The organism is Citrobacter sp. SX206, assembly GCF_024181025.1.
GTDB classification, from domain to species: domain Bacteria; phylum Pseudomonadota; class Gammaproteobacteria; order Enterobacterales; family Enterobacteriaceae; genus Citrobacter; species Citrobacter youngae.
In genome coordinates, this window is sequence record NZ_CP049738.1 from 3,164,090 (window position 1) to 3,221,760 (window position 57,671).

At 52.3% G+C, this 57,671-nt stretch carries 54 protein-coding genes, 5 tRNA genes and 1 pseudogene (2 of these 60 running past the window's edge); 19 read left to right on the top strand and 41 right to left on the bottom strand.

What is annotated here, in order from left to right; translation table 11 throughout:
• Positions 1–352, bottom strand: partial view of a 3-deoxy-7-phosphoheptulonate synthase AroG gene (aroG, locus tag G8S19_RS15440; protein WP_003831449.1) — the 5' portion only. 701 nt of this gene lie to the left of the window's left edge; only the first 352 of its 1,053 coding nucleotides appear in the window; the start codon lies at positions 350–352; the stop codon falls past the left edge of the window.
• A 375-nt stretch (positions 353–727) separates the two neighbouring features.
• Here aroG and zitB point away from each other — a divergent pair, with 375 nt between their 5' ends.
• Positions 728–1,669, top strand: coding sequence for a CDF family zinc transporter ZitB (gene zitB / locus G8S19_RS15445; RefSeq protein ID WP_086523626.1), 942 nt, complete (start codon positions 728–730; stop codon positions 1,667–1,669).
• On the opposite strand, the gene pnuC is transcribed toward zitB, so the two are convergent.
• The 18 genes from pnuC to cydA all read right to left on the bottom strand — a co-directional run bounded on the left by pnuC (position 1,666) and on the right by cydA (position 13,550).
• Positions 1,666–2,385, bottom strand: a complete 720-nt coding sequence (pnuC, locus tag G8S19_RS15450) for a nicotinamide riboside transporter PnuC (protein WP_101741888.1) — start codon at positions 2,383–2,385, stop codon at positions 1,666–1,668. The genes zitB and pnuC overlap by 4 nt on opposite strands.
• 26 nt (positions 2,386–2,411) lie before the next feature.
• Positions 2,412–3,455 carry a quinolinate synthase NadA gene (gene nadA, locus G8S19_RS15455; RefSeq protein WP_124021284.1) on the bottom strand — a complete coding sequence of 348 codons (1,044 nt, stop codon included), beginning with the start codon at positions 3,453–3,455 and terminating at the stop codon, positions 2,412–2,414.
• Positions 3,456–3,736: 281 nt separating this feature from the next.
• Positions 3,737–3,812 (bottom strand) — tRNA-Lys (locus G8S19_RS15460).
• Positions 3,813–3,859: 47 nt separating this feature from the next.
• Positions 3,860–3,935 (bottom strand) — tRNA-Lys (locus tag G8S19_RS15465).
• 46 nt (positions 3,936–3,981) lie between these two features.
• Positions 3,982–4,057, bottom strand: a tRNA-Lys gene (locus tag G8S19_RS15470).
• Between the two features lie 3 nt (positions 4,058–4,060).
• A tRNA-Val gene (locus G8S19_RS15475) sits at positions 4,061–4,136 on the bottom strand.
• 137 nt (positions 4,137–4,273) lie between these two features.
• A tRNA-Lys gene (locus tag G8S19_RS15480) sits at positions 4,274–4,349 on the bottom strand.
• 164 nt (positions 4,350–4,513) lie between these two features.
• Positions 4,514–5,302, bottom strand: a complete 789-nt coding sequence (gene cpoB / locus G8S19_RS15485) for a cell division protein CpoB (RefSeq protein WP_048212240.1) — start codon at positions 5,300–5,302, stop codon at positions 4,514–4,516.
• Positions 5,303–5,311: 9 nt separating this feature from the next.
• Positions 5,312–5,830, bottom strand: a complete 519-nt coding sequence (gene pal, locus G8S19_RS15490) for a peptidoglycan-associated lipoprotein Pal (protein ID WP_003022983.1) — start codon at positions 5,828–5,830, stop codon at positions 5,312–5,314.
• Positions 5,831–5,864: 34 nt separating this feature from the next.
• Positions 5,865–7,157: a Tol-Pal system beta propeller repeat protein TolB gene (tolB, locus tag G8S19_RS15495; protein ID WP_038638949.1), complete on the bottom strand. Its 1,293-nt coding sequence runs from the start codon at positions 7,155–7,157 to the stop codon at positions 5,865–5,867.
• Positions 7,158–7,285: 128 nt separating this feature from the next.
• Positions 7,286–8,542 carry a cell envelope integrity protein TolA gene (gene tolA / locus G8S19_RS15500; protein ID WP_003022980.1) on the bottom strand — a complete coding sequence of 419 codons (1,257 nt, stop codon included), beginning with the start codon at positions 8,540–8,542 and terminating at the stop codon, positions 7,286–7,288.
• 64 nt (positions 8,543–8,606) lie between these two features.
• Positions 8,607–9,035 (bottom strand): colicin uptake protein TolR, encoded by a 429-nt coding sequence (gene tolR / locus G8S19_RS15505; protein WP_005125437.1) that lies wholly within the window; start codon positions 9,033–9,035, stop codon positions 8,607–8,609.
• Between the two features lie 3 nt (positions 9,036–9,038).
• Positions 9,039–9,731 carry a Tol-Pal system protein TolQ gene (gene tolQ / locus G8S19_RS15510; protein WP_003022976.1) on the bottom strand — a complete coding sequence of 231 codons (693 nt, stop codon included), beginning with the start codon at positions 9,729–9,731 and terminating at the stop codon, positions 9,039–9,041.
• Positions 9,728–10,132 carry a tol-pal system-associated acyl-CoA thioesterase gene (gene ybgC, locus G8S19_RS15515; protein WP_005125439.1) on the bottom strand — a complete coding sequence of 135 codons (405 nt, stop codon included), beginning with the start codon at positions 10,130–10,132 and terminating at the stop codon, positions 9,728–9,730. The genes tolQ and ybgC overlap by 4 nt, the downstream gene beginning before the upstream one ends.
• Before the next feature lie 273 nt (positions 10,133–10,405).
• The gene (gene ybgE, locus G8S19_RS15520; RefSeq protein ID WP_167469990.1) at positions 10,406–10,699 is read right to left on the bottom strand and encodes a cyd operon protein YbgE; all 294 of its coding nucleotides are present in this window, start codon (positions 10,697–10,699) and stop codon (positions 10,406–10,408) included.
• Complete coding sequence (cydX, locus tag G8S19_RS15525; RefSeq protein ID WP_003022970.1) at positions 10,699–10,812, bottom strand: cytochrome bd-I oxidase subunit CydX; 114 nt, start codon at positions 10,810–10,812, stop codon at positions 10,699–10,701. The genes ybgE and cydX overlap by 1 nt, the downstream gene beginning before the upstream one ends.
• A 14-nt stretch (positions 10,813–10,826) precedes the next feature.
• Positions 10,827–11,966 carry a cytochrome d ubiquinol oxidase subunit II gene (gene cydB, locus G8S19_RS15530; RefSeq protein WP_005125441.1) on the bottom strand — a complete coding sequence of 380 codons (1,140 nt, stop codon included), beginning with the start codon at positions 11,964–11,966 and terminating at the stop codon, positions 10,827–10,829.
• Between the two features lie 15 nt (positions 11,967–11,981).
• The gene (cydA, locus tag G8S19_RS15535) at positions 11,982–13,550 is read right to left on the bottom strand and encodes a cytochrome ubiquinol oxidase subunit I (protein WP_005125442.1); all 1,569 of its coding nucleotides are present in this window, start codon (positions 13,548–13,550) and stop codon (positions 11,982–11,984) included.
• Positions 13,551–14,768: 1,218 nt separating this feature from the next.
• Between cydA and glmS the strand changes: the two genes are divergently transcribed.
• From glmS to cobO, 10 genes are all read left to right on the top strand, one after another.
• Positions 14,769–15,218: a methylaspartate mutase subunit S gene (gene glmS / locus G8S19_RS15540; RefSeq protein WP_003022963.1), complete on the top strand. Its 450-nt coding sequence runs from the start codon at positions 14,769–14,771 to the stop codon at positions 15,216–15,218.
• Positions 15,218–16,612: a methylaspartate mutase accessory protein GlmL gene (glmL, locus tag G8S19_RS15545; RefSeq protein WP_061067545.1), complete on the top strand. Its 1,395-nt coding sequence runs from the start codon at positions 15,218–15,220 to the stop codon at positions 16,610–16,612. Before glmS ends, glmL begins: the two co-directional genes overlap by 1 nt.
• 12 nt (positions 16,613–16,624) lie before the next feature.
• Positions 16,625–18,070 carry a methylaspartate mutase subunit E gene (locus tag G8S19_RS15550; RefSeq protein ID WP_048212243.1) on the top strand — a complete coding sequence of 482 codons (1,446 nt, stop codon included), beginning with the start codon at positions 16,625–16,627 and terminating at the stop codon, positions 18,068–18,070.
• Positions 18,070–19,311, top strand: coding sequence for a methylaspartate ammonia-lyase (locus tag G8S19_RS15555; protein ID WP_005122534.1), 1,242 nt, complete (start codon positions 18,070–18,072; stop codon positions 19,309–19,311). Before G8S19_RS15550 ends, G8S19_RS15555 begins: the two co-directional genes overlap by 1 nt.
• Positions 19,312–19,314: 3 nt before the next feature.
• A complete protein-coding gene (locus tag G8S19_RS15560; RefSeq protein WP_003022951.1) occupies positions 19,315–20,685 on the top strand; it encodes an acyclic terpene utilization AtuA family protein in 1,371 nt (456 codons plus the stop codon).
• The gene (locus G8S19_RS15565) at positions 20,682–20,999 is read left to right on the top strand and encodes a DUF4387 domain-containing protein (RefSeq protein ID WP_005122536.1); all 318 of its coding nucleotides are present in this window, start codon (positions 20,682–20,684) and stop codon (positions 20,997–20,999) included. Before G8S19_RS15560 ends, G8S19_RS15565 begins: the two co-directional genes overlap by 4 nt.
• Before the next feature lie 168 nt (positions 21,000–21,167).
• Entirely contained in the window at positions 21,168–22,472 is a 1,305-nt protein-coding gene (locus G8S19_RS15570) for a dicarboxylate/amino acid:cation symporter (RefSeq protein WP_048212246.1), read from the top strand.
• Positions 22,473–22,596: 124 nt separating this feature from the next.
• Positions 22,597–23,598, top strand: a complete 1,002-nt coding sequence (gene glsA / locus G8S19_RS15575; RefSeq protein ID WP_061067544.1) for a glutaminase A — start codon at positions 22,597–22,599, stop codon at positions 23,596–23,598.
• Positions 23,599–23,691: 93 nt separating this feature from the next.
• Positions 23,692–25,344, top strand: coding sequence for a class I fumarate hydratase (locus tag G8S19_RS15580; RefSeq protein ID WP_048212248.1), 1,653 nt, complete (start codon positions 23,692–23,694; stop codon positions 25,342–25,344).
• Between the two features lie 9 nt (positions 25,345–25,353).
• The gene (cobO, locus tag G8S19_RS15585) at positions 25,354–25,956 is read left to right on the top strand and encodes a cob(I)yrinic acid a,c-diamide adenosyltransferase (RefSeq protein ID WP_101742400.1); all 603 of its coding nucleotides are present in this window, start codon (positions 25,354–25,356) and stop codon (positions 25,954–25,956) included.
• 119 nt (positions 25,957–26,075) lie between these two features.
• On the opposite strand, the gene G8S19_RS15590 is transcribed toward cobO, so the two are convergent.
• Positions 26,076–26,978, bottom strand: coding sequence for a LysR family transcriptional regulator (locus G8S19_RS15590; RefSeq protein WP_048212250.1), 903 nt, complete (start codon positions 26,976–26,978; stop codon positions 26,076–26,078).
• 404 nt (positions 26,979–27,382) lie between these two features.
• Between G8S19_RS15590 and cobA the strand changes: the two genes are divergently transcribed.
• The gene (gene cobA, locus G8S19_RS15595; protein ID WP_253685516.1) at positions 27,383–28,171 is read left to right on the top strand and encodes a uroporphyrinogen-III C-methyltransferase; all 789 of its coding nucleotides are present in this window, start codon (positions 27,383–27,385) and stop codon (positions 28,169–28,171) included.
• Here the strand turns inward: cobA and G8S19_RS15600 are convergent.
• From G8S19_RS15600 to sdhC, 9 genes are all read right to left on the bottom strand, one after another.
• Positions 28,150–29,043: a PocR ligand-binding domain-containing protein gene (locus G8S19_RS15600; protein ID WP_219352376.1), complete on the bottom strand. Its 894-nt coding sequence runs from the start codon at positions 29,041–29,043 to the stop codon at positions 28,150–28,152. The genes cobA and G8S19_RS15600 overlap by 22 nt on opposite strands.
• A gap of 226 nt (positions 29,044–29,269) precedes the next feature.
• Complete coding sequence (gene sucD, locus G8S19_RS15605; protein WP_101742402.1) at positions 29,270–30,139, bottom strand: succinate--CoA ligase subunit alpha; 870 nt, start codon at positions 30,137–30,139, stop codon at positions 29,270–29,272.
• A complete protein-coding gene (sucC, locus tag G8S19_RS15610) occupies positions 30,139–31,305 on the bottom strand; it encodes an ADP-forming succinate--CoA ligase subunit beta (protein ID WP_003022927.1) in 1,167 nt (388 codons plus the stop codon). Before sucC ends, sucD begins: the two co-directional genes overlap by 1 nt.
• 90 nt (positions 31,306–31,395) lie before the next feature.
• Entirely contained in the window at positions 31,396–32,619 is a 1,224-nt protein-coding gene (odhB, locus tag G8S19_RS15615; protein WP_003022925.1) for a 2-oxoglutarate dehydrogenase complex dihydrolipoyllysine-residue succinyltransferase, read from the bottom strand.
• A gap of 14 nt (positions 32,620–32,633) precedes the next feature.
• Entirely contained in the window at positions 32,634–35,435 is a 2,802-nt protein-coding gene (sucA, locus tag G8S19_RS15620) for a 2-oxoglutarate dehydrogenase E1 component (protein ID WP_048212254.1), read from the bottom strand.
• Positions 35,436–35,799: 364 nt separating this feature from the next.
• A complete protein-coding gene (gene sdhB / locus G8S19_RS15625) occupies positions 35,800–36,516 on the bottom strand; it encodes a succinate dehydrogenase iron-sulfur subunit SdhB (RefSeq protein ID WP_032948848.1) in 717 nt (238 codons plus the stop codon).
• A gap of 15 nt (positions 36,517–36,531) precedes the next feature.
• The gene (sdhA, locus tag G8S19_RS15630; protein ID WP_101742403.1) at positions 36,532–38,298 is read right to left on the bottom strand and encodes a succinate dehydrogenase flavoprotein subunit; all 1,767 of its coding nucleotides are present in this window, start codon (positions 38,296–38,298) and stop codon (positions 36,532–36,534) included.
• On the bottom strand, positions 38,298–38,645 hold the full coding sequence (gene sdhD / locus G8S19_RS15635) for a succinate dehydrogenase membrane anchor subunit (protein ID WP_061067540.1): 348 nt from the start codon (positions 38,643–38,645) through the stop codon (positions 38,298–38,300). Before sdhD ends, sdhA begins: the two co-directional genes overlap by 1 nt.
• On the bottom strand, positions 38,639–39,043 hold the full coding sequence (gene sdhC / locus G8S19_RS15640) for a succinate dehydrogenase cytochrome b556 subunit (RefSeq protein ID WP_003831406.1): 405 nt from the start codon (positions 39,041–39,043) through the stop codon (positions 38,639–38,641). Before sdhC ends, sdhD begins: the two co-directional genes overlap by 7 nt.
• Before the next feature lie 383 nt (positions 39,044–39,426).
• Here sdhC and G8S19_RS15645 point away from each other — a divergent pair.
• From G8S19_RS15645 to G8S19_RS15655, 3 genes and pseudogenes are all read left to right on the top strand, one after another.
• Positions 39,427–39,537 (top strand): annotated as a pseudogene (locus tag G8S19_RS15645) (hypothetical protein).
• A 203-nt stretch (positions 39,538–39,740) separates the two neighbouring features.
• Complete coding sequence (locus G8S19_RS15650; RefSeq protein WP_003022909.1) at positions 39,741–41,024, top strand: citrate synthase; 1,284 nt, start codon at positions 39,741–39,743, stop codon at positions 41,022–41,024.
• Positions 41,025–41,198: 174 nt separating this feature from the next.
• Positions 41,199–42,245, top strand: coding sequence for an AbrB family transcriptional regulator (locus tag G8S19_RS15655; protein ID WP_048212257.1), 1,047 nt, complete (start codon positions 41,199–41,201; stop codon positions 42,243–42,245).
• On the opposite strand, the gene nei is transcribed toward G8S19_RS15655, so the two are convergent.
• Genes nei through ybgI form a run of 8 tightly spaced genes read right to left on the bottom strand, consistent with a single transcriptional unit; the run spans position 42,242 to position 48,535 of the window.
• Positions 42,242–43,033 carry an endonuclease VIII gene (nei, locus tag G8S19_RS15660; RefSeq protein WP_124021291.1) on the bottom strand — a complete coding sequence of 264 codons (792 nt, stop codon included), beginning with the start codon at positions 43,031–43,033 and terminating at the stop codon, positions 42,242–42,244. The two genes, G8S19_RS15655 and nei, sit on opposite strands and share 4 nt — an antisense overlap.
• A 14-nt stretch (positions 43,034–43,047) precedes the next feature.
• Complete coding sequence (pcp, locus tag G8S19_RS15665) at positions 43,048–43,692, bottom strand: pyroglutamyl-peptidase I (protein WP_101742404.1); 645 nt, start codon at positions 43,690–43,692, stop codon at positions 43,048–43,050.
• Between the two features lie 9 nt (positions 43,693–43,701).
• Positions 43,702–44,697: a DUF979 domain-containing protein gene (locus G8S19_RS15670; protein WP_124021292.1), complete on the bottom strand. Its 996-nt coding sequence runs from the start codon at positions 44,695–44,697 to the stop codon at positions 43,702–43,704.
• A complete protein-coding gene (locus tag G8S19_RS15675) occupies positions 44,694–45,416 on the bottom strand; it encodes a DUF969 domain-containing protein (protein WP_005122560.1) in 723 nt (240 codons plus the stop codon). The genes G8S19_RS15670 and G8S19_RS15675 overlap by 4 nt, the downstream gene beginning before the upstream one ends.
• 53 nt (positions 45,417–45,469) lie before the next feature.
• Positions 45,470–46,204, bottom strand: coding sequence for a 5-oxoprolinase subunit PxpA (gene pxpA, locus G8S19_RS15680; RefSeq protein WP_124021293.1), 735 nt, complete (start codon positions 46,202–46,204; stop codon positions 45,470–45,472).
• Entirely contained in the window at positions 46,194–47,126 is a 933-nt protein-coding gene (pxpC, locus tag G8S19_RS15685) for a 5-oxoprolinase subunit PxpC (protein ID WP_061067535.1), read from the bottom strand. Before pxpC ends, pxpA begins: the two co-directional genes overlap by 11 nt.
• On the bottom strand, positions 47,120–47,776 hold the full coding sequence (gene pxpB / locus G8S19_RS15690) for a 5-oxoprolinase subunit PxpB (protein WP_061067534.1): 657 nt from the start codon (positions 47,774–47,776) through the stop codon (positions 47,120–47,122). Before pxpB ends, pxpC begins: the two co-directional genes overlap by 7 nt.
• Positions 47,777–47,791: 15 nt before the next feature.
• Positions 47,792–48,535: a radiation resistance protein YbgI gene (ybgI, locus tag G8S19_RS15695; protein WP_105242157.1), complete on the bottom strand. Its 744-nt coding sequence runs from the start codon at positions 48,533–48,535 to the stop codon at positions 47,792–47,794.
• A gap of 289 nt (positions 48,536–48,824) precedes the next feature.
• Here ybgI and dtpD point away from each other — a divergent pair, with 289 nt between their 5' ends.
• Entirely contained in the window at positions 48,825–50,306 is a 1,482-nt protein-coding gene (dtpD, locus tag G8S19_RS15700) for a dipeptide permease DtpD (protein WP_124021295.1), read from the top strand.
• Positions 50,307–50,356: 50 nt separating this feature from the next.
• On the opposite strand, the gene G8S19_RS15705 is transcribed toward dtpD, so the two are convergent.
• From G8S19_RS15705 to G8S19_RS15720, 4 genes are all read right to left on the bottom strand, one after another.
• Positions 50,357–51,283, bottom strand: coding sequence for an Rpn family recombination-promoting nuclease/putative transposase (locus tag G8S19_RS15705; RefSeq protein WP_101742405.1), 927 nt, complete (start codon positions 51,281–51,283; stop codon positions 50,357–50,359).
• A 160-nt stretch (positions 51,284–51,443) separates the two neighbouring features.
• Entirely contained in the window at positions 51,444–52,862 is a 1,419-nt protein-coding gene (gene phrB, locus G8S19_RS15710) for a deoxyribodipyrimidine photo-lyase (protein WP_124021296.1), read from the bottom strand.
• A gap of 18 nt (positions 52,863–52,880) precedes the next feature.
• Positions 52,881–53,435, bottom strand: a complete 555-nt coding sequence (locus G8S19_RS15715; RefSeq protein WP_048212269.1) for a DUF1722 domain-containing protein — start codon at positions 53,433–53,435, stop codon at positions 52,881–52,883.
• 97 nt (positions 53,436–53,532) lie between these two features.
• On the bottom strand, positions 53,533–53,739 hold the full coding sequence (locus tag G8S19_RS15720; RefSeq protein WP_005122569.1) for a YbfA family protein: 207 nt from the start codon (positions 53,737–53,739) through the stop codon (positions 53,533–53,535).
• Positions 53,740–54,046: 307 nt separating this feature from the next.
• On the opposite strand from G8S19_RS15720, the gene kdpF reads away from it, so the two are divergent.
• The 3 genes in view from kdpF to kdpB are tightly spaced (at most 20 nt apart) and all read left to right on the top strand, a layout consistent with a single transcriptional unit that may run on beyond the window.
• Positions 54,047–54,136, top strand: a complete 90-nt coding sequence (gene kdpF, locus G8S19_RS15725) for a K(+)-transporting ATPase subunit F (RefSeq protein WP_001670793.1) — start codon at positions 54,047–54,049, stop codon at positions 54,134–54,136.
• A complete protein-coding gene (kdpA, locus tag G8S19_RS15730; RefSeq protein WP_253685518.1) occupies positions 54,136–55,815 on the top strand; it encodes a potassium-transporting ATPase subunit KdpA in 1,680 nt (559 codons plus the stop codon). Before kdpF ends, kdpA begins: the two co-directional genes overlap by 1 nt.
• Positions 55,816–55,835: 20 nt before the next feature.
• Positions 55,836–57,671 carry the 5' portion of a potassium-transporting ATPase subunit KdpB gene (gene kdpB / locus G8S19_RS15735; protein ID WP_253685521.1) on the top strand. The gene runs 213 nt beyond the window's last position, so only the first 1,836 of its 2,049 coding nucleotides appear in the window; it begins with the start codon at positions 55,836–55,838; its stop codon lies off the right edge, out of view.

Genomic DNA, 57,671 nt, shown 5'->3' on the forward strand with positions numbered 1-57,671 from the left:
GGAAGCTGTTGTCCATGTGCGGATCGTTGATCAGCCCCTTCCAGCCGACGGTGGTACGCGGCTTTTCAAAATAGACGCGCATGACGATTTCAAGCTCGCCTTTTAACTCTTCGCGCAGCGCCAGCAGGCGAGCGGCGTACTCTTTGGCGGCTGCCGGATCATGAATAGAGCACGGCCCAATCACCACTAACAGGCGATCGTCGCTCCCTTTCAGAATTTTATGAATCGCCTTACGGGCATGAGCCACCGTGTTTGCGGCATTTTCAGTAGCGGGGAATTTTTCCAGCAGTGCGACTGGCGGTAATAACTCGTTGATCTCTTTGATGCGTAAATCGTCGTTCTGATAATTCATGATTATTCCAGCGTTGCCATACTTATATAAATGAATGCAATCCCTCCAATCTATATCTTCAGTCATAAAGTGTAAACGGGGTTTTACAGTACGAACCGTGTTATCCCGGGATTACGCAAAAAAACGCAAGAATGTAGCGAATAATGAGATCCAAACCGCAAATTCCAACTGTAATTGCGGATTTTATTATTATTTTCAAAATTCTGTGCTGGCTATCGATGCACATTGTGGGTTTTTACCCACTGTACTGTAAGGCAATGCCCAATATTTACGTGGCTGATAACGGGAGAATAGAAGCTCTCCTTTTTAATTTTATCCCCCCAAAAACGGTATGATGTCATACAGTAAAGGTGAGAATAACAAAGGGATGGCACAATGGCGCACTCACATACTCATACTTCCCCTGACCAGCCAAAGGATAATAACGCCCGTCGACTGCTGTTCGCCTTCTGCATTACAGCGGGGTTCATGCTGGTTGAAGTGGTGGGAGGGATACTCTCCGGCTCGCTGGCCTTGCTGGCTGATGCCGGGCATATGCTTACGGATGCAGCAGCACTGCTTTTCGCGCTGCTGGCCGTCCAGTTTTCCCGTCGCCCGCCTACAATACGCCACACTTTCGGCTGGCTGAGGCTCACGACGCTGGCTGCATTCGTTAATGCCATCGCATTGGTCGTTATCACCATTTTAATCGTCTGGGAGGCGATTGAGCGCTTCCAGACACCTCGTCCCGTGGCGGGCGGCATGATGATGGTTATTGCTGTCGCGGGTTTACTGGCCAATGTGCTTGCTTTTTGGGTTTTACATCGCGGCAGTGAAGAGAAAAACCTCAACGTCCGCGCCGCGGCACTGCATGTAATGGGGGATTTACTCGGCTCGGTCGGGGCGATCATCGCTGCGCTGATTATTATCTGGACGGGCTGGACCCCTGCGGACCCTATTCTCTCTATTCTGGTTTCCGTACTGGTGCTGCGCAGTGCCTGGCGATTGTTAAAAGATAGCGTCAATGAATTGCTGGAGGGCGCACCTCATGCGCTGGATATCGCCGCCCTACAGCGACATCTCAGCCGGGATATTCCCGAAGTTCGCAATGTGCACCATGTTCACGTCTGGATGGTGGGTGAAAAGCCGGTCATGACGCTGCATGTGCAGGTGATCCCGCCGCACGATCATGATGCCCTGCTGGAACGTATTCAGCATTTCCTTATCCATCACTACCAGATTGAACACGCGACGATCCAGATGGAGTATCAGCCATGCAATGGGCCGGACTGCCACCTGTATCAGGGCGTGTCCGGCCATTCACATCATCACCATTAATGAGACAGCGCGTGGGAACCTCGTTCACGCGCGCTGTTAATCCACATCCTGCTCCCGTTGAGGGCGATAACCGTCAGGATCATGTATTCCAGCGACATGGCATACACCCCTTGCAGGGCAAAGATCACCACACTGATTACGTTGATGATTACCCACAGCAGCCAGTTTTCAACGTATTTGCGCGTCATCAGGATCATCGCCACAATCGATAGCACCATCATGCAGGAATCCCAGAACGGGAACGCATCGGGTTGCAGTTCAGGCACAGCAACCTGTAACCCCAATGTCTGCATTATGTTGACCGCAATGCGAGTCAGGAACGCAAATACCGGATCGATATAGACCGACATCAGGCCGATCGCTACCACGCAGGCCGCCAGCCAGCCCAGCGCTTTTGGTAACGGTAGCCAGCGAATTTTAAGTTCCGCTTCATGCTGGCTGGTTTGCCGGGACCAGGCGTACCAGCCGTAGATGTTGGCGGCAAAGAAAAAGACTTGCAGCAACAGGCTGGCATAAAGCTGGATCTGAAAGAAGATAATCGCGAACAGCGTGACGTTTATCAGGCCGAAGAAGTAATTGCTGATTTTTTCAAGGCTCGCCAGGCCAATACACAGCAACCCGGCAATCGTCCCCACGGCTTCGATCCACGACAGATCGTAACCGCCCGCGCCAATCGGAATATGTACCAGAATGTTCTGCGTGCTAAAAAAGTCCATCTTTTCCCCCAGAGCAAAAAAATTAATTAAGCTCGAAGTGTAGCCGCAAATTCCAACATGCGGTTTAACGGCAACAACGCCCCTTCTCGCAGCGCAGCATCAACATGTATCTCATGAGCCGCTCCGCCTTGTTCCAGGCCCTCAGCAATCGCCTTGAGGCCGTTCATCGCCATCCACGGACAATGCGCACAGCTGCGACAGGTTGCCCCCTCACCGGCCGTCGGCGCTTCAAGCAATTCTTTATCCGGAACGGCCTGCTGCATTTTGTAAAAAATGCCCCGGTCAGTCGCCACAATCAGCTGCTTATGCGGTAACGATTTAGCTGCGGTGATGAGCTGGCTGGTTGAGCCAACCGCATCGGCCATATCAACGATAGACTGAGGGGACTCTGGGTGCACCAATATTGCGGCATCAGGGTAAAGCGCTTTCATACGCGATAAAGCCTGGGTTTTAAATTCGTCGTGAACAATACAGGCTCCCTGCCAACAGAGCACATCTGCGCCGGTCTGTTTTTGCACGTAGTTGCCCAGATGTCTGTCCGGGGCCCAGATGATTTTTTCACCTAAACTATCAAGGTGCTCAATAAGTTCTACCGCGATACTGGACGTGACAACCCAGTCCGCTCGCGCTTTAACGGCTGCGGAGGTATTGGCGTAAACCACCACGGTACGATCAGGATGCGCATCGCAAAACGCGCTGAAAGCATCAATCGGACAACCCAGATCTAATGAACATTCCGCCTGTAAGGTCGGCATCAGGATAGTCTTTTCCGGGCTGAGGATTTTGGCGGTTTCCCCCATAAACCTCACTCCTGCAACCAACAGCGTAGAGGCAGAATGTTTTGAGCCGAACCGCGCCATCTCCAGAGAATCAGAAATACAGCCACCGGTCTCTTCGGCCAATTGCTGAATTTCAGGATCGGTGTAATAGTGCGCGACCATAACGGCATCACGTTCTTTCAACAGTCGCTTGATTTTTTCACGATAAAATTGCTTTTCATCCGCACTCAGCAGCGCTGGCTTCGGCGGAAACGGATAAATTGCTGCTTCTGGATCAAACATCACGCTCATCTTGCTTTCTCGTTTTACTGGCTTAACGAAATAACCGATTAAAAGCGTGACGCACGCCATATTCGGTTAGAATTGTTTTGTATGCTAAACAAGATAGCGGATTGGTGTAAGAAAGTCACAAGAATTGCGTGTGATGCATGCCGAATGGCGACTGACGTCTTATCCGGCCTACATGAGTCGTGTCGTCTGTAGGGCTGATAAGCGAAACACATCAGGCAAGCAGGTTCGAATCAAAAATCCTGCGCATAGCAAAAAGGCGCCTTTAGGGCGCCTTTTTACACTGGTGGGGCGTGCAGGATTCGAACCTGCGACCAATTGATTAAAAGTCAACTGCTCTACCAACTGAGCTAACGCCCCCTTATGGGGTTTACTGCTTTACTCTTTTCAGGAACCCACCACAATATTGGTGGGGCGTGCAGGATTCGAACCTGCGACCAATTGATTAAAAGTCAACTGCTCTACCAACTGAGCTAACGCCCCATTTGGGTGTTGCCTGAAAATTTTTTACTCGGAACCACCAAAATAGTGGTGGGGCGTGCAGGATTCGAACCTGCGACCAATTGATTAAAAGTCAACTGCTCTACCAACTGAGCTAACGCCCCGAGTGGTGGGTGATGACGGGATCGAACCGCCGACCCCCTCCTTGTAAGGGAGGTGCTCTCCCAGCTGAGCTAATCACCCGATACTACGCTGGATACTACTTACTAACTGAGTTAGTGGTGGGTCGTGCAGGATGACTCGACTTCGTCTCGCCCTACGGGCCGTTGCTTACGCAACGTTATCCTTCACGTTTTACAATCGCGTTCCACCTTAGCGATTGGTGGGTCGTGCAGGATTCGAACCTGCGACCAATTGATTAAAAGTCAACTGCTCTACCAACTGAGCTAACGACCCACTTTTGCGCTGCTTTTGGTTTGTTTGATATCCCTTGGCAACGGCGGCATATATTACTGATTTCAGATTTTAGCGCAACAAAAATTTCGATGTAAATTACTCAACTGCTTAGGAATCACACGACGCGACCAGAAATAACACGATTTCTGGTCGCATGGTGTGCATTACATCGCGCCAAGGCGTTTTTGCGCTTGTTTCGCGCCATCAGTACCAGGGTATTTAGTGATAACCTGCTGATAAACCGCTTTCGCTTTTGCTGTGTCACCCTTGTCCTGCATGATGACGCCGACTTTGTACATCGCGTCTGCAGCCTTCGGTGATTTCGGGAAGTTTTTAACTACGGATGCAAAATAGAACGCTGCATCATCTTTTTTACCCTTGTTGTAATTCAACTGACCGAGCCAGTAATTCGCATTGGGCAGGTAAGTAGAATCCGGGTACTTTTTGATGAAGTTCTGAAATGCAACGATCGCATCATCCTGACGGGATTTATCCTGCACCAGGGCGATTGCCGCATTGTAATCAGTATTCGCATCGCCAGTTTGCGCCGGTGCGCCTGACGAAGCTGCAGCACCCGCATCGGGTGCCGGGGTTGCCGCCCCACTCTGATCGCCAGCCGCAGATTGCGCCGCAGGCGCGCTACCGCTGCCAAGATTATTCATCTGCAGCAATATCTGTTTTTGGCGTTCAACAACCTGATTCAGCTGATACTGACTTTCCTGAATTTGACCACGCAGGGCATCAATATCGGACTGATTATCGGAGAGTTGTTGCTGGAGTTGGGTTAAAAGCTGACTGTGAGCGTTAGAAATACGCTCGAGTTGAGTGACGCGGTCTTCGACCGAGCCAGAGCCGACACTACTGATTGGCGCCTGAGCAAAAGCGGCCCAGGGGGCCGCTATGCCAACCAGTAACGACAGACTCAACAGGTGATGTCTGAAGTTACTGCTCATGCAATTCTCTTAGTAAACCAGTACGGCGCGACGGTTTTTGGCGTAAGCCGCTTCGTCATGACCCAGTACTGCAGGTTTTTCTTTACCGTAAGAAACGATGGAGATCTGGTCAGCAGAAACGCCTTTACCCTGCAGGTACATCTTAACGGCGTTAGCACGACGTTCACCCAGGGAGATGTTGTACTCAGGCGTACCACGTTCGTCCGCATGACCTTCTACGGTGACTTTGTAAGACGGGTTGCTACGCAGGAAGTTAGCGTGCGCATCCAGCATTGCAGCGAAGTCAGAACGGATATCGTACTTATCCAGATCGAAATAAACGATGTTGTTCTGCTGCAGCTGTTGCATCTGCAGACGCGCTTGCTCTTCGGAGGACATGTTGCCGCTACCGTTTGCATCCATACCAGTGCCGGCACCCAGCATGCCTTCGCTGCCGTCATTGCTGGCGTTCTTGTTAGAAGAACATGCCGCAATAGCCATAACAGGCAGAGCAATCATCAGCCCTTTCAGCACTTTGTTCAGTTGCATTTCAATGATTCCTTTATTAATCAATTATTTATTATCACAGATACGGCGACCAGGCAGGGAATTTAACCTGACCATCAGTTGCCGGAAGACGCGCTTTGAAACGCCCATCTGTAGAAACCAAATTCAGCACGGATCCCATCCCCTGAGAAGAGCTGTAGATTACCATAGTGCCGTTAGGTGCCAGACTTGGCGTTTCGTCCAGGAACGTTGACGACAGAACTTGTACGCCACCCGCTACCAGATCTTGTTTGGCAATGTGCTGCTGACCATTAGCCGAGCTTACCATTACCATAAACTTACCGTCGCTGCTGACATCAGCATCCTGGTTTTGTGAACCTTCCCAGGTAATACGCTGCGGAGCACCGCCGTTGACGTTAACTTTATACACCTGCGGACGACCGGCCTGGTCAGACGTAAAGGCCAGGTTTTGGCTGTCCGGGAACCAGGTAGGTTCCGTGTTGTTGCTACGACCATCAGTGACCTGACGGATCTGACCAGAACCGATGTCCATGACATACAGATTCAGGCTACCGGTTTTAGACAGGGCAAACGCCAGTTTGCTGCCATCCGGAGAAAACGCAGGTGCACCGTTGTGACGCGGGAACGAAGCAACCTGACGCACTGCGCCGTTGGACAACGTCTGAATAACCAGCGCTGAACGACCGCTTTCGAAGGTAACGTAGGCCAGTTTAGAACCGTCCGGAGACCACGCCGGAGACATCAGCGGCTGCGGAGAGCGGTGAACGACAAACTGGTTGTAACCATCGTAGTCAGACACACGTAATTCGTACGGGAACTGACCACCGTTCGTCTGAACAACATACGCGATACGAGTACGGAATGCGCCCTTAATACCAGTCAGTTTTTCAAAAACTTCGTCACTTGCGGTATGGCCCGCATAACGCAGCCACTGCTTGTTCACTTTATATGTGTTCTGTGCCAGTACGGTACCTGGTGCGCCACCGGTATCAACCAGTTGATATGCAACGCTATAGGAACCATCCGGGTTTGGCGTAACCTGGCCAACCACTACGGCATCAATACCCAGGGCAGACCATGCAGCAGGCTGAACTTCAGCCGCAGTCCCCGGCTGCTGCGGCAGGCGAGAACGGTCTAATGGGTTAAATTTACCGCTGTTACGCAGGTCAGCACCTACGATACCACCGATATCTTCAGGTGCGGCGCCCGGCCCTGCCCACTGGAACGGGACAACACCAATCGGGCGTGCCGAGTCCACCCCTTGGGTGATCTCGATACGTACTTCTGCATGCAGCACTGCTGCCCACAGCATCAGAAAACCAAATGCTACTCGTAATGCCTGCTTCATCATATCTCCCTTATCTGGACGGAACGCCCACGATAATTTAGCAGAATGTTAACAAACTCAAATACACAAAACTACCAGAACTCTGTCTCAACCTTAGACTGTTTCCCCCGATTCCTCAGGGGTCGTTATTACAGTTTAAAGTCCAGTTTGGCATCTTTTACTTTTTCATAAACAGCCTGGCTAGGCGGCTTAGGAATTCTGGCTGTTTTCGCAGCCGTCAGCGCAGCCTGGCACAATGCCGGATCCCCGCCCTCTTCGGTCACATCCAGTAGCAGACCATCAGGCGCTAACTTGATATGTAATACGCAGGATTTACCCGCATACAAATCGGCGCCATACAGACGACTCTGAATCGCATTACGAATTTGAGATGCGTAAGCACTGATATCAGCGCCAGATGCACCGCCATTTGCACCACTTGTACCACTATCTTTCGCCGGTTGGCCGTTTCCTTTCGCTCCACCGCCCGATTTCGGTGCATTCTTACCGGAGCTTAAGTCACCTAATAAGTCGTCAACACCCGAAGCGGCAGCGGCTTTTTCGGCAGCGGCTTTTTTCGCAGCAGCGGCTTTATCTGCCGCAGCTTTCTTATCGGCAGCAGCTTTCTCGGCTGCAGCCTTTTTATCTGCTGCAGCTTTTTCAGCAGCAGCTTTCTTGTCAGCGGCAGCCTTTTCAGCAGCGGCAGCTTTCGCGGCGGCGGCTTTTTCTGCTTTCTCAGCGGCAGCTTTCTCGGCTGCTGCTTGCTTAGCGGCTTCAGCCTGTGCTTTCTTCGCAGCATCAGCGGCAGCCTTAGCAGCTTGTGCTTCGGCAACCTTCTTAGCATCAGCAGCCGCTTTTGCAGCTTCCGCCTCAGCTTTCTTCTGGGCATCAGCAGCGGCTTTCTTCGCGGCATCTGCCGCTTGTTTCGCCTGAGCATCTGCTTTAGCTTTCGCATCTGCAGCAGCCTTCGCCGCAGCCTCTTCAGCCTGCTTTTGTTGCTCCTGTGCTTTCGCCGCAGCGGCTTCAGCCTGTTTCTGCTGTTCCGCCTGCTCGCGCACTTTTTCCTGCGCCGCTAAACGTTCTTTTTCCAGCTGTTTCAGACGCTCTTGCTCTGCCGCCTGCTTCTCACGAAGCTCTTCGGCCTGCTGCTGCGCCTGTTTCTCACGCTGTTCTTCTGCACGTTTCGCACTTGCCTGCTGTTGCTGCTGCCTGTCGTACTGTTGAACAACAGCACCAGGATCGACCATAACGGCGTCGATGGACGAACCGCCACCGCCGCCGGCTGAAGCATCAATGTGCTCATCGAACGAACTCCAGATCAGCGCTGCAAATAAAATGACATGCAGCACCGCTGAAATAATTATCGCCCTTTTGAGCTTGTCGTTTTGTTCGGTTGCCTTTGACACTCTCGGTTCCCAAAAAACTGTTCGCCTGTTACGCGCTATCTTTCAAGCCAGCAAAACGCCGTCATCAGATTGGCTGCGTCATCAAGCCAACCGATTTAACGCCTGCACTGTGTAACAAGTTCAGCGCTTTAATTATTTCATCATAAGGCACGTCTTTCGCACCACCGATTAAAAATACCGTTTTCGGATTGGTCTGCAGGCGGCTCTTCGCTTCCGCGATAACCTGCTCCGGCGGCAGCTGATCCATCCTGTCTTTTTCAACCACCACGCTGTATTGCCCAACACCGGAAACTTCAATAATGACCGGTGGCTCGTCGTTACTGCTGACGGCTTGCGATTCAGTCGCATCCGGCAGGTCGACTTCCACACTCTGCGTAATGATCGGCGCGGTTGCCATAAAGATCAGCAACAGCACCAGCAGTACGTCGAGCAACGGTACAATATTGATTTCAGACTTAAGTTCGCGACGACCTCGTCCACGCGTTCTGGCCATGGTTTACCCCTTGTTGCTCTCGCTAACGGTAAACGCCTGGCGGTGCAGAATCGCGGTGAACTCTTCCATAAAGTTGTCGTAATTCAGTTCCAGCTTGTTCACGCGCTGATTCAGTCGGTTGTAAGCCATAACCGCCGGAATTGCCGCAAACAGACCGATGGCCGTTGCAATCAACGCTTCCGCGATACCCGGTGCAACCATTTGCAGCGTCGCCTGTTTTACCGCGCCCAGCGCGATAAATGCGTGCATGATCCCCCAAACGGTACCGAACAGACCGATATACGGGCTGATGGAGCCGACAGTGCCGAGGAATGGAATATGCGTTTCCAGCGTTTCCAGTTCACGGTTCATCGAGATACGCATCGCACGGGATGCCCCCTCAACGACCGCTTCCGGCGCATGACTATTCGCCCTATGCAGACGCGCAAATTCTTTGAATCCGCTGTAGAAAATTTGCTCTGAACCCGCCAGATTATCACGACGCCCCTGGCTTTCCTGGTACAGGCGCGACAATTCAATGCCGGACCAGAACTTGTCTTCAAACGCTTCGGCTTCACGTGAAGCAGCATTAAGAATACGGGTCCGCTGGATAATAATGGCCCAGGATGCGATTGAGAAACCAATCAAAATCAACATGATAAGTTTAACCAGAAGGCTTGCCTTCAGGAACAAATCAAGGATATTCATGTCAGTCACTGCTTAAACTCCGCGACAATAGACTTGGGAAGCGCACGAGGCTTCATTTTGAGTGGATCAACGCAAACAATCAGAACTTCGGCTTCATTCAGCACGACGTTCTCTGCGTTGACAATGCGTTGCGTGAAAACCAATGAGGTGCCACGCATTGACGTAATTTCGGTTTGGACTTCGAGCATATCGTCAAGCCGGGCAGGCGCAAAATACTCCAGGGTCATCTTGCGCACCACAAAGGCTACACGTTCGGCCAACAGAACCTGCTGACTAAAGTGATGATGACGCAGCATCTCTGTGCGTGCTCTTTCATAAAAAGCGACGTAGCTGGCGTGATAAACCACCCCACCGGCATCGGTGTCTTCATAATAGACACGAACCGGCCATCGAAAAATATACTTATTCATTCTTACTGCCTCTTTGTTGGCTTCGCCCACTCACACCGGTCGCTTAACGTTGTAAGCGCCTGGTGACTCGCGTTCTTGCCGCCGCGATGCATCAAGAATGTCGTTGTATATCGCGCTGTCTTCACTTTACATCCCGGTAATGCAATTAGGTTAGTGCTTTCAAACTTCGCTACTATACGCGCGGGAATGGTGCTTTGGAATGGGGGAAAGTAAACGGAGAGTAAAAAATTATGGGCTTATGCAAGCCCATAAATATTTAAGGATGTTTCTTATTCAAAAGAAGAAGAAAATCAGACCAACAACGAGGACGATATCTGCGATCAGCGGGCAGAAGATGCCCTGCCAGTGTACGGCGCGAGGACGAAAGCCAACGCCGTGAATGATGCCTGCGCAGACCGCCCACATCAGCAGAAAACCATGCCAGATTTCAAGCGTACTGGTTTTAGCTGCGAAACGTGACGGATCCCAGAATATGCAGCCGGCCAACACGATTGCCAGCACAAAGGAAAGCGCCCGCAAGGGGCGCTTGTCCATCGCGTTGTATACCACCGCGATAATGTTGATCATCAACTGTCTTCTTGTCCGGCCTTGCCTGATTCAACGTGCTCAAGCGCCAGCGCTGTGATTATCCCAAATGCACAGGCAAGAAGCGTTCCCAAAATCCATGCGAAATACCACATTTTAAGCTCCTTACTTAGTACAGAGAGTGGGTGTTGCTTTCAATATCTTCTTTGGTGATGCGACCAAACATCTTCCAGTAACACCAGCCGGTGTACAGCAGAATGATCGGTACGAACACACAAGCTACATACGTCATCAGATTCAGCGTCAGCTGGCTGGACGTTGCATCCCACATGGTCAGACTCGCATTCATCATGGTGCTGGATGGCATCACAAACGGGAACATCGCGATACCGGCAGTCAGGATGATGCAGGCTAACGTCAGTGAGGAGAAGATGAACGCCCAGGCCCCTTTCTCCATACGGGAAGTCAGAATGGTCAACAGCGGCAGAACCACGCCCAACGCCGGAACCAGCCACAGAATAGGTGCATTGTTAAAGTTCACCATCCATGCGCCCGCTTCACGCGCCACTTCTTTGGTCATCGGGTTAGAAGCGGCGTGGTGATCCAGTGCGGAAGTCACAACATAACCATCAATACCGTAAATAACCCAAACGCCGGCCAGTGCGAAGCAAACCAGAGTCACCAGCGCCGCAACCTGTGAGGTGGTACGTGCACGCAGATGTAGTTCGCCTACGGTACGCATCTGCAGATAGGTTGCGCCCTGAGTGATGATCATCCCTACGCTCACAACCCCTGCCAGCAGACCAAACGGATTCAGCAGTTGGAAGAAGTTACCGGTGTAGTACAAGCGCATGTACTCATCCATGTGGAACGGAACACCTTGCAGCAGGTTGCCAAACGCAACACCGATAACCAGCGGCGGCACGAAGCTACCGATGAAGATGCCCCAGTCCCACATGTTGCGCCAGCGCATGTCTTCGATCTTGGAGCGGTAATCAAAACCGACCGGACGGAAGAACAAAGACGCCAGTACCAGGATCATCGCCACATAGAAACCGGAGAACGCAGCGGCATACACCATCGGCCAGGCAGCGAACAGTGCGCCACCCGCGGTGATGAGCCAAACCTGGTTACCGTCCCAGTGCGGGGCGATGGAGTTAATCATAATTCGACGCTCGGTATCATTACGACCGAGGAAACGGGTGAGCATGCCCACCCCCATGTCGAAGCCATCAGTGACCGCAAAACCAATCAGCAGAATGCCAACCAGCAGCCACCAGATAAAACGCAATACTTCATAATCGATCATTTGACGACTCCTGTCTTAGCGTGCCGGCTGAGAAGTCACAGTGGACTGCTCGTAGTGATAACGACCGGTTTTCAGGCTACTCGGCCCAAGGCGTGCGAACTTGAACATCAGATACAGTTCAGCCACCAGGAACAGGGTATACAGGCCGCAAATCAACAGCATCGAGAAGATGAGGTCGCCAGCGGTCAGCGAAGAGTTCGCTACGGCTGTTGGTAACACTTCACCAATCGCCCACGGTTGACGACCGTACTCTGCGACAAACCAACCGGATTCAATAGCAATCCACGGCAGCGGAATCGCATACAGCGCGGTGCGCAGCAGCCATTTTTTCTCGCCGATACGATTACGAATCACGGTCCAGAAGGACACAGCAATGATAGCCAGCATCAGGATGCCGCACGCCACCATAATACGGAATGCGAAGTACAGCGGTGCAACACGAGGGATAGAGTCTTTCGTGGCTTGCTGAATTTGCGCTTCGGTCGCGTCGGTGACGTTGTCCGTGTAGCGTTTCAGCAGCAGACCATAGCCCAGATCTTTCTTCATGCTGTTGAACTGGTCGCGAACAGCCTGATCGGTAGAACCTGCACGCAGTTCTTCCAGCAGTTGATACGCTTTCATCCCGTTACGGATACGCTCTTCGTGCTGCACCATCAGATCTTTCAGACCAATGACCGGTGTATCAACGGAGCGGGTAGCGATGATGCCCAGGGCATAAGGAATTTGAATCGCAAAATGGTTTTCCTGCGCATCCTGGTCCGGAATACCGAACAGCGTAAAGGATGCCGGTGCAGGTTGGGTTTCCCACTCGGCTTCAATAGCAGCAAGTTTGGTTTTCTGCACGTCGCCCATTTCGTAACCAGATTCATCACCCAGAACGATAACAGACAGAATGGCAGCCATACCAAAGCTGGCAGCAATAGCAAAAGAACGTTTAGCAAACGCGAAGTCACGGCCGCGCAGCATATAGTAGGAGCTGATACCCAGAACGAACATCGCGCCACAAACATAACCAGAAGCCACAGTGTGAACAAATTTCACCTGAGCAACCGGGTTGAGCACCAGTTCAGAGAAGCTCAGCATCTCCATACGCATGGTTTCAAAGTTGAAATCCGCAGCGATTGGGTTTTGCATCCAGCCGTTCGCAACCAGAATCCACAGTGCGGACAGGTTTGAACCTAAGGCCACCAGCCAGGTGACGCACATATGCTGGACTTTACCCAAACGGTCCCAGCCGAAGAAGAACAGACCTACAAAGGTGGATTCGAGGAAGAAGGCCATCAAACCTTCAATCGCCAGCGGCGCACCGAAAATATCCCCTACATAGTGGGAATAGTAAGACCAGTTAGTCCCGAACTGGAACTCCATGGTCAGACCGGTTGCCACACCCAGAGCGAAGTTGATACCAAACAACTTGCCCCAGAACTTGGTCATATCTTTATAAATCTGTTTGCCGGAAAGGACGTAGACCGTTTCCATGATGGCCAACAAGAACGCCATACCGAGCGTCAGTGGCACAAACAGGAAGTGGTACATCGCGGTCAAGGCAAACTGTAAGCGCGACAGTTCGACTATATCTAACATCATGACTCCTTGCTCATCGCATGAAGACTCCGAGAGTGAACCCCGTTAGAAAGGGTCACACGCATGCCCCAATACAAATTTATTTGCTTCCTTCCCCCGCTGCTCTTTCTTCTCATTTGAAGAAAGGACAATGATGAAAGGTTACAAACATGTTAATAAAACACTCAAATTGATCCCGCAATTATATTACGCCGTAAAATCCTTACAATAAACAGGTTTTTATCGAGGTAAATTTGCATTTTTCGATAGTGATCAATTTATAGCTAATTTATCACTTTCAGACCAATTTGATCTGCAGCAATTTAACCTCATTTGGTGATGTTTACCAAGTTTTAAACATTGATTTAAATCAATTTTCAATTTAAATGTTAATAGTGTTTATCGCTAGCGTGACTAGTGAACACCATGTTAACGATATGTTTTTCAATGAGTAATTGCCGTTACTACAAATGATAGGATATTTATTTAAATCTACACGATCTTTTAACCAGTCTGGGGGACAAAATTATGGACAGATAAAGAGTCACTATTGCTGGGTAGCTCACAGTTTTTTGTTTAGCAAGTCCTGTAATCATTATTTAATACAAATCATTCATTTTAATTTTACTTATAATTAACACCACAATGTAACTATCTCAACTGGAAGCGAAGCGGCAAGCATTGACCGACGCCCTGAGGTTTGGCGATCTCCCTGCAGAGACCCGCCGTTTCGCTTAAATCATCACTGTAAGTTATCACTCCCACCACAACATCGCTTCTATGCCAAAGAATATATATATTCCGAACAATTCATTATCATTTTTATCTTAAATTTAACAAAAAAATTTACGACATATAAGATTAATAAATAAAAAACCGTTATGCCGTTCACAAGTTATTTAGCGAATACCATTTTCGAAATTATTAAAAACACCCCTGACAAAGCCTGCGCCACAAAATAAGATTTCGATCACAAACATGGCAAGTGGTTTATTAGGTAATTCGCTAATAAATAAAATAACCAATGGAAATTAATTTATAACACATTGATTTAAATGAATTTTTATGAAGGCAAAATATAACAATCATTTTGCGCAGGATATTTTGAAAATAGATCAATTGCTTCCTTTTCCGCTTCCACAGAAACTCCAACCCTATTAAAAGGTTGTCAAAACCCATGCTCTAAATATTAGAAAACAATTTTCACTTATTGACCATCAGCCCTACAGAGGATTACCCATGAAGAAATCTACACTTGTTATTGGCGTCATCGGTGCTGACTGCCATGCAGTAGGCAATAAAGTTCTGGATCGCGTTTTTACTGCTCATGATTTTCACGTAATCAACCTCGGGGTGATGGTGAGCCAGGATGAATATATTGATGCCGCGATTGAAACAGGCGCTGATGCCATCGTGGTGTCTTCCATCTACGGCCACGGCGACATTGACTGCCTCGGCTTGCGTGAGCGCTGTATTGAACGTGGCCTCGGCGACATCCTGTTGTACGTCGGCGGCAACCTGGTCGTCGGAAAACATGACTTCGCCGATGTCGAAGTGAAATTTAAAGAGATGGGGTTTAACCGCGTCTTCGCACCGAGCCACGACCTGGAAGATGTCTGTGCGCTTATCACTAATGATATTCACCAACACAATGGCCTCGAGCAGCGTTGCCTGGAAGAGGCCATCTGATGCAAACAGTTTCTGTCGATATCGGCTCGACATGGACCAAGGCAGCCCTCTTCGCCCATGAAGGGGAGGAATTAACCCTGGTAAACCATGTCCTGACCCCAACCACCACACATCATCTGGCAGACGGTTTTTTTGCCAGCCTGAATCAGGTGCTGAACGTTGCCGATGCTCGCCCGTTACTGAAAAGTGGTGAAGTGCAGTTGAAATACTCCTCCTCGGCCAAAGGTGGACTCGCCGTGGCAGCAATGGGGCTGGTGCCTTCCATTACGCTGGAATCGGCAAAAGTTACCGCCCATTCGGCAGGAGCGAAAATCGCGCAATATTATTCGTACAAACTGAACCGTCATGACATCCAGGAACTGGAATCTGCACCGCCAGATATTCTGTTGTTTACCGGCGGTACAGACGGCGGCGAAGAAAGCTACGGCCTGGCGAATGCGCACGCGCTGGCAGGTTCAAAGCTTGATTGCGCCATTATCTACGCCGGAAACCGGGACATTCAGGACGAAATACAAACGATTCTGGGACACAAAGATCTGACCACGGTAGACAACATTCTGCCGGATCTCGATCACCCGAATCCGTTTGCCGCGCGCCAGGCGATTTGCGATGTGTTCTTGTCACGCATTGTCAAAGGTAAAGGTCTGGACGTCATTGTTGGCGAAACAGGCGAAGAGCCAATGCCGACGCCATGGACGGTCTATGAGTTAGTCAAAGCCATTAGCGATTACGACAACGCATGGAAGGAGTTCATGCTGATTGATATGGGTGGCGCCACCACGGATGTCTATTCAGCCAGCGCGAATACCCTCTCCCCCGATACTGTCCTGCATGGTGTCCCTGAACCGTTCGTCAAACGTACCGTTGAAGGTGATTTGGGCATGCGCGTTTCCGCCGTCGTGGTGGGAGAAAGCACGCAGGATATGGTGAAAGTTGTTTTCGCCCAACAACCACAACGTGAGGAAGCGTTTTATCGCTACCTGCGCCATCTGGTTGGGCAGCCGGACTACCTGCCGGTCAACGAGGAAGAGAAATATTTCGACACTTTGTTAGCCGGTTTGTGCGTGGGCTATGCCACTGAGCGCCACGCGGGCACTAAGAAGCAGGTTTGCACCTGCGTCGGTAACGTGGATTTACAGATGGGTCGCGATCTCACCACCGTACGCAAAGTCGTCGGTTCAGGGGGATGGCTCTCTCGCGCCAGCCAGTTCGATATCCATAACTGGCTTAAATACCGGGAGCTGGACGACCAGGGTAAAAGAATTCTGTTACCGAATCAGTTTGAGTATTACCGCGATTCAAATGGCCTGCTCCCGCTACTGGCAAACGTCGCCAGGCTGTACCCGCAAGCCGCTGCTCGCACCAGCATTCAGTGTTTAACCCTACAAAACTAAAGGCAGCTACGAATGGAACTTCGAAATAAAAAATTGACCCACGACGAATTCATGACCGAAAGGCACCAGGTGTTGCAAACCTGGGAAACCGGCAAAGACGTTGAGAAATTCGAAGATGGCGTGAAGTACCAGCAATCAATTCCAGATTCAAAACGCTTCTCCCTCGCGCTGTTGAAGGCCGATCAAGAAGGTAAAACGCTGAGCCAGCCGCGTGCAGGCGTCGCACTCATGGATGAACATATTGAGCTGCTTAAAACATTGCAGGAAGAATGTGACCTCCTGCCAAGTACCATCGATGCCTATACCCGTCTGAACCGCTATGAAGAAGCAGCTGTCGGGATCCAAAAATCTATCGAGGCGGGCACCTCCAAACTGAATGGTTTACCCGTCGTCAATCATGGGGTTGCTGCCTGCCGCCGTATGACTGAGTCGCTGGAAAAACCAATCCAGGTCCGCCACGGTACGCCGGATGCGCGCCTGCTGGCTGAAATCGCCATGGCCAGTGGCTTTACCAGCTACGAAGGTGGCGGTATTTCCTACAACATCCCTTACGCTAAACGCGTCACCCTGGAAAAATCCATCCGCGACTGGCAGTACTGCGATCGCCTGATGGGTCTGTACGAAGAGAACGGCATTCGCATCAACCGTGAGCCGTTTGGCCCGCTGACCGGTACCCTGATCCCGCCGTTTATGTCCCACTCGGTGGCGATTATTGAAGGTCTGCTGGCGCTGGAACAAGGCGTGAAATCCATTACCGTCGGCTACGGCCAGGTCGGTAGCCTGACGCAGGATATCGCCGCCATTCAGGCGCTGCGTGAACTGTCCCACGAATACTTCCATAACCACGGCTTCGACGATTACGAACTGAGTACCGTTTTCCACCAGTGGATGGGCGGATTCCCGGAAGATGAAGCGAAAGCCTTCTCCGTTATCGCCTGGGGTGCGGCGGTTGCCGGTATGTCCGGTGCCACGAAAGTCATTACCAAAAGCCCGCACGAAGCGTTCGGTATCCCAACGGCTGCAGCCAACGCCCAGGGTCTGAAAGCGTCACGCCAGATGCTCAACATGGTCAGCGACCAGAAATTCCCGCAGTGCGCTGCCGTCGAGCAGGAAGTCGAACTGATTAAGAGTGAAGTCCGCGCAGTACTGAAAAAAGTCTTCGAACTGGGTAATGGCGACATTGCGCGCGGTACAGTGCTGGCCTTTGAAGCTGGCGTACTGGATGTGCCGTTCGCACCTGCCGCCTGCAATGCGGGCAAAATTCTGCCGGTGCGCGATAACACAGGCGCCATCCGTATTCTCGAAGCCGGTGCGGTTCCGCTGCCGAAAGATATTCTCGCCCTGCACCACGACTATGTCGCAGAGCGCGCACATTTTGAAGGCCGCAAGCCTTCTTTCCAGATGGTCATTGATGACATCAACGCCGTATCCCACAGTAAATTAATAGGAAGACCATAATGAAAATCAAAAAGGCCCTTTTCACCGCTGGCTACTCCTCATTTTATTTTGACGATCAGCAGGCCATCAAAAATGGCGCCGGTCATGACGGGTTTATCTATACCGGCGATCCGGTAACACCTGGATTTACCTCTGTTCGTCAGGCGGGTGAATGCGTTTCCGTGCAACTGATTCTGGAAAATGGCGCAGTAGCGGTGGGCGATTGCGCAGCGGTGCAATATTCAGGTGCAGGTGGCCGTGATCCGCTATTCCTGGCAGAAAATTTCATTCCGTTCCTCAACGATCACATCAAACCGCTGCTGGAAGGCCGTGACGTTGATGCGTTCCTGCCAAACGCCCGTTTCTTTGATCAACTGCGTATTGACGGTCATCTGCTGCATACCGCCGTCCGCTATGGTCTGTCTCAGGCGCTGCTCGACGCGGCAGCGCTGGCTACCGGTCGTCTGAAAACTGAAGTGGTTTGCGATGAATGGCAACTGCCGTGCGTGCCGGAAGCCATTCCATTATTTGGTCAGAGCGGCGACGACCGTTATATCGCCGTTGACAAAATGATCCTCAAAGGGGTGGACGTCCTGCCGCATGCGCTGATCAACAACGTGGAAGAGAAACTGGGCTTTAAAGGCGAAAAACTGCGTGAGTATGTACGTTGGTTGTCCGACCGCATTTTAAGCCTGCGCACCAGCGAACGTTATCACCCAACGCTGCATATTGATGTGTACGGCACGATCGGTTTGATCTTCGATATGGATCCCGTGCGCTGCGCCGAATACATCGCCAGCCTGGAAGCCGAAGCACAGGGCCTGCCGCTGTATATCGAAGGGCCAGTAGATGCGGGTAACAAGCCGGATCAGATCCGCATGTTGACTGCCATCACCAAAGAACTGACCCGTCTGGGTTCCGGCGTGAAAATTGTCGCCGACGAATGGTGTAACACCTATCAGGATATCGTGGACTTTACCGATGCGGGCAGCTGCCACATGGTACAGATCAAAACCCCTGATCTTGGCGGTATTCACAACATCGTTGATGCGGTGCTGTATTGCAACAAACACGCCATGGAAGCTTATCAGGGCGGTACTTGTAACGAAACCGAGATCAGTGCCCGCACCTGCGTACACGTGGCGCTTGCCGCGCGTCCGATGCGTATGCTGGTTAAACCGGGTATGGGTTTCGATGAAGGTCTCAACATCGTGTTTAACGAGATGAATCGCACCATCGCGTTGTTGCAAACTAAGGATTAAGAGATGGCACGCACATTTAAGATCTTATCGCCGACGGCTATCCTGGGTTATGGCTTCCCGGAAGAAAGTTTTCGTAAAGCCATGGAAGAGTCACCGGATCTTATTGCTGTTGACGCAGGTTCCTCCGATCCTGGCCCCCACTACCTGGGGGCAGGTAAACCCTTTACCGACAGAGCCGGGGTAAAACGCGATCTGCGCTATATGATCGTGGCGGGCGTTAAGAACAACATCCCGGTCGTGATCGGTACCGCCGGTGGTTCTGGTGCAGCTCCGCATCTGGAGTGGTGTCGCCAGATAATCCATGAGATTGCCCAGGAAGAAAAACTGTCCTTCTCAATGGCGCTGATCCCGTCTGATGTCGACAAAGAAATCGTTCATCAGGCGCTGGATAACGGCAAAATCACCGCGCTCGATTTTGTGCCTGAACTGACTCACGAGGCGATTGAAGAGAGTACCTACATCGTCGCGCAGATGGGTGTCGAACCTTTCCAGCGTGCGCTGAAAGCGGGGGCACAGGTTGTTCTGGGCGGACGCGCTTACGATCCAGCCTGCTTCGCGGCGCTGCCGATTATGCAAGGCTTTGATGAAGGTCTGGCGCTGCACTGCGGTAAGATCCTTGAGTGTGCTGCCATTGCAGCAACCCCCGGCTCCGGCTCAGATTGTGCGATGGGCATTATCGACGACAACGGCTTTACGCTGAAGGCGTTCAATCCCAAGCGTAAGTTCACTGAAACGTCTGCTGCGGCGCACACCCTGTATGAGAAGTCCGATCCGTACTTCCTGCCGGGACCGGGCGGTGTGCTGAACCTGAAAGCGTGCACCTTTACCCAGGTTAACGAGGGCGAAGTGTATGTCAGCGGTTCACGTCATGAAGAAACACCGTATGCGTTGAAACTGGAAGGCGCGCGTCAGGTTGGCTTCCGCTGCCTGACCATCGCCGGAACGCGCGACCCGATTATGATTGCCGGAATTGACACCATTCTCGAAGAGGTACAGGCAAGCGTAGCACGTAACCTCTCCCTGAATGACGACAGCATCCGCATGACGTTCCACCTGTACGGGAAGAACGGCGTGATGGGCAACCATGAACCGATGAAAACCGCGGGTCATGAACTGGGGATTTTACTGGACGTCGTTGCGCCGACGCAGGATATCGCCAACAGCGTTTGCTCGCTGGTGCGCTCTACCCTGTTGCACTACGGCTATGAAAATCGTATTGCCACGGCGGGCAACCTCGCTTTCCCATTCTCGCCATCTGATATTCAGAGTGGGCCGGTGTATGAGTTCTCGATCTATCACCTGATTGAAGCCAGCGATGCACTGCGGTTTGATTTCCACATTGAGCAGGTGACGCCAGAAGGAGTTCAGGCATGAAACAATCAATTTGTTCACTGGCGCAGGTCATTCGCTCAAAAAATGCCGGACCGTACGAACTGGTTTTAGATATTTTGTTTAAAACCCGGGAAGACTATCAGCGCGTAAAACGCTCAGAGCAATTAACTCCGCAACTTATTGCTGGGTTATATAATGTCGAACCTGACTTTATTCACAATATTGTGTGGTTCGATCCGGCAAATGCTGTAAAAATTGTCATGCCGCGCGATATTATTTCCGGCAATGTCGGTGACAATGATGTTTATGGCGCGCAGCAACACGCACCATTATTAAGTATTGAATTCGATCTGTAACAAAAAAACACAATAACAGCCATTGGAGCACAGAGTTCAGCTGTATCACAGTGCTTCGAATATTCATGCGGTTGGTCACAACAGGCGTGCGCCTGAGCTGCTGTCCAGGCTCAGGCACACGCCACCCTACATTATTCCAATTACCAGCCTTTATCCGATGGAGTACACATGAAGAAAATAAGTTTAACCAAGATGATCATATTAGGCCTGATACTCGGCATGATTGCCGGGGTGGCCATTAATAATATGGCCGCGGCTGAAACAGCAAAATCATATGCACAGGATATTTCCATTTTCACCACTATATTCCTACGTATGGTGAAGATGATTATTGCGCCATTGGTTATTTCAACTCTGGTTGTCGGTATTGCCAAGATGGGCGATGCCAAAACGCTGGGTCGTATATTTTCTAAAACCTTTTTCCTGTTTATTTGTGCCTCACTGCTGTCGATCGCCTTGGGTCTGGTTATCGTTAATATCTTCCAGCCGGGCGCAGGTATCAATTTTGTTGCTCATGACGCAGGCGCTGTTGCCGCCGTTAAGTCTGAACCCTTCACGCTGAAAGTCTTTATCTCACATGCCGTACCAACCAGTATCGTTGACGCGATGGCGCGTAACGAAATCCTGCAGATCGTGGTGTTCTCCATTTTCCTCGGTTGCAGCCTGGCCGCAATCGGTGAAAAAGCCGAGCCTATCGTTAAGGTTCTGGATTCGCTGGTGCACGTGATGCTGAAACTGACAGGCTACGTCATGCTGTTTGCGCCACTGACCGTTTTTGCCGCTATTTCAGGTTTGATTGCCGAACGTGGTCTGGGTGTAATGGTCAGCGCCGGGATCTTCATGGGTGAATTCTACCTGACGCTGGGTATGCTGTGGGCAATTCTGATTGGCCTGTCAACCATGATAGTCGGGCCTTGCATCGCGCGTTTGACCAAATCAATCTTCGAGCCTGCGCTGCTGGCCTTTACGACCTCCAGTTCTGAAGCCGCCTTCCCGGGCACGCTGGATAAGCTGGAAAAATTCGGCGTATCGTCAAAAATTGCCAGCTTTGTTCTGCCGATCGGTTACTCCTTTAACCTCGTAGGCTCCATGGCCTATTGCTCCTTTGCCACCGTCTTTATTGCCCAGGCGTGCAACATTGAGTTGAGCATGGGCGAGCAAATTACCATGCTGTTAATTCTGATGCTGACCTCTAAAGGGATGGCGGGTGTACCGCGTGCCTCGATGGTCGTTATCGCCGCTACCCTGAACCAGTTCAACATTCCGGAGGCGGGTTTGATCCTGCTGATGGGCGTCGATCCGTTCCTCGATATGGGTCGTTCCGCCACCAACGTCATGAGTAATGCCATGGGCGCTGCCATTGTAGGTCGCTGGGAAGGTGAACACTTTGGTTCAGGCTGCCGCGGAACAGCGCCAGTCAAAACACCGGAGCAAGACCGCCCGGTCACCGAAACAGAAGTCGCGTTGTCCTGATACCTCGTTATTGCCGGATGGCGCTTGCGCTTATCCGGCCTACATAACGTTTAATTATCCGTAAGCCGGATCAGGCGGTACGCCGCCATCCGGCGCATGATAAGTACCCCAACAGGAAAGCACCATGACTAAAACTCTGCTCGGCGTGAGTCTCTTTTCTTTCAGCGTCTTGTTTAGCGCTACCTCATTCGCGCAAACCGCGCCGGACTACGCCAGACTGATAGAACAGGCGCATCAAAAGTACAAAAGTAACAATGATGGAAAAGTCGCCGACTACATCCCTGCCCTGGCGAGCTACAGCCCAAATAATTTTGCCATCACTATTGCTACGGTGGACGGAAAAATCTACCAGGTTGGCGATGTTAACAAACCCTTTCCCATGGAATCCCTGAGTAAAGTCTTCACCATGGCGCTCGCCATGGAACAGCACGGTCCTCAGGTGGTGCTGGATAAACTCGGGGCCAATGCCACTGGCATGCCTTTTAACTCCGGTTTAGCGGTTGAACTGACCAAAGGCGCGCCGGAAAACCCGCTGGTAAACGCCGGAGCCATGAGCACCGTTAGTCTGATTGAAGCCAAAGACAAAACCGATCGCTGGAACAAAATCCTCGACAACCTGAACGTCTGGGCCGATGCCACGCTCACGGTTAATGAGCCGGTTTACAAATCTGAAATGGAGACCAACCAGCACAATCAGGCGCTGGCGAAGCTGATGGAATCCTATAACAGCTTCTATGGCAACACCGATGACGCCGTCGAAATTTATACCCGTCAGTGCTCGGTGGATATCACCGTTGAGCAACTGGCCAAAATGGGTGCCGTACTGGCGAACAAAGGGAAATCGCCGTTCAACGGCAAGCAGTTGCTGAATGAAAAATATGTTCCGCAAGTGCTGGCGGAAATGGCGATTGCCGGACTGTACGACGGCAGCGGTAAATGGCTGTACACCGTTGGCATTCCGGCGAAAAGCGGCGTCGGCGGCGGGATGGTTGCGGTGGTGCCCGGAAAATATGCCATTGCCGTCTACTCTCCGCCGTTGGACGAAGCCGGTAACAGCGTTCGCGCCCAGCAAACTATCGAATATGTCGCCGAAGCGACGCAGGCCAATGTCTTTTTAGCAAAATAACACTCTGCCGGATAAGCGAAGCGCTATCCGGCCTACGATTAGCGCACGTATTTACGCCGTCATCCGGCAAAAATGAAGAGGTGAGAAGTAAACATGTCTAAACCATTTGTCTGGCAGGAACTCTTTGTTCAGAGTAAAGATAATACCGAGTATGAATTACTGAGTAACCAGCACGTAACGGTAACGGAGTTAGACGGAGAGGAAGTGATTAAGGTGGCGCCTGAAGCGTTAACCTTATTAGCACAGCAGGCATTTTATGAGGCTTCATTTTTTCTGCGCGCCGGACATTTGAAACAGATAGCCAGCATTTTGCACGACCCGCAGGCCAGCGGTAACGATAAGTACGTCGCATTACAACTGCTGCGCAACGCTGAGGTTTCGGCCAAAGGCGTCCTGCCTAACTGTCAGGACACCGGGACGGCAACCATTGTGGCCTGCAAAGGACAGCATGTCTGGACAGGCGGCGATGACGCCGAAGCCTTGAGCAAAGGCGTATATACCACCTTCACCGAAAACAATCTGCGTTACTCGCAAAATGCCCCGCTGGACATGTATACCGAGGTCAATACCCAGACTAACCTGCCAGCGCAAATCGACATCAGCGCCACGCCGGGTAATGAGTATAAATTCCTGTTCGTCAACAAAGGCGGCGGTTCTGCCAATAAGGCGGCGCTATTCCAGGAAACCAAATCCATTCTGCAGCCGGAAAAGCTCACAGCCTTCCTGATCGAAAAAATGAAATCGCTGGGTACCGCCGCTTGCCCGCCGTACCACATCGCTTTCGTGGTTGGGGGCTTGTCCGCCGATCAGGCGCTGAAGACAGCCAAACTGGCATCAACCAAATATTACGATAACCTGCCCACCAGCGGGAATGAGCTGGGTCAGGCGTTCCGCGATACGGCACTGGAAGCCGAACTGCTCAATGCCAGCCGCGAGTTTGGCATCGGCGCGCAGTTTGGCGGCAAATACTTTGCCCACGATATTCGCGTAATTCGCTTACCGCGCCACGGCGGCTCCTGCCCTATCGCCATGGCCCTCTCCTGTTCTGCCGACCGCAACATCAAAGCCAAAATTAACAAACACGGTATCTGGCTGGAGAAACTCGAGCATAACCCGGGCAAATTTATCCCTGATTCACAGCGGGTGGAAAATGGCGCCCAGACCGTTCAACTGGATCTGAACCGTCCGTTACGCGAAATCCTGCATGACCTTTCCGCCCTGCCCATCGGGACTCGTTTGTCGTTAAGCGGCCCAATTGTTGTTGCCCGAGATATCGCCCACGCAAACATCAAAGCGCGCCTGGATAACGGCGAACCGATGCCGGAATACATGAAAAAACATATCGTTTATTACGCCGGCCCCGCCAAAACCCCCGAAAACCAGGCCTGCGGTTCAATGGGGCCGACAACCGGCGGACGCATGGATGGGTACGTCGATGCTTTCCAGGCACAAGGCGGAAGTCTCATTATGCTCACCAAGGGTAACCGCAGTCAGCAGGTCACTGATGCCTGTCACAAACACGGTGGATTTAGCCTCGGCAGCATTGGCGGCGCAGCGGCTCTGCTGGCCCAGCAGTATGTGAAGAGCCTGCAGTGCCTTGAGTATCCCGAACTGGGCATGGAAGCGGTGTGGATGATGGAAGTTAAAAATATGCCTGCGTTCGTATTAGTAGATGACAAAGGCAATAACTTCTTCAGTCAGTTTGAGCAGCAGCATCGCTGCGCAACCTGCCCGGCAGGACATTAAGGAGCTATCATGGAAGCGCGAGCCAACAATGACCGACATCGCCAGCGTCAGCAGAAGCTGAAAGCGCAGGTTGATACCCGCGTGGCGGCGGCAACGGAGAAGAAAGGGATTCTGATTGTCTTCACCGGCAATGGTAAAGGAAAATCTACCGCAGCCTTCGGCACGGCGACACGCGCGGTTGGTCACGGAAAAACCGTTGGCGTCGCGCAGTTTATTAAAGGCCAGTGGGATAATGGCGAGTACAACACACTGCACCCTCTCGGCGTGGAGTTTCATATTATGGGTACCGGTTTTACCTGGGAAACCCAGAACCGGGAAGCCGATATCGAGGCGGCCACCGCAGTGTGGCTGGAAAGTAAGCGCATGCTGGCTGATGCGCATTACGATCTGGTCGTACTGGACGAACTCACCTATATGTTGGCTTATCACTATCTGGATACGCAGGAGGTAATCAGCGCCATCGAAAATCGCCCTGCCGACCAGAGCGTGATCGTCACCGGGCGCGGTTGCCATGCGCTGTTACTTGAACTTGCCGATACGGTCAGCGAGCTTCGCCCGGTTAAACACGCTTTTGATAGCGGCATTCAGGCACAGCCAGGGATCGACTGGTAATCGCTCTTTTGCCGGGTAAGGCGTTTACGCCGCATCCGGCGATTTACCCAAAACCGATACGCTTATCGGGCCTATGGTGAACACCGAAACCTGTAGGCCTGATAAGGCGCAAGCCGCCATCAGGCAGCCGACATCACGGATTTATTTAGCAACCAGTTGCGGAAGATCTCCAAATGAAGGGACTCTGATTTCTCCTCCCGCCACGTCATGATAAATCGATTCCCGGTACGCATTGGAACATCGCAAGGAATCACCATATCCCCACTATCCAGATCGTGCTGAATGGCAAAACGGGGTAGCAATGCGACGCCAAGGTTGGAACGTACTGCCGCAATCAGCATCGACAACAGATCAAATCGCGGACCTTTATTCACCAGCGGACTGCTGACATCGGACAGCGCAAACCATTCCTGCCAGCCTTTGATGCGGGTACTTTGATGCAACAGCGGGTATTCGTTCAGCAGTTCATCGACGGACAGCTTCCGGTCCGGTTCAGCAAGCAAGCAACGGCTGCACACTGGCAGAATTTCCTCTTCGAACAGGTACTCGACCCCCGACCACGGCGAGTAAAAATCTTCCCGCATGATCGCTGCGTCATATTCCCGGTTAAGAAAATCACCAATATTCGCCAGAGAATGAATATTAACGATAATATCAGGATTGAGTTTATTGAACTCACGCAGGTTTGGGATCAGCCAGTGCGTACTGAACGTCGGGTTAACCGCCAGTTCGATCACTTGTACGGTCGGCTGCCATGTCATGATCGTCGTCGTATCTCGTTCAAGCTTGTTCAGTGTTTCTTTAACAATAGTTAAATAGTGTTTGCCTGCCGCATTTAAAAAAATGCGCTTTTTGGCATGATTAAATAGCGCTGTATTAAGAAAATCCTCTAGCGCATTCACCTGGCGGAAAACAGCACTTTGTGTTAAAGCCAGCTCTTCAGCTGCCCGGGTATAACTTTCGTGACGCGCAACCACTTCAAAAGTTACCAGCAACTCCGTTTTGGGTATTTTTCCTCTCATAACCTCTTCCATATGCAGCGTACAAAAATAGTTTAATTTATAAAAAATAATTCATATCACCCGAATAAACATCGAGTGTTATATTTTATTTCAGGCATTGATGTCATTGATCCAATCCATGATTTGTTCATACTGATGGCGGATAAATATTAACCAATAATACTCAAGCACAACAATAAACACAATTTAATTAAGGTTAAATTCAGACACATAGCGCCAATAAGTTCTTAATAATTTTTCAAGTCATCTTGTTTATTGTGGAAAAAACTTTGCGAGATTAATCAATATTATCCTTGTGATAATTTAGGAAAATTCAGCGTTATAACTTACAGGCAAACGACTGCTTTTAATCATTCTCCGGAGTGGTTCTGCCTTTTTTTGTTAGACGTGATAAAGGACACAATGTGAAAACTTTCGGAAAGGTCTGGCTCGTTGGCGCAGGTCCCGGTGATATTTCATTACTCACCCTCAAAGCAGTGATGTGCATTAAACAAGCAGATGTCATTATTTACGACAGGTTGGTCAATCCTAAGATTCTGGAATGGGCATCCGCTGACTGTGAGCTTATCAATGTCGGTAAGAATCCGGGATTTCATTGTGTGCCACAGGATGAAATCAACGCGCTTCTCGTTCAGTATGCCCAGACGCATCACAATATCGTGCGCTTAAAAGGTGGCGATCCCTACGTATTTGGTCGTGGGGCCGAAGAAATTGAAGGGCTTATTGAGCCGGGGATCCCTTTTGAAGTCGTCCCCGGTATCAGTTCAACCATTGGGGGATTAACCTGTGCCGGGATCCCGGTAACACATCGCGATTACGCCTCTGGTTTTCACGTGGTGACCGGTCATACACGCGAAGGAAACCAGCAGCAGGACTGGCGCCAGCTGGCGAAACTTAACGGTACGTTGGTTATCGTCATGGGTATTGCGAATCTGGCGTTTATTTGTGAAGAACTGTTGATGGGTGGGAAACCGGCGGAGACGCCCGCGGCCATCATCATGTCCGCGACCCGGGAGAATCAGCGCCGGCTGACCTGTACCCTCGGCTCGTTACTGAGCAATGCGCAGGAAGCCAACATTACGCCGCCTGCACTGATCGTCATTGGCGATGTCGTCACGCTGAGCGATCGTCTGTCTTTTATTCCTGCCGCTATAGACCTCCCTGAACATCTTTACTGCGAGAGTCTGGCGTGACGAAAAGACTGGGGTGATGTTTGATGCGCCGCCCGGAAAACGCGACAAAAATAGCTGGTTTGTGCGTACTGAAGTTTCCGGGCGATACTGTCTATTGAATGAACCGGATCGTGTAATAACTCCCCCGCCTTTTGCATTTTTTTCTGACTCACCCAGGTTTTAAAGTTAACGCCCTGGCGCTTCTTAAAAAATCGGCTGAAATAATTTGCACTTAAACAGACATGTGCCGCCACAGACTCCAGAGATAAGTCACTATACAGGTTATCATCAATATAACGCAGTGCCGCCAGTAGTTTTTTCTCATGACGAGAAAGCTCCGTTAAATAGTGCCGGACGTTACTTGTCGGTTTATCGAATACCACTTCAGATTGTTTTTTTTGCACCTCAAAATTGTTAACAATAAAATGCAATAAATTAGCCGATGCCACCAACGTATTATTATCAACCGCAACAAGCTGATCCCACTCGGCTTTTATTTGAGGATCACACATCCATCGTGATTCATCTTCAACAATGATGGTTTTATATTCCTGGTACTTAGCCCGAACCTGACCACAGATAATAAAACCATGCAGATTCTCCTCATAAATTAATGGTATGGAGAACAGACTTAGCCCTGCATGGCAGTTGAATATTCTGGGCTTACACTGTTTCAGTGCCTCAAAAACACACTGTTTATCGCACGTTTGGCAACCAACACTGTAGCGTTTATTCGATCTCATCAGCTTACAGAATGAATTAAAATTATGGCAATCAGAGAGAGCTCTGCCTGTAACATCAACGACTACCGTTGCTAACCCCGTCGCATTGGAGAAGACTTCTACTATAGAGAAAAAACATGGTAAGTAATCATCCTGAATTTTCAGCGACACGCCATCCTCCAACCTTAATATGATTAAAGGCGGTAATATGCAAAATCCAGGCAAAAGAAAGAATGATGCTCGCCGCAAAAAATAATCTCATTTGTGAAGATGATTGTGATCAAATTGCATGATGCGGGATGACAGAAAATAAAAAAGGCCATCATCAGATGGCCAACCATGTCGAAATTAGACCAGCCCTTGACCATGCAGAAAGTCAGGGCTGTATTTTTATGGCTTACTTAATAACGGTTTTCAGTGCTTCGCCGATATCGGCCAGGCTGCGAACGGTTTTCACGCCTGCAGCTTCAAGAGCCGCGAATTTCTCATCCGCTGTACCTTTACCGCCGGCGATGATGGCACCAGCGTGACCCATACGCTTACCTTTCGGCGCGGTGACGCCCGCGATGTAGCCAACCACCGGCTTGGTGACGTGATCTTTAATGTACGCAGCTGCTTCTTCTTCCGCGCTACCGCCGATCTCACCGATCATGACGATCGCTTCAGTCTGCGGATCCTCCTGGAACAGCTTCAGGATGTCGATGAAGTTAGAGCCCGGGATCGGGTCGCCGCCGATGCCTACACAGGTAGACTGGCCGAAACCGTAGTCGGTAGTCTGCTTAACTGCTTCATAGGTCAGGGTACCGGAACGGGAAACGATGCCCACTTTACCAGGGCGATGAATGTGGCCCGGCATGATGCCGATTTTACATTCGCCCGGGGTGATAACGCCTGGGCAGTTCGGGCCGATCATACGCACGCCAGCTTCATCCAGCTTCACTTTCACGGTCAGCATATCCAGCGTTGGGATACCTTCGGTGATGGTGATAATCAGTTTGATACCAGCATCGATTGCTTCCAGAATGGAATCTTTGCAGAACGGTGCCGGAACGTAGATAACGGTGGCGGTTGCGCCCGTCGCTTCTACAGCTTCACGCACGGTGTTGAACACCGGCAGGCCCAGGTGCGTGGTGCCGCCTTTACCTGGCGTTACGCCGCCAACCATCTGCGTACCGTAAGCAATCGCTTGTTCGGAGTGGAATGTCCCCTGGCTACCGGTGAAGCCCTGGCAGATAACCTTGGTATCTTTATTAATTAAAACTGACATTATTTCCCCTCCACTGCGGCAACAACCTGCTGAGCTGCATCCGTCAGACTTTTCGCTGCAATAATATTCAGGCCGCTATCAGCCAGTTTTTTCGCGCCGAGTTCAGCGTTGTTACCTTCCAGACGCACCACGACCGGAACGTTTACACCTACTTCTGCTACCGCGCCGATGATACCGTCAGCGATCAGGTCGCAACGTACGATACCGCCGAAGATGTTCACCAGTACTGCTTTTACGTTGTCATCGGAGAGAATAATTTTGAACGCTTCGGTTACACGCTCTTTGGTCGCACCGCCGCCCACGTCAAGGAAGTTAGCCGGTTCGCCACCGTGCAGCTTAACAATATCCATGGTACCCATTGCCAGGCCCGCACCGTTAACCATACAACCGATGTTGCCGTCGAGCGCTACGTAGTTCAGTTCCCACTGCGCAGCCTGCGCTTCACGCGGATCTTCCTGAGACTGGTCGCGCATTTCGCGCAGGTCAGCCTGGCGGAACAGCGCGTTGCCGTCAGCGCCCAGTTTGCCGTCGAGGCAGATCAGGTCACCCTGTTTGGTGACAACCAGCGGGTTGATTTCGATCAGCGCCAGGTCGCGCTCCAGGAAGATAGTCGCCAGACCCATGAAGATCTTGGTGAACTGCTGAACCTGTTTACCTTCCAGACCCAGTTTGAACGCCAGCTCACGTCCCTGGTAAGGCATTGGGCCTGCCAGCGGATCGAGTGCCACTTTGTGGATCAGATGCGGGGTCTCTTCCGCTACTTTTTCGATTTCCACGCCGCCTTCGGTAGAGGCCATGAAGACCACGCGACGGGAGCTACGGTCAACCACTGCGCCGAGGTAAAGTTCTTTACCGATGTCGGTCGCTGCTTCAACCAGAATCTGATTTACCGGTTGACCATGGGCGTCTGTCTGGTAAGTAACCAGACGTTTACCCAGCCAGTGTTCAGCAAAAGCGCGAATGTCTTCTTTGCTGTTCACAACCTTCACACCGCCCGCTTTACCGCGGCCACCAGCGTGAACCTGACATTTCACTACCCACGGGCCAGCGCCGATTTTTGAAGCGGCTTCTTCTGCTTCACGCGGAGTAGTACAGGCATAACCCACCGGTGCCGGTAAGCCATAGCGGGCAAAAAGTTGTTTTGCCTGATATTCATGTAAGTTCATGTGTTCTGTCCATCCTTCAGGTAATCGTTATCTTTTACCCGTAGGTCTGATAAGCATCCAGACCTACGGGGCAGGTGATACTCTTATTAACTACACGTCCAGCAGCAGACGCGTTGGATCTTCCAGCAACTCTTTAATGGTTACCAGGAAGCCTACTGACTCACGACCATCGATCAGACGGTGGTCATAAGACAGCGCCAGATACATCATCGGCAGGATTTCAACCTTGCCGTCTACCGCCATCGGCCTGTCTTTGATGGCATGCATACCCAGGATGGCGCTCTGCGGTGGGTTGATGATCGGCGTGGACATCAGGGAACCGAACACACCACCGTTAGTGATGGTGAAGTTACCGCCCGTCAGATCTTCAACCGTCAGCTTGCCGTCGCGACCTTTGACTGCCAGTTCTTTAATATTTTTCTCGATGTCTGCCATACCCAGCAGATCCACATCGCGCAGGACCGGCGTTACCAGACCACGTGGCGTGGAGACCGCCATGCTGACATCAAAGTAGTTGTGATAAACCACGTCATCGCCGTCGATGGACGCGTTCACTTCCGGATAGCGTTTCAGCGCTTCAACAACCGCTTTCACGTAGAAAGACATAAAGCCCAGACGGATACCGTGACGTTTCTCGAACGCGTCACCGTACTGCTTACGCAGATCCATGATTGGCTTCATGTTGACTTCGTTAAACGTGGTCAGCATCGCGGTGGAATTTTTCGCTTCCAGCAGACGCTCAGCTACGCGTTTGCGCAGACGGGTCATCGGAACACGTTTTTCACCACGCGCGCCCAGTTGAGCCTGTGGCGCAGGCGCAGCGGCCGGCGCTTTGGCTTCGGCTTTCGCCGCCGGGGCTTTCGCCAGATGTTTTTCAACATCTTCACGCGTGATACGACCGCCGACGCCAGTGCCGTTGATAGCGCTGGCTTCGAGGTTATGCTCACCCAGCAGGCGACGGATCGCCGGACTCAGGGCATCGTTATTCTGCTCAGCAAGAGACGCCTGCTGGCGCTGTGCCGGAGTAGAATCTTTTTCTTCAGACTTAGCGCTGGTTTCTTTACCGGTGCTGTTGCCTTCACGCAGGCGACCAAGGATCTGGCGAGAAGTGACGGTTGTCCCTTCATCTTCCAGAACCGCATCAAGAATACCGTCCGCTGATGCCGGTACTTCCAGTACCACTTTGTCAGTTTCGATTTCTACCAGTACTTCATCACGACGTACTGCATCGCCCGGTTTTTTGTGCCAGGTTGCAACCGTTGCATCCGCTACGGATTCAGGCAGGTCGGGAACAAGAATATCTACGCTACTCATTATTTATCCTTTATTTAATCGACGTTCAGCGCGTCATTAACCAGATCTTGTTGCTGCTTCTGGTGAACGGACATATATCCTACTGCCGGAGAGGCAGAGGCCGGGCGACCTGCATAACGCAGAGCTGACCCAAATGGAATTACTTCACGGAAATGATGCTGGCTGCAGTACCATGCGCCCTGGTTGAGCGGCTCTTCCTGGCACCAGACAAAATCATGTACATGAGCAAACGGTTTCAGCGCTTCCTGCACCGCTTTATGCGGGAACGGATAGAGCTGTTCGATGCGCACAATGGCAACATCTTTTTGGCCATTCTTGCGGCGTTGCTCCAGCAGGTCGTAATAAACCTTACCAGAACACATCACGACACGCTTCACGCCTTTCGGATCAAGTTCATCGACTTCGCCAATGGCTGGCAGGAAGGTGCCATTTGCCAGTTCGTCCAGCGTAGACACTGCCAGCGGATGACGCAGCAGCGACTTCGGTGACATCACCACCAGCGGACGACGCATACCGCGCAGCGCCTGACGACGCAGCATGTGGTAGACCTGTGCCGGGGTAGACGGGACGCAAACCTGCATGTTTTGCTCAGCGCAAAGTTGCAGATAACGTTCCAGACGTGCAGAGGAGTGCTCCGGACCCTGACCTTCATAGCCGTGCGGTAGCAGCATAACCAGACCGCACATACGGCCCCACTTCTGCTCGCCGGAAGAGATGAACTGGTCGATAACCACCTGCGCACCGTTGGCAAAGTCGCCGAACTGCGCTTCCCAGATGGTCAGCGTGCGCGGTTCTGCCGTGGCATAACCATACTCGAACGCCAGTACCGCTTCTTCAGACAGCACGGAGTCCCATACGCGGAACGTGCCCTGACCGTTATGCACATGCTGCAGCGGCGTGTAAGTTGAGCCGTTCGCCTGGTTATGAATCACCGCGTGGCGGTGGAAGAAGGTTCCGCGACCGGAGTCTTCACCCGACAAACGTACCGGAATGCCTTCGTCAACCAGCGTGGCATAAGCCAGATTCTCTGCGCCACCCCAGTCGAACAGCTTCTCGCCTGCGGCCATGGCCTGACGGTCACCGTAAATTTTGGCGACGCGCGACTGCATTTCCACGGCTTCAGGCACGGTGCTGATGCGTTTTGCCAGCTCCTGCAGACGCTTCATCTCAACTTTGTTCGGGTAGTTTTCGTCCCACTCGTGGTTGAGGTACGGCGACCAGGTGAAGGAGTGCATGTTCATTGGACGCCACTCTTTCACCACGCATTCGCCTGCATCCAGCGCGTCACGATACAGATTGACCATTTCGGTCGCATCTTCCAGCGTGGCGACTTTGTCCGCTTCCAGCTTGTCAGCGTAGATTTTACGCGGGGTCGGATGCTTTTTGATTTTCTGATACATCAGCGGCTGAGTTGCGCTCGGCTCGTCGGCTTCGTTGTGGCCGTGACGGCGGTAGCACACCAGATCAATGAAGACATCGCGTTTGAAGGTGTTACGGAAATCCAGCGCCAGACGCGTCACGAAAGCGACCGCTTCCGGGTCATCCGCATTAACGTGGAAAATCGGCGCCTGAACCATCTTACCGATGTCGGTGCAGTACGGAGTAGAACGCGCATCCAGCGGGTTAGACGTGGTGAAGCCCACCTGGTTGTTGATGACGATACGCACGGTACCGCCCACTTCATAACCACGCGCTTTCGACATGTTCAGGGTTTCCTGAACCACGCCCTGCCCGGTTACCGCCGCATCACCGTGAATGGTAATTGGCAGCACTTTATTGCTGCTTGGCTCGTCCAGACGATCCAGACGTGCACGCACGGAACCGATAACCACTGGGCTAACGATTTCCAGGTGCGACGGGTTAAACGCCAGCGCCAGGTGCACCAGACCGCCTTCGGTTTCGATATCCGACGAGAAGCCCATGTGGTACTTCACGTCACCGGTGCCGAGGTGTTCTTTATGTTTGCCCGCAAATTCGTCGAACAGTTCCTGCGGGCGTTTGCCCAGTACGTTAACCAGAACGTTCAGACGACCACGGTGCGCCATACCCAGCACCACTTCACGGGTACCGCTGTTACCGGCGTGGCGGATCATCTCTTTGAGCATTGGGATTAACGCATCTCCACCTTCCAGCGAGAAGCGTTTTGCGCCCGGGAACTTCGCACCCAGGTAGCGTTCCAGACCTTCCGCTGCCGTCAGTTCGCTGAGGAAGCGTTTCTTCTCTTCACTACTGAACGCGGCACGGCCAGACTCAATACGCTGTTGAAGCCAGCGTTTTTCTTCGGTGCTGGTGATGTGCATATACTCGGCGCCAATCGGGCCGCAGTAAGTTTGTTTCAGCGCGACAACCAGGTCGCTCAGCTTCATCGTGTCTTTGCCGCCGGCAAAAGAACCTACGTTAAAGCTTTCCTGGAAATCCGCATCGGTCAGATCGTGGAAGGACGGATCCAGATCGGCCACATTTTCTTGCTGCCACAGTCCCAGCGGATCGAGATTCGCATGCTGATGACCGCGGAAACGGTAGGCGTTAATGAGCTGCAGGACTTTAACCTGCTTCACATTGGCATCAGGGTCGGAAATAGAAGAAGAGTAACGTGGGGTAATCAACGCCTGCCGACGGAAATAATCACGTGTTTTTGAGTGGAGTTGATCCGGTTTGACTCCGGTACCAGGTAACTGCTGGAACGTCGAACGCCAGTTAGCATCTACCGAGTCAGGGTCGGTTAAGAAGTCTTCATAGAGCTGTTCTATCCAGCTCTGGTTAGAACCAGAGAGGTAAGAAGAGTCCAACCAGGCTTTCAAAGCGCTGTTCTGCATCGTGATCCCTTAAGCATCTTTTCTGCTTATTTAATACTCTAAATAGATCACGTTTCAGGAAGGCGGCAAGCTTGCGAATCCCTGGGAGCTTACATCCAGTAAGTGACCGGGGTGAGCAAGCGCAGCCAACGCACATGCAACGTGATCTATGACGAGTATTTCGCCGTGGATACTACCACGCACACCGATGTGCGTGCCGGGGTTCACTTGTTGCGGACTGTCGTGTTTTCTGCGTCCGCTAAGGAACCTTTAAAAACTGTCTAATAATCGTCGCTGTTCAGGCTACGATTATTGCTATCAATGTGGCAGTTTTTAGAGGTTTCCTGCACTACCGGGGAATCACTTCCCCGGCAACAACAACTATTTATGCACTACGTTTGAGCAACATCGACTTAATATGGCCGATGGCGCGCGTCGGGTTCAGCCCTTTAGGACATACGCTGACGCAGTTCATGATGCTATGGCAGCGGAATACGCTGAAAGCGTCACTTAAACCTTCCAGGCGGCTGTCGGTCTCGGTATCGCGGCTATCAATTAAGAAGCGATACGCGGCCAGCAGGCCTGCCGGGCCAATAAACTTGTCCGGGTTCCACCAGAATGATGGGCAGGACGTTGAGCAGCATGCACACAAAATACATTCATACAGCCCATCGAGCTTCTCACGCTGCTCAGGCATTTGTAAATGCTCACGAGCCGGCGGATTTTTCCCATTATTCAACAAGTAAGGTTTAATCTTCTCATACTGTGCGTAGAATTGCCCCATGTCTACCACCAAATCGCGCACAACCGGTAAGCCCGGCAGCGGGCGAATGACAATTTTCTTGCCCGGCTGATTCAGCGCAGAAATAGGTGTGATACAGGCCAGTCCATTTTTACCGTTCATGTTCAGACCGTCGGAGCCGCAGACCCCTTCACGGCAGGAACGGCGAAACGACAGCGATGGATCTTTTTCTTTCAGCTGCATCAACGCATCCAGCAGCATCATGTCGCGCCCTTCTTCCGCCTCCAGGGTGTAATCCTGCATGTGCGGAGCGTCGTCAACATCCGGGTTATAGCGATAAACTGAAAACTCGAGTTTCATTGTCCTGTCTCCGCATTAATAAGTACGAATCTTCGGCGGGAATGCCGGGCGCAGTTTCGGTTCCATATTGACCTGACGTCGTGTCATGGATTCCGATTCTGGCAGGTACAGGGAATGGCACAGCCAGTTTTCATCATCACGTTCCGGGAAGTCGAAGCGGCTATGCGCGCCACGGCTTTCAGTACGGAAGTTTGCAGATACTGCGGTGGCGTACGCGGTCTCCATCAGGTTGTCCAGCTCCAGGCACTCAACGCGCTGGGTGTTGAACTCGCTGGAGGTATCGTCCAGACGGGCATTTTTCAGACGCTCGCGAATCGCTTTCAGCTCTTCCAGACCTTTCGCCATCGCATCGCCTTCGCGGAATACCGAGAAGTTGTGCTGCATACATTCCTGCAGCGCTTTGCGAATGACCACCGGGTCTTCACCGTTGCGGTTACCGTTCCAGCGGTTCAGACGCGCCAGAGAAGCATCGATTTCATCTTCGGTCGCATCCAGCAGGTCACCCTGCTCGGCGATAGATTCTTGCAGATGCAAACCCACCGCACGACCAAACACCACCAGGTCCAGCAGCGAGTTGCCGCCCAGACGGTTTGCACCGTGAACGGATACGCAGGCAATTTCACCTACTGCGAACAGCCCAGGGATCACCACATCTTCGCCCTGCTCGTTTACGGTCAACGCCTGGCCGGTGACTTTGGTCGGAATACCGCCCATCATATAGTGGCAGGTTGGGATAACCGGGATCGGCTCTTTCACCGGATCAACGTGAGCGAAGGTGCGAGACAGTTCGAGAATGCCCGGCAGACGGGATTCCAGTACTTCTTTACCCAAGTGGTCGAGTTTCAGCTTGGCGTGCGGACCCCATGGGCCGTCGCAACCGCGACCTTCACGGATTTCGATCATGATGGAACGCGCCACCACGTCACGACCCGCCAGGTCTTTCGCGTTCGGCGCATAACGCTCCATAAAGCGCTCGCCGTGTTTGTTCAGCAGGTAGCCACCTTCACCACGGCAACCCTCTGTTACCAGAACACCCGCACCGGCGATACCGGTTGGGTGGAACTGCCACATTTCCATATCCTGCACCGGCACACCAGCGCGGATAGCCATACCCACGCCGTCACCGGTGTTGATGTGGGCATTAGTAGTGGACTGATAAATACGGCCAGCACCGCCGGTCGCCAGCACGGTGGCGCGGGCTTTGAAGTAAACCACTTCACCGGTTTCGATACACAGCGCGGTACAACCGACAATCGCGCCATCAGCATTTTTTACCAGATCCAGCGCATACCACTCGGAGAAGATGGTGGTGTGGTTTTTCAGGTTCTGCTGGTACAGCGTGTGCAACAGCGCATGACCGGTACGGTCTGCCGCCGCTGCGGTACGTGCCGCCTGCTCACCGCCGAAGTTCTTCGACTGGCCGCCAAACGGACGCTGATAAATGGTGCCATTATCGAGGCGAGAGAACGGCAGCCCCATGTGGTCCAGCTCCAGAATCGCTTCCGGGCCGGTCTTACACATATATTCAATCGCGTCCTGGTCACCAATGTAGTCCGACCCTTTAACGGTGTCGTACATGTGCCATTCCCAGTTATCTTCATGGGTATTACCGAGCGCAACGGTGATGCCACCCTGCGCAGATACGGTATGGGAACGGGTTGGGAACACTTTGGAGAGCAGTGCACAGGTCTGACCGCTCTGGGAAATTTGCAGCGCCGCGCGCATACCTGCGCCGCCGGCACCAATCACAACAGCATCAAATTCTCTGACTGGCAGTTTCATTACACACCCCACACCACAACAAATCCATAAATGACGTAAACCACCAGCGCAACGACGATAGCCAGTTGCAGAATCAGGCGCACAGCCAGAGGTTTAACGTAGTCGGTCAACACCTGCCACATGCCGATCCAGGCATGAATCAAGATGGAGAAAAGTGCCAGCAGGGTGAAGACTTTGGTGAATGCCGATGAGAAGAAACCGGTCCAGATTTCAAACGTCAGCTCGCCGCTGGTGGCGAAGAAGCCGACCATATAGATGATGTATAACGTCAGAACGATAGCGGTAGCACGAACCAGAATGAAGTCATGTACGCCATTGCGTCCTAATGCGGAGGCGTTGCTTACCATACGAGGACTCCTGCGAGAAGTGAAAGCACGACAATAATAACGAAACAAATTTTGGCGGAGCGTGTCCCTGCTTCGAGGGTTTCTTCGATATAGCCAAAATCCATCAACAGATGGCGAATGCCCATAACGGCGTGATAGGCCAGCGCAATCAGGATCCCCCACAGAATTAACTCCACAAAGAAGTTATTCATAATGGATGACGCGGTGAGGAAACCTTCAGGGGAGGAAAGGCTGGTACCCAATAACCACAACAGAATCCCGACCGCCACGAAGGTGATCACTCCGGATACGCGATGGAGAATGGACGCTATCGCCGTGATTGGGAACCGGATCGTTTGCAGATCCAGATTGACAGGTCTTTGTTTTTTCACATTTCTTATCATGAATAACGCCCACATGCTGTTCTTATTATTCCCTTTGGACTTCGGGTACAGAAGATGAAGACACCTGTAGCCTGAAAGACGACGGGATTTCCTTCCTCCGGTCTGCGTGCGGGTCAGACAGCGTCCTTACTATAACTACGCGTCATATAAAACACTGCTTCCAGATGCTAAAACGACACGTTACAACGCTGGTTGGCTCGGGATTGCAGGGTATTCCGGAGACCTGGCGGCAGTATAGGACGTTCACAAAATCATTACAATTAACCTACATATAGTTTGTCGGGTTTTATCCCGAACAGTGACATAGGTCACGATAACAACATTATTTTAATTTTTAATCATCTGATTTGACAATCATTAAACAAAGTTGTTACAAACGACACCAGAAAAAGCATATAATGCGTAAAAGTTATGGGGTCACTCTTTCACCGGAGATTTAGTTATGTAACAGTGTGGAAGTATTGACCAATACCTTCAGGACAGTTATTAGTGATAGACAGGTTAAATAATTCGGATTGCTAAGTTCTTGATTTGCAGTTTATTCGCCATAAAAAGACCGTTTTACCTGCAAGCGCCCATAGCTCTGTACCCAGGTCATCCCCTCTTTCGCAGAGCGGCGAGCCAAATAACAAACTGGTAACGGTTTATTGATGCACGAAGGCAAATTTGAGTTCCGGCAGTCTTAAGCAATAAGGCGCTAAGGAGACCGTAAATGGCTGATACTAAAGCAAAAATCACTCTAAATGGTGATGCTGCTATTGAACTGGATGTGCTGAAAGGTACGCTCGGTCAGGACGTTATTGATATTCGTAGCCTTGGCTCAAAAGGGATGTTTACTTTTGACCCAGGTTTTACCTCTACCGCATCCTGCGAATCCAAAATTACTTTCATCGACGGTGACGAAGGTGTTTTGCTGCATCGCGGCTTCCCGATTGACCAGTTGGCGACCGAGTCCAACTATCTGGAAGTGTGTTATATCCTGCTGTACGGCGAAAAACCGACGCAGGAAGAGTACGACGAGTTCAAAACCACAGTCACTCGCCATACCATGATCCACGAGCAGATCACGCGTCTGTTCCACGGTTTCCGCCGCGACTCTCACCCGATGGCCGTTATGTGCGGTGTCACCGGAGCGCTGGCAGCGTTTTATCACGACTCGCTGGATGTAAACAACGCGCGTCACCGTGAAATCGCCGCCTTCCGCCTGCTGTCCAAAATGCCGACCATGGCCGCGATGTGCTACAAATACTCCATCGGACAGCCGTTCGTATACCCGCGTAACGACCTCTCCTACGCCGGTAACTTCCTGAACATGATGTTCTCCACGCCGTGCGAAAAATACGAAGTAAACCCGATTCTGGAACGCGCAATGGACCGTATCTTGATCCTGCACGCCGACCACGAACAGAACGCCTCAACCTCTACCGTACGTACTGCGGGTTCGTCTGGCGCTAACCCGTTTGCCTGCATCGCGGCCGGTATTGCTTCCCTGTGGGGACCGGCACACGGCGGCGCAAACGAAGCTGCCCTGAAAATGCTGGAAGAAATCAGCTCTGTTAAACACATTCCGGAATTTGTTCGCCGCGCGAAAGACAAGAATGATTCTTTCCGCCTGATGGGCTTTGGTCACCGTGTTTACAAAAACTATGACCCACGCGCGACCGTGATGCGTGAAACCTGCCACGAAGTGCTGAAAGAGCTGGGCACCAAAGACGATCTGCTGGAAGTGGCGATGGAGCTTGAGCACATTGCGCTCAACGACCCGTACTTCATCGAGAAGAAACTCTACCCGAACGTCGACTTCTACTCCGGCATCATTCTGAAAGCGATGGGTATTCCGTCCTCCATGTTCACCGTTATCTTCGCCATGGCGCGCACCGTTGGCTGGATTGCGCACTGGAACGAAATGCACACCGATGGCATGAAAATCGCCCGTCCACGTCAGCTGTACACCGGCTACGACAAGCGTGATTTTAAGTCTGATATTAAGCGTTAATTATCTGCCGGATAGCGTTAGCGCCTGTCCGGCTTACAGCAATCAACTCTCCCGGGCCGGACAAGGCGTTGAAGCCAGAGTCCGGCCTGTTTTTATTGATCCACATTATTTTATTCTCATCACGCTTTCTCTATGATTTACTGAGAATTCCGTCATTTAACTCAGGAGCATGGGATGCCTGTTTTACAGTGGAGCCTGTTGTTTCTGCTATCGCTCCTTCTTTCCCTGTTCTTCCTGTTGATACATCTCCCAGGCGCATTGCTGCTCGGTTCGATGATCGTCGGTATCATTTTCAGTATGCGCGGGATCTCCCTGCACCCTCCCCGCTGCACATTTCTTGCCGCGCAGGCCGTTCTCGGCTGTATGATTGCGCAAAACCTCACAGGATCTATTTTAACCACGCTTGCGGCACACTGGCCGATGGTAATTGTCATCCTGCTGGTAACCCTCATTAGCAGCGCGGTAATCGGCTGGCTGCTGGTTCGCTACAGCAATCTACCAGGGAACACCGGCGCGTGGGGTTCATCACCTGGTGGGGCAGCCGCGATGGTTGCGATGGCGCAGGATTATGGCGCTGACATCCGCCTGGTTGCCTTTATGCAGTATCTGCGGGTACTGTTGGTGGTCGGCGCTGCCGCGCTGGTAACCCGATTTGTCATGGGCGATCAGGCGCAAACGGTCGGTCAGCAAATCGTCTGGTTTCCACCGCTGAGTATTAATCTGTTGAGCACCATCTTGCTGGCCGCAGTTGCCGGTATAGCCGGGCGCTTACTGCGTATTCCCTCTGGCGTCATGCTCCTGCCTATGCTGGCGGGCGCACTGCTGAACGCAGGTGGTGTGATGGTAATTGAACTGCCGGAATGGCTACTGGCGATAGCGTATATGGCCATCGGCTGGCAAATCGGCCTGGGTTTTGACAAGCAGATCTTTTTAATGGCGCTGCGCCCTTTGCCGCAGATCCTGTTGTCCATTTTTTCACTGATGGCGATCTGCGCCGCTATGGCCTGGGGTCTGGCGCATTACATGCAAATCGATTTTCTCACCGCCTATCTGGCGACCAGCCCAGGTGGCGTGGATTCCGTCGCGGTAATTGCCGCAGGCAGCCACGCCGATATGGCGCTAATCATGGCGATGCAAACCCTGCGGCTGTTCAGTATCTTATTGACCGGTCCGGCGGTGGCGCGGTTTATCTCAGCGCATGCGCCAAGACAGCCTACCTAATGCTGGCAGCCCGGACACCAGTAAAACGGTCGCGAGGAAAGTGTCGTTTTCTCGATGATCCCACCACAGCGCTCACAGGCTTCTCCGTCCCGGTGAAAAACCTTAAAGCGAAACAGCGCCCCGTGATGCTTGTTCTCATCCGCCAGCCCACGGGTGTTGTAGGACAGACGAGGAATATCAAGCAGCGCATGCGCCAGTGCATCCAACTGTTCATCGCTAATCTGTGACGCTTTATGTTGCCCGGTCAACCCCACCAGCCAGAGAATTTCTACCCGCAGATAGTTACCTAATCCCGCGAGAAATGCCTGATCCAACAACAGACCGGAAAACTGGCGATTACGAAAACGGGATGAAAGCAGACGTGCTTTAACGTCATCGGGCGTTAAACGTACATCCAGTACGTCAGGCCCAACCCGCTGCAGGAACGGATGGGTGGTAAGCTGCTCTGGCGTCAGCATCTCGATATCAGACGCGCTATACAGCAGGATAGTTTTATCCTCTGTTTGCAGCCTGACGCGCAGCACCCGCGTGGTTTGCGGAATGTTGCCGGTATTGACCACTCGCCACACGCCGTAAAGCTGATTGTGGCTGTACAGCGTCAGGCCATTGGAAAAATGGGTCAGCAAGGCTTTCCCCCGCGTTTCAAGCTGGGTAACACTCTGCCCGATGAGTTGGGATTGATACGGTTTTAACTGCTCAAAGGCAAACCAGACATCCGTCAGGGGTTTGCCTTTGACTGCCGCCTCCAGGTTATCCGCCGCGCGGCGGATCTCCGGGCCTTCAGGCATAATACTGTCCTTTGTTAGTGTGTTGCACCGCCCGTCACCGCAATATCGCTGTTCACCTGCAATGCAGTGTCAATGGCAATTTCCAGCGCCCGGCGCACCGTTTCGCTCGCCATACTTGGCGCTCCGGGGTGCGCGGCGGCCTGTTGTGGCAGATAAGGAATATGGATAAAACCGCCCTTCACCGCCGGGGCGTCGCGTAGTTTATGCAGCAGGCCATACATCACGTGGTTACACACGAAAGTGCCAGCGGTCTGGGAAACCGAGGCCGGAATTCCCGCGTTGCGCATCGCCATCACCATCGCTTTGATCGGCAGCGTGCTAAACCATGCTGCCGGGCCCTCGGCGACAATCGGCACATCTACCGGTTGTTGACCTTGATTGTCCGCGATACGCGCATCGTCCACGTTGATCGCCACACGCTCAACGGTAATATCGGTACGACCTCCTGCCTGCCCCACCGCCAGCACCAACGACGGTGACAGCGCGTCAATCGCGGCATTAAGTACGGCCAGAGACTCGCCAAACACACATGGTAGCTGACGCGCAACGACGCGGCACCCGGCGATGATAGCATTGTCGAGCCCGGAGACCACTTCCCAGGAAGGGTTAACTGACTCGCCGCCAAAGGGTTCAAATCCGGTGATTAAGACCGTTTTCATCCTTCCTCCTTACAAGAACATCAGGAAATACATCAGGAACACGTTAACCAGCAACAACAGTATGCCGGTTGGCACCTGCGCCTTAATCACCGCGTTTTTATCCGGTAACTCCAGCAGGGCTGCAGGCACGATGTTAAAGTTCGCTGCCATCGGCGTCATCAATGTCCCGCAATAGCCGGAAAACATGCCAATAGCCGCCATCACCGCGGGATTACCACCATGCTGCAACACAAGAATTGGAATACCGATCCCGGCGGTCACAATCGGGAAAGCAGCAAACGCATTGCCCATCACCATGGTCAGCAATGCCATGCCGATGGTGTACACCGCCACGGCGATAAAACGGCTATCTACCGCGAGGTATTCCTGGGTCAGGTATGAAATGCCGCTGCCCACCCCTGCAGCCGTAAACAGCAGCCCGAGCGTCGCCAGAATTTGCGGCAGGATGAACGCCCAACCGATGGAGTCCAGCAGACGACGGGCTTCCTGAATGGGCTGATGGACGCGCTCATGGGTCATTTTTATCGCCATTGCCAGACCAATCAGCGAACCTGCGGTCATCGAAAACAGCGTGACCAGTGTGGCGTGATTCCCTGGCCCAAACAGCGCATCCTGCAAGCCCGGAATATGATTAAACATCAGTACACCGATAACGGTCACCACCGGAATAGCCAGCGCCGGGAAAAACAGGCGATTACCCAGTCGACTGGCGCTTTCTTCACGCTGTTGTTGTGTACGCTGATGGTAGCTGCCCAGCTTCACGCCGCCAAAACCGGCGATCAGCGCCAGGACAACCACCGCAACACCGACGGCAATATGCACCGCGCGTTTGTCGCCAAACAGTGAGTACGTCCAGTCGCCAAGCAGGAACAGCACACCATACAGTCCCCAAAACAGCCCCGTGCTCAGACGGCGTGGGTTCGCTTTGTCCTGCCATGACATCACCGCCACAATCAACAGTACCGCACCCGCCAGCCAGTAGAGATAGCTTTGCTGAAAATTCATTGCGCTGCTCCTTTCGCTGCCGCATTGGCTTTCGCCACCTCACGCTGCAGATAGTTATCCAGACGCCACAAGCGCGTACCGTGGATCAAGAAGGCGCAAATTGCCGTTGGGATCCCCCACAAAGCAATATGCAGTGGCTCGGTCTGGATCCCACCGGACTCCAGCATAAAGTTGTGCATGAAAATGATTGCCCCAAAGGCAACGAAGATGTCTTCACCGAAAAACAGACCAACGTTGTCAGTCGCCGCAGACATTGCACGCAGGCGATAACGCACGGCCCCCGGCAATTCCCCGTGGTTTTTCTCCGCTGCCCCTTCAGCCATCGGGGCTAATAACGGACGTACCATCTGAGGATGCCCACCCAGGCTGGTCAAGCCCAGCGCGGCGGTCGCTTCACGAATAAACAGATAGACAATCAGCAGACGACCACTGGTGGCGCTGCGGATTTTCGCGATCCACGCCTGGGCACGCTCTTTCAGACCGTGACGTTCCAGCAGACCAATGACTGCCAGCGGAATCAGCAGTATAAACGGCAGGTTGCGGGTGTTGAGAAAGCCTTCACCCAGCTTTTCGAGAATAGTGGCGATTGGCATATGCGCTGCCAGCCCGGTGACGATCCCGGCAACGATAACCACCAATACCGGGTTAAAACGTAAAAGAAATCCGACCACGATGACGGCGATCCCCGTCAATGGCCAGAGAGAAATAGCCTCTCCCATAATTAAATCCTTTATGTTGTTGTGTAATATCTTATTGTTTTGTATGAATAAACTTACGTGCTAATTTGAATATTGCATGCATTAAAGGCGCTGCGCAAACGACGGGCAAAAGCGAGTGCGTGCTCACCATCCCCGTGAATGCATACCGTCTGCGCGGTTACGCTTGCCCATGTTCCACTGTGACTTTTTACTCTCCCGGACTGCACCATTTCTAACGTTTGCGCCAGCGCCTGCTCTTCGTCTTCGATCAGTGCACCTGGCTGACTACGCGGAACCAGACTACCATCAGCCTGATACCCCCGATCTGCAAAAACCTCCTGACGCGTCACCAGGCCATAATGTTCTCCGGCACGGATCAACTCACTTCCCGCCAGCCCTACCAGTATCAATGACGGATCGCAGGCATAAACCGCTCTGGCTATCGCATCGGCCAGCACAGGATCTTTTGCGGCCTGGTTATAAAGCATGCCGTGCGGTTTGACATGACGCATCACGCCGCCCTCAGCGCGCGTGATGGTCGCCAGCGCACCAATTTGATACAGCGTTTGCGCATAAACCGTTTCCACAGGCAGGGTCATGGCGCTACGACCAAAATTTTCCCGATCCGGAAAGCTCGGATGCGCGCCTATTGCCACGCCATTTTTTAGCGCTTCGCGCACGCTTAAGAGCATGGTCTGCGCATCACCGGCGTGAAACCCACAGGCAATATTGGCCGATGACACCAGTTGGAGCAGCATCGCGTCGTTCGCACAGCCTTCGCCGAGATCTGCATTCAAATCAATTTTCATCGTTAAGTCGCCATGCTAATTGTTCCAGATAGCGCTGCTGATCGTGACGCGCCTTCAACGCCTCTTCCAGCGAGCACTGAACAAAGTGAATCGGTTGTCCAAGAGGGATCTGCGCAAGGTGATACATATCCGCCTCGATGATACAGGCGATACGCGGATATCCGCCCGTGGTCTGGGCATCGTTCATCAGTACAATTGGCTGCCCGTTATGCGGGACCTGTACCACGCCGGGGAGCAAACCGTGTGACAACATCTCGCGGTCCGTCGCGCGTGTCAGTGGCTGCCCCTGCAGGCGATACCCCATACGGTTACTCTGTGGGCTCAGTCGCCACGGCGATCGCCAGAACGATGCCTGCGATGCCTCGTCAAATTCCTGATATTCAGGTCCGGGCAGCGCACGAATGTGGTTGCCCCACATCAACTGTTTTACCCCTTGTGGGCCATTGAATTGTCGTGTTGAAACGCCAATCGCCAACTTATCGCCATCACGTAACAAACGTCCTTCAAACCCGCCAATACCAACTTTCAAATCGGTACTGCGCGATCCCATAACGTCGGGAACATCAATACCGCCCGCCACCGCCAGGTAACTGCGCATACCATGATGCGGGTGTTTTAATGACAGGCGTTGTCCGGCTTTAACCGGCAGCCGCCAACCGCTCCATACCGGAGTACGATCCAAATGCGCTTCGCATCCCGCGCCGGTCAAGGCAAACCAACCATCCGCGTCAAACTCCACCACCAGCTGACCCAACGTGACTTCCAGCGCAGCAGCATTCGCATCATTTCCTACCAGCAGATTAGCGACGTTCAATGCCGGTTTGTCCAACGCGCCGCAGTGACTTATCCCTGACTGACGAAAGCCATGACGCCCCCCATCCTGTACGGAGGTGTACAGGCCAGCACGAATGATGTTTAACATACGCCCTCCTTCTGCGGGACAAAACGTACAGTATCTCCAGCCCGTAACAGGATCGGCTCCTCGCGCTGCGGATCAAAAAGCTTAACGGCGGTACGTCCTATCAATTGCCACCCGCCGGGCGTTGCAATCGGGTAGATACCGGTTTGTGACCCGCCGATCCCCACCGACCCTGCCGGAACAAGTAAGCGCGGTTCGGCTCGTCTTGGTGTATGCAATGGTTCCGGTAAGCTCCCAAGATAGGGAAATCCCGGCTGAAACCCTAAAAACCAGACGACATAATCAACTGACGCATGCAATTCAACGACCTGCTTGTCGCTCAAACCACTGTGCCGGGCGACTTCGGCCAGATCGGGCCCGTATTCGCCGCCATAGATAACGGGGATTTCGACAAAGCGCGAATCCGGCTCCATCGCCTCGCTCTCTTCCCACCAACGTTGCAGGCGTTCAATGGCATCCAGCGCCAGCGTCTGCGGGGAATTCAGGATCACCGTGATATTGTTCATTCCCGGAATGGCTTCAAGTACATTCGGAGCATCAGCCAGACGCTGGGCCAGACGCCAGATGCGTTTCTGAGTTGCCAGCGTAATCGGCGGTTCCAGCTCCAGAACCACCGCGGTTTCACCTAACAGATAACAACGCGCTCGCTGCACTTTCGTCCCTCTTTATCAGGCTGGGTTAGGGATGTCGACGAACGTCACATCCAGATCGGTATTTTCATTCAGCCATTCGCTCAATGCACGAATACCGCCGCGTTCGGTAGCATGGTGACCGGCAGCATAGAAATGCAGTCCCTGCTCGCGGGCAGAGTGAATGGTTTGTTCAGAAACTTCCCCGGTAATAAAAGCATCAACACCAAAGCGGGCTGCGGTATCAATGAAACTTTGACCGCCCCCCGTACACCAGGCAACACGCTGAACGTTTTCAGGCCCGGTATCACCGCACCATAACGGTTTACGTCCCAGACGCGCTTCAATCCAGGATGCCAGTTCCAGCCCAGGAACCGGCATAGAGAGTTCCCCCCACGGTACCAGAGGCTCTATCTCCCCCATCACCGTGATCCCCAAGAGCGCGGCCAGCTGTGCGTTATTCCCCAGTTCGGGGTGGGCATCCAACGGCAGATGCCAGCCATACAGGTTGATGTCATTTTCCAGCAGCGTTTTCAGACGCCGGCGCTTCATGCCACGAATAACCGGAGATTCGCCTTTCCAGAAATAACCATGATGAACGATGACCGCATCGGCCCCAAGGCGAACAGCCTCATCCAGTAATGCCTGGCTTGCGGTTACGCCGGTCACGATTTTTTGCACCGTTTCTTTGCCCTCAACCTGCAAACCATTCGGTGCATAGTCGCTTATGGCTGCGCTGTTCAGCTTGTCGTTAATCAGTTGTTCCAGCTCGGTGTTTTTCATCATCGTCCTCGTTGTCATAAATTCTGCCTGCCCAATCAGCAACACAGCTTCAGTTAAAATAGCGTCCTCATCTCCGTTCGTCGATAGCCATTTCGCTGACACATCAAGAAACAATCACGCGGCCTGTAAACGTAAATTGCTTACCACCATGAGATTTTATTCATGTATATTTATGCAATCAGACAGCATATTGCAAAAATAATCAGATCTGTATCAAAGTTACAACTTTAAGGAAACACACTCACACGGCACGTTCCTCCCGTCGTGAGGCATTTACTTCGAGAAAATAATGAATAAACAAGCATCTCAGCCGCGCGCGATTTATTACGTCGTCGCGCTGCAAATTTGGGAATACTTCAGTTTTTATGGCATGCGTGCACTGCTGATCCTGTATCTCACTAACCAGCTTAAGTACAACGATAATCACGCGTATGAACTGTTCAGTGCTTACTGTTCGCTGGTGTATGTCACGCCTATTCTCGGGGGATACCTGGCGGATAAAGTGCTCGGTAACCGCATGGCGGTAATGATTGGCGCATTTTTGATGGCAGTGGGACATCTGGTCCTGGGCGCCAGTGAAATGGCTCCGGTGTTTCTCTATTTATCTCTGGCCATTATTGTCTGTGGCTACGGTTTGTTTAAATCCAACATCAGTTGCCTGCTGGGTGAATTGTATAAACCAGAAGATCCGCGCCGTGACGGCGGGTTCTCTCTGCTCTATGCCGCCGGTAACATTGGTTCAATTATTGCCCCTATCGCCTGCGGCTATGTGCAGGAAGAGTACAGTTGGGCAATGGGCTTTGCGCTGGCTGCTATCGGTATGCTGGCCGGGCTGGTCATTTTCTTATGCGGGAATCGTCATTTCGCTCACACCACCGGCGTCAATAAAGCCGTGCTGTGTGCCAAATCGCTCATTCTGCCGAACTGGGCCTGGCTGCTGGTTCTGCTGGTCGCCGCACCGCTTTTAATTACCGTCCTGTTCTGGAAAGAGTGGTCCGTGTACGCGCTGATTGTCGCCACCGTCATTGGTTTGGCTGTTCTGGCAAAAATTTACCGTCAGGCGCAAACGCAGAAACAGCGTAAAGAGCTGGGGCTTATCGTCACGCTGACCTTCTTCAGCTTGTTGTTCTGGGCCTTTGCACAGCAGGGTGGTAGCTCCATCAGCTTGTATATCGACCGTTTTGTTAATCGCGACGTGATGGGATATTCAGTCCCTACTGCCATGTTTCAGTCGGTAAACGCCTTCGCCGTTATGTTGTGCGGTATCGTGCTGGCCTGGGTGGTCAAAGAAAGCGTGAGTGGCAATCGTACCGTTCGTATCTGGGGTAAGTTTGCTCTCGGTCTGGGGTTAATGAGTGCGGGTTTCTGTATTCTGACCTTAAGCGCCCGTTGGTCCGCAGCTTACGGCCACTCTTCCATGCCGCTGATGGTATTGGGGCTAGCGGTCATGGGCTTTGCCGAACTGTTTATCGACCCTGTCGCCATGTCACAAATTACGCGCATTGAGATCCCAGGGGTAACCGGCGTATTAACCGGCATCTATATGCTGCTTTCCGGGGCCATTGCCAACTACCTGGCGGGTGTGATTGCCGACCAGACATCACAGGGCGCGTTTGATGCTTCCGGTGCTATCAACTATTCCATCAACGCCTATATTGATGTCTTTAGCGAAATTACCTGGGGCGCGCTGGCCTGTGTGGCGTTGGTGCTGATGATTTGGCTGTACCAGTCGCTTAAGTTCAGAAACCGTCCGCTGGCGGTAGAATCCTGAGTGTAAGGGCCCGATGATGTAATACTATTCGGGCCTGTTTTTTCGGGTAATTACGCATAACTTGCAGCGAGTTCCTCTTCAGTAAGCCCCGTCACTAGTAGTACCATTGCGCGATCTATTCCCTGCTCCAGCATAGTTTGCGCTATACGTAATGCAGCTTCTCGCTTTCCTACTTCTTTGCCTTGTTGTAGCCCTTGTTGTAAACCTTCCTGTAATCCATCTAACCGTAACCGCTCCGCAATAGTCATCAGCCTCTCCTTATGTTGGGGGATCCGTTGTGCCATCTCTTGCATAAACTCATTAAAGCGAGATTCATCGCCGGATCGTAGGATGTAATTAAACATCGCCTGCAGTTGCGTGTCATTAGCGCATCCGGTAAGTAGTAGCGTGGTCAGTTGCTCTACCAGCCCCATCAAATCCCGCTGACGGATATGTTTTTGCATTAATTCCAGCAGCGCCATTCGCCTGTGAGCCATGATCTCATCATCGGGTACCACCGTTATGTCTACCAACGGAAATGCGCTGGAATAAAGCTGTCTTGCCGCCACGGGGTCGGCAAAGGCATCCAGCCAGCACAATGAGTACGGATAGGGGCTTCGGCAGCCATGATAAAACAGCATCGGTATCACCAGCGGCAGTTCCTTGTGCCCTGCGTCCAGATGGCGCTGCATCGCCGCTAGCGCATAACGCAACAGACGAAAAGCCATATGTGGCTCGGCTGAACTTTGATGCTCTATCACCACATAGACATAACCGTCACCGTTGCGTGTGTGCAAAGACCAGAGCACGTCGGAGTAGCGCGAACGTAAATCCGCTTCAATAAAGCTTTCTGACTCCAGTTGCAGCGAATTCAAATCGCAAAGCATCCGCAGTTCAGCTGGCAGGTGAATGTCGAGAAAATCTCGTGCAGTTTCGGGATGATGTAAAAACGTTTTAAACACCGCATCATGCGGGGTGGAGGTCGTTGGCGTTGTCATTAATTTCCGTCATTTTCATTCAGATGACGGAAATTTACTGCTGAGAGAAAACTTGTGCAGCAGGGTATTCACGGTACTGAGCGCACGCTTCAGCGCTAAAATCACCCGACTGCAACATGTTCATTCTGTTGGAAGGTATTACGCAAAATCCACCATGCCTTTACCCTTTACGCGCCGCCTCATATGCCGACAGCGTCGCCAGCCTTGCCTGTTTATGATCGACAATCGGACGAGGATAGTTGAGCGTCACCTGCATTTTCTCCGCCCACGGCCACGGGTCATGAATGGCTTTACCCGGCACGTCGTGCAGTTCCGGCACCCACTGGCGGATAAACTCACCGTCATGGTCGAATTTTTCGCCCTGCGTCGTGGGGTTAAAGATCCGGAAATACGGTGCTGCGTCGGTTCCGGTTGAGGCTGCCCACTGCCAGCCGCCGTTATTGGCCGCGAGGTCACCATCAATCAGTTGCGACATGAAATATTGTTCGCCTTTACGCCAGTCAATCAGCAGGTCCTTCACCAAAAAACTGGCCGCAATCATGCGTAAACGATTATGCATCCAGCCCGTGGCGTTGAGCTGACGCATCGCCGCATCCACAATAGGGTAACCCGTACTACCCGTTTTCCAGGCCTGCAAATGCATCGGATTATTCTGCCATTGCACGCGATCGGTCCAGCGAATAAAGGGCTGATGCCGACAAAGTGCGGGATAGTACGTCAGTAGATGGCGGTAAAATTCGCGCCAGATGAGCTCGTTTAGCCAAACGCTCCCGGAGCCTCCCTCTAGCGCCTGCGGTTGCTCGACTAACAAACGGTGCAGACACTGACGCGGTGATAACCCACCGGTGGCAAGGCTTGCCGACAACCGGCTGGTGCCTTCATTTGCCGGGAAATCACGTTGTTGCTCATATTCTGCCGCGCCCTGCTGGCAAAACTGACGTAATTGCGCGATAACCGATTTTTCTTCTACCGGGAAAAGCGCCACATCAAAATCCTGCTGTGGATAATTGAGCGTAATTGGCGTTGATGGGGGGGGAATTGCGCCGCTTTCGCGGGCTTTTGGTGCCGCAACACACTCCGGGATACTGTCTTTTAACCGCTTCAGCCAGGCATTTTTAAACGGTGTAAAGACTTTATACATCTCATGATTCCCGGTCATTACCGCGCCCGGTGCCAGGATTACGCTATCGTCAAAACCCTCACAGACCACCTGCGATAATGATTTTTCAACCTGAGCATCGCGCTGGCGTTCGTTGATTTCGTACTGATAGTTATAAAACAGTCGGCTAACGTCATGCAGTGCGCAGACATTTTTGACTATCTCTACGCTGGCTGTGAAATCCCCGACGTCATAAACCAGCAGCGGGATGCCTTTTTCTGCCAGCGCCGTCTGCAGCGCATTCAACTGCTTGCCGACAAACGCCGCCTGACGCGGTGACATATCATGCGCTTTCCACTGTGCGGGCGTGGCAATATATAACGCCAATACCCGTGCCGAACGATCCCGACATGCCGCTGCCAGCGCAAGATTGTCATGCAAACGTAAATCTCGCCGAAACCAGACCAGATGAGTGGTCATAAAACTCCCAAATAAAAATTAAGCTTTGCCGTGTAAACGCAGAATCGCAGGCCAGAGTTCAAAGTAACGTTGCCCGGACAACCAACTGTTCGGGTGCTCCGTCATATAGTGTTGGAGGAGCATCAATGGCGCAAGCAGCGGCTGCATCTCACGTCGATAGTTATCGATTATTGAGGTCAGTTCCTGACGTTGACGAAGATTGAGCTGGTTACGGAAATAGCCCTGCACATGCATCAGGACATTGGTATGGTTGCGTCGGGTCGCGTTATTAAACAACAGATGAATCAACCGTAAACGGTACTCCGTATAAAAAGCATCGAGGCTTGCCCATTCGTGGATTGCGGCAACAAAAGGGCCGAGCTCACGATACTCCGGTTGGGAGTGTGCCAGTAACACCAGCTTGTAACGGGTGTGAAAATCAATCAATGCGCCACGTGATAATCCGCTCTGGCGCAGTCGGTGCAATTCATGCAAGGCATAAATACGTACCAGCGTATTCTCGTCAAACAGAAATTTATCGTTCGCTTCTGCGGTCAGACAGGCGCGGACACCAACAGGAACTCTCTTGCTCATCGCCACTCCTTATCCGTTACACAGGTAAGTGTAGACTGCGACGTATAAAAAAACCGCCACATTGCTGTTGGCGGTTTTTTTGAGCCTGAACGGTAACTTAGTAGAAATCGCAGGTGGCTTTTTCAGCCTGCTCCATCCACACCGGCTTATCACTGGTTTTCGACCAGACGCGATGCAGGTAGCTGTAAAAACGGGCACGGTCTTTCCAGAACAGCATGACCGGCAGCGCCAGAACACCAGCCAGTACGGCAAAGGTACGGCGCAAGAAAACAATGTGTGCTGGATATTCTTTATAAAAGTCCATAATCCTCTCCCATATATCTGTTCGGTGAATCGCACCGGAAAATAAACTTGGTTAACTGATGAAAATAATACCGCCTTGTGTGTAATTTTGCTACTCATCCGACCACTTATTTTTATCTATTGATGCTCCGTTTAACGTAAATTCGTAATTAAGTTACATAAAGGTTAAATTAATACTAATCATTAGTTAAATAATGGTCTTTGCCATTTTTATACTTTTTTTACACCCCGCCCGCAGATTTTTGCAAAATCTTTGCAACCAAAAACCTACGCTCTGGTTATCACATTTATGCCACTGGAGGTGCACTGTGAGTGCAGGCGTGATAACCGGCATTGTGCTGGTCTTTTTGTTACTGGGTTATCTGGTGTATGCCTTGATTAATGCGGAGGCGTTCTGATGGCAGCGCAAGGATTTTTACTCATCGCCAGTTTCCTGCTGGTGCTGTTTGTTCTCGCCAGGCCGCTGGGCTTTGGGCTGGCGCGTCTTATCAACAACACATCCTTACCCGGCCTTGCCGGCGTTGAGCGTGTGCTGTGGCGTGGGCTGGGTATTTCGCAGCAGGAAATGACCTGGCTGCACTATTTGCTGGCGATCCTCGCACTTAATATCCTCGGCCTGCTGATACTGTTTGCGATGTTAATGGCGCAAAACCTGCTGCCGCTGAATCCACAACAGTTACCGGGGCTATCGTGGGATCTCGCGCTCAATACCGCTGTTAGTTTTGTGACCAACACCAACTGGCAGTCCTATGCGGGTGAAACCACTTTAAGCTACTTCAGCCAGATGGCCGGCCTGACCGTGCAGAATTTCCTGTCTGCGGCGACCGGTATTGCGGTGATCTTTGCCCTGGCTCGCGCCTTTACGCGCCAGAGTATGAACACGCTGGGCAACGCCTGGGTGGATCTGGTCCGCATTACGCTGTGGATATTGCTGCCGATTTCTCTGCTCATCGCGCTGTTTTTCATCCAACAAGGTGCGCTGCAAAACCTGCTGCCTTATCAGGCGATCACCACGCTCGAAGGGACAAAACAACTGCTACCGATGGGACCTGTCGCCTCACAAGAGGCCATTAAGATGCTCGGTACCAACGGCGGCGGCTTTTTTAATGCCAACTCCTCACATCCGTTTGAAAACCCAACCGCACTGACCAACCTGGTCCAGATGCTGGCAATCTTCTTAATTCCCACGGCGCTGTGTTTCGCCTTCGGCGACGTCGTGGGCGATCGCCGACAGGGACGCACCCTGCTGTGGGCTATGTCGCTTATTTTTGTTGTTTGCGTGGCGGTTGTAATGTGGGCCGAAGTGCAGGGTAACCCGCATCTGATGGCGTTTGGCGCAGACAGCAATATCAACATGGAAGGTAAAGAGAGCCGCTTTGGCGTGCTGGTCAGTAGTCTGTTTGCAGTCGTCACGACAGCCGCATCCTGTGGCGCAGTCATTGCTATGCACGACTCCTTCACTGCGCTGGGCGGCATGGTACCGATGTGGTTGATGCAGATTGGCGAAGTGGTCTTCGGCGGCGTGGGGGCTGGGTTGTACGGCATGCTGTTGTTCGTGCTGCTGGCGGTCTTTATTGCCGGACTGATGATTGGTCGCACGCCGGAATATCTGGGTAAAAAAATCGATGTCCGCGAAATGAAAATGACCGCGCTGGCGATTCTGGTTACCCCCGCGCTGGTTCTGCTTGGGACAGCGATAGCCATGATGAGCGATGCCGGGCGTAGCGCCATGCTCAATCCCGGGCCGCATGGTTTTAGCGAAGTGCTGTATGCCGTGTCGTCCGCCTCGAACAACAACGGTAGCGCCTTCGCCGGGTTAAGCGCCAACAGCCCGTTCTGGAACTGCCTGCTGGCCTTATGCATGTTCTTCGGCCGCTTCGGCGTCATTATCCCGGTGATGGCGATTGCCGGTTCACTTGTTGGTAAAAAGAGCCAGCCAGCAAGTCCCGGCACGCTACCTACCTACGGTGCGCTGTTTGTTGGGTTGTTGATCGGTACCGTGTTGCTGGTTGGCGCCCTCACCTTTGTTCCTGCGCTGGCGCTTGGCCCGGTAGCAGAATACCTCTCTTTACGTTGAGTGATGCGGAGCACATGACTATGAGTCGCAAGCAACTGGCGCTGTTCGAACCTTCTCTGGTCGCACAAGCGCTGATGGACGCCGTGAAAAAATTAAGTCCACATACTCAGTGGCGTAACCCGGTGATGTTTATCGTCTGGCTGGGCAGCCTGCTGACCACCCTGTTAACGGTGGCGATGGCGACAGGCCATATGTCAGGTAATCCACTGTTTACCGGCGCGATAAGCCTCTGGCTATGGGTGACTGTTCTGTTCGCTAACTTTGCGGAAGCGCTGGCTGAAGGGCGTAGTAAAGCGCAGGCCAACAGCCTGAAAGGGGTTAAAAAAACCGCCTTTGCCCGCAAACTTCGTGAACCGAAATATGGTGCGCAAATGGATCACGTGCCAGCCGAAGAGTTACGTAAAGGGGATATCGTGCTGGTGGAAGCTGGCGATATTATCCCGTGTGACGGCGAAGTTATCGAAGGCGGCGCCTCGGTGGATGAAAGCGCCATTACCGGTGAGTCCGCGCCTGTAATCCGTGAATCCGGCGGCGATTTTGCCTCCGTCACCGGCGGGACTCGCATCCTCTCCGACTGGCTGGTGATCGCGTGTAGCGTCAACCCCGGAGAAACATTCCTCGACCGAATGATTGCCATGGTTGAAGGCGCACAGCGGCGTAAAACGCCCAATGAAATCGCGCTGACGATCCTGCTGATTGCCCTGACTATCGTCTTTCTGCTGGCAACCGCCACGTTGTGGCCGTTCTCTGCCTGGGGCGGCAGTGCAGTCAGCATCACGGTATTGGTTGCGCTGCTGGTGTGTTTAATTCCTACGACGATAGGCGGGCTGCTCTCCGCGATTGGCGTCGCCGGGATGAGCCGCATGTTGGGTGCGAACGTCATTGCCACCAGCGGACGTGCAGTAGAAGCGGCGGGTGACGTGGATGTACTGCTGCTGGATAAAACCGGCACCATTACGCTGGGTAACCGCCAGGCTTCAGATTTTCTGCCCGCCCACGGCGTGGACGAAAAAACGCTGGCCGATGCCGCGCAGCTTTCATCCCTGGCCGATGAAACGCCGGAAGGCCGCAGCATCGTGATTCTGGCTAAACAGCGCTTTAATCTGCGTATACGCGACGTGCAATCGCTACACGCCACCTTTGTACCGTTTACCGCCCAAAGTCGGATGAGCGGGATCAACATCGACAACCGTATGATCCGCAAAGGGTCGGTCGATGCTATTCGTCGTCACGTCGAAGCCAACGGCGGCCACTTCCCCGCCGACGTTGAGCAGAAGGTCGAAAACGTCGCACGCCTTGGCGCTACGCCGCTGGTGGTTGCTGAAGGCTCCCACGTACTGGGTGTGATTGCCCTGAAAGATATCGTAAAAGGCGGGATTAAAGAACGTTTTGCCCAACTGCGTAAAATGGGGATCAAAACGGTGATGATCACTGGCGACAACCGTTTAACCGCCGCCGCAATCGCCGCGGAAGCCGGAGTGGATGACTTCTTAGCCGAAGCCACACCGGAAGCCAAGCTGGCGTTGATTCGTCAGTATCAGGCGGAAGGTCGTCTGGTGGCGATGACCGGCGACGGAACTAACGACGCACCAGCCCTTGCGCAGGCCGATGTGGCCGTTGCCATGAACTCCGGAACCCAGGCAGCGAAAGAAGCGGGCAATATGGTGGATCTCGACTCCAACCCCACCAAACTGATTGAAGTGGTGCACATTGGTAAACAGATGCTGATGACGCGTGGGTCGCTGACCACCTTTAGTATCGCCAACGACGTTGCGAAATATTTCGCCATCATCCCGGCTGCGTTCGCCGCAACTTACCCGCAGCTTAACGCACTGAACGTCATGCGACTGCATTCG

Coding starts and splice junctions, on each gene's coding strand:
- G8S19_RS15590 (WP_048212250.1), bottom strand. CDS start 26,978: ATGAGAGGAAAAATACCCAAAACGGAGTTGCTGGTAACTTTTGAAGTG.
- G8S19_RS15570 (WP_048212246.1), top strand. CDS start 21,168: ATGAAGAAAATAAGTTTAACCAAGATGATCATATTAGGCCTGATACTC.
- nadA (WP_124021284.1), bottom strand. CDS start 3,455: ATGAGCGTGATGTTTGATCCAGAAGCAGCAATTTATCCGTTTCCGCCG.
- G8S19_RS15580 (WP_048212248.1), top strand. CDS start 23,692: ATGTCTAAACCATTTGTCTGGCAGGAACTCTTTGTTCAGAGTAAAGAT.
- ybgE (WP_167469990.1), bottom strand. CDS start 10,699: ATGATCAACATTATCGCGGTGGTATACAACGCGATGGACAAGCGCCCC.
- dtpD (WP_124021295.1), top strand. CDS start 48,825: ATGAATAAACAAGCATCTCAGCCGCGCGCGATTTATTACGTCGTCGCG.
- nei (WP_124021291.1), bottom strand. CDS start 43,033: ATGCCTGAAGGCCCGGAGATCCGCCGCGCGGCGGATAACCTGGAGGCG.
- cydX (WP_003022970.1), bottom strand. CDS start 10,812: ATGTGGTATTTCGCATGGATTTTGGGAACGCTTCTTGCCTGTGCATTT.
- cpoB (WP_048212240.1), bottom strand. CDS start 5,302: ATGAGCAGTAACTTCAGACATCACCTGTTGAGTCTGTCGTTACTGGTT.
- G8S19_RS15720 (WP_005122569.1), bottom strand. CDS start 53,739: ATGGACTTTTATAAAGAATATCCAGCACACATTGTTTTCTTGCGCCGT.
- sdhA (WP_101742403.1), bottom strand. CDS start 38,298: ATGAAACTGCCAGTCAGAGAATTTGATGCTGTTGTGATTGGTGCCGGC.
- G8S19_RS15555 (WP_005122534.1), top strand. CDS start 18,070: ATGAAAATCAAAAAGGCCCTTTTCACCGCTGGCTACTCCTCATTTTAT.
- cobO (WP_101742400.1), top strand. CDS start 25,354: ATGGAAGCGCGAGCCAACAATGACCGACATCGCCAGCGTCAGCAGAAG.
- G8S19_RS15675 (WP_005122560.1), bottom strand. CDS start 45,416: ATGGGAGAGGCTATTTCTCTCTGGCCATTGACGGGGATCGCCGTCATC.
- pcp (WP_101742404.1), bottom strand. CDS start 43,692: ATGAAAACGGTCTTAATCACCGGATTTGAACCCTTTGGCGGCGAGTCA.
- G8S19_RS15715 (WP_048212269.1), bottom strand. CDS start 53,435: ATGAGCAAGAGAGTTCCTGTTGGTGTCCGCGCCTGTCTGACCGCAGAA.
- ybgC (WP_005125439.1), bottom strand. CDS start 10,132: ATGAATAAGTATATTTTTCGATGGCCGGTTCGTGTCTATTATGAAGAC.
- glmL (WP_061067545.1), top strand. CDS start 15,218: ATGCAAACAGTTTCTGTCGATATCGGCTCGACATGGACCAAGGCAGCC.
- G8S19_RS15560 (WP_003022951.1), top strand. CDS start 19,315: ATGGCACGCACATTTAAGATCTTATCGCCGACGGCTATCCTGGGTTAT.
- G8S19_RS15565 (WP_005122536.1), top strand. CDS start 20,682: ATGAAACAATCAATTTGTTCACTGGCGCAGGTCATTCGCTCAAAAAAT.
- G8S19_RS15655 (WP_048212257.1), top strand. CDS start 41,199: ATGCCTGTTTTACAGTGGAGCCTGTTGTTTCTGCTATCGCTCCTTCTT.
- sdhD (WP_061067540.1), bottom strand. CDS start 38,645: ATGGTAAGCAACGCCTCCGCATTAGGACGCAATGGCGTACATGACTTC.
- zitB (WP_086523626.1), top strand. CDS start 728: ATGGCGCACTCACATACTCATACTTCCCCTGACCAGCCAAAGGATAAT.
- cydA (WP_005125442.1), bottom strand. CDS start 13,550: ATGTTAGATATAGTCGAACTGTCGCGCTTACAGTTTGCCTTGACCGCG.
- G8S19_RS15650 (WP_003022909.1), top strand. CDS start 39,741: ATGGCTGATACTAAAGCAAAAATCACTCTAAATGGTGATGCTGCTATT.
- pal (WP_003022983.1), bottom strand. CDS start 5,830: ATGCAACTGAACAAAGTGCTGAAAGGGCTGATGATTGCTCTGCCTGTT.
- pxpA (WP_124021293.1), bottom strand. CDS start 46,204: ATGAAAATTGATTTGAATGCAGATCTCGGCGAAGGCTGTGCGAACGAC.
- sdhB (WP_032948848.1), bottom strand. CDS start 36,516: ATGAAACTCGAGTTTTCAGTTTATCGCTATAACCCGGATGTTGACGAC.
- G8S19_RS15670 (WP_124021292.1), bottom strand. CDS start 44,697: ATGAATTTTCAGCAAAGCTATCTCTACTGGCTGGCGGGTGCGGTACTG.
- G8S19_RS15705 (WP_101742405.1), bottom strand. CDS start 51,283: ATGACAACGCCAACGACCTCCACCCCGCATGATGCGGTGTTTAAAACG.
- sucD (WP_101742402.1), bottom strand. CDS start 30,139: ATGTCAGTTTTAATTAATAAAGATACCAAGGTTATCTGCCAGGGCTTC.
- ybgI (WP_105242157.1), bottom strand. CDS start 48,535: ATGAAAAACACCGAGCTGGAACAACTGATTAACGACAAGCTGAACAGC.
- sucC (WP_003022927.1), bottom strand. CDS start 31,305: ATGAACTTACATGAATATCAGGCAAAACAACTTTTTGCCCGCTATGGC.
- sdhC (WP_003831406.1), bottom strand. CDS start 39,043: ATGTGGGCGTTATTCATGATAAGAAATGTGAAAAAACAAAGACCTGTC.
- glmS (WP_003022963.1), top strand. CDS start 14,769: ATGAAGAAATCTACACTTGTTATTGGCGTCATCGGTGCTGACTGCCAT.
- odhB (WP_003022925.1), bottom strand. CDS start 32,619: ATGAGTAGCGTAGATATTCTTGTTCCCGACCTGCCTGAATCCGTAGCG.
- cydB (WP_005125441.1), bottom strand. CDS start 11,966: ATGATCGATTATGAAGTATTGCGTTTTATCTGGTGGCTGCTGGTTGGC.
- tolR (WP_005125437.1), bottom strand. CDS start 9,035: ATGGCCAGAACGCGTGGACGAGGTCGTCGCGAACTTAAGTCTGAAATC.
- sucA (WP_048212254.1), bottom strand. CDS start 35,435: ATGCAGAACAGCGCTTTGAAAGCCTGGTTGGACTCTTCTTACCTCTCT.
- glsA (WP_061067544.1), top strand. CDS start 22,597: ATGACTAAAACTCTGCTCGGCGTGAGTCTCTTTTCTTTCAGCGTCTTG.
- tolB (WP_038638949.1), bottom strand. CDS start 7,157: ATGAAGCAGGCATTACGAGTAGCATTTGGTTTTCTGATGCTGTGGGCA.
- pxpC (WP_061067535.1), bottom strand. CDS start 47,126: ATGTTAAACATCATTCGTGCTGGCCTGTACACCTCCGTACAGGATGGG.
- kdpA (WP_253685518.1), top strand. CDS start 54,136: ATGGCAGCGCAAGGATTTTTACTCATCGCCAGTTTCCTGCTGGTGCTG.
- pnuC (WP_101741888.1), bottom strand. CDS start 2,385: ATGGACTTTTTTAGCACGCAGAACATTCTGGTACATATTCCGATTGGC.
- phrB (WP_124021296.1), bottom strand. CDS start 52,862: ATGACCACTCATCTGGTCTGGTTTCGGCGAGATTTACGTTTGCATGAC.
- G8S19_RS15550 (WP_048212243.1), top strand. CDS start 16,625: ATGGAACTTCGAAATAAAAAATTGACCCACGACGAATTCATGACCGAA.